The following is a 55,756-nucleotide window of genomic DNA, read 5'->3' as shown; positions in this document are numbered from 1 at the left end:
GCGCGCGCCAGGAAAGCCCCGCGATCAGCAGCGGGCGTACCTGTGGGCCCAGAACAGCCGGTTCGGCATCGGGTCGGTGACATGCCGCTCGGCCAGGTAGCGGCCCCCCAGCACGTAGGCTTCGAGCTCGCCGTAATTGATGCAGGCCCAGGTCTCGGCCTCGCCTGAATGCCATTGCGCGTGATGCACCAGTTCGTGCAGCAGCACCTCGCGGAAGACAGGGTTGTCGAGCGGATCGTCGAACTGGCTCGCCCCGTCGGTCAGCGCGGCGGCGCGCAGGTAGATCGTGCCGTGCGGCCCCTCGGCCCGGGCATAGAGCGCGTTGACACGGTCATCGACCCCGTCGACCGGTGCCAGGTGCGGCGCGCCGGTGTAATATTCCTGCGTCAGTTCCTCGGGCGACATCTCGATGATGATGGGCGGCGGCATCGCGGCCGCCTCGTAGTCGGTGTTCTGGCCGATCCATTCCATCAGCCCTTCCAGCAACGCTTCCATGATCGTGACTCCTTGGCTGGCCCCAAGACTAAAGTCGTAGAGCTTGCCGAAGTCTTGAAGGATCGCGCGGTGAAGCCCGAAAATAGGGCAACGCCCAAGTTTTGGGCAATCAGGCACCTACCGGAGCGCGAAATGCGACCCGGTCGGGCAGGGCGTTGACGCTGCAGTGCAGCGAAATATGTGGCGTCAGCCGGTCACGGACCAATGAATCCGCCGGCCCGGGTCGAAGACGGTGATCGGCCCGGCGCCCGTCTCGGTCGCTTTCGGCAGGTCCACCGGCGCGTCCGAGCGGGTCAGGGTCACGGTGCCGTCGTTCAGCGGCAGCCCGTAGAATTCCGGCCCGAAGCGGCCCGCGAAATCGTCGAGTTTGCCCAGATCCCCTTCGTCCTCGAACAGCTGCGCCAGGCAGGCCAGCGCGATCGGCGCGGTGTAGCAGCCGGCGCAGCCGCAGGCGGTTTCCTTGGTCGCGGTGACATGCGGTGCCGAGTCGGTGCCGAGGAAGTAGCGCGGATTGCCCGAGAGCGCGGCCGCGACCAGCGCCTCGCGGTGGGTGCCGCGTTTCAGGATCGGCAGGCAGTAGTAATGCGGCCGGATGCCGCCGACCAGCATGGCGTTCCGGTCCAGCATCAGGTGCTGCACGGTGATCGTCGCGCCGATCTCGCCGTCGGCCTCGCGCACGTAGGCTGCGGCGTCGGCGGTGGTGATATGCTCCATCACCACCTTGAGCCCCGGCGTGGCGCGGCGCACGGGGTCGAGCACGCGGTCGATGAACACCGCCTCGCGGTCAAAGATGTCGATGGCGGGGTCGGTGACTTCCCCGTGCACGCACAGCGGCAACCCGCGCTCGGCCATCGTCTCGAGCACCGGGCGCACGGCGTCGAAATCGGTGACGCCCGAAGCGGAGTTCGTGGTGGCCCCGGCGGGGTAGAGCTTGACTGCCTTGATGATCCCGGCCTCGTGCGCGGCGGCGACATCGGCGGGGTCTGTGTCCTGCGTCAGGTAGAGCGTCATCAGCGGGGTGAAATCCGCGCCTTCGGGCATCGCGGCGAGGATGCGGTCGCGATAGGCCGCGGCCTGCGCGCCGGTCACGACGGGTGGCACGAGGTTCGGCATGACGATGGCGCGGGCGAAATGGCGGGTGGTGTCGGGCAGCACGCCGGCCAGCACCTCGCCATCGCGCAGGTGCAGGTGCCAGTCGTCGGGGCGCCGAAGGGTCAGGGTCTGGGTCATGGCTTCGTCCTACTCCGTCGCCGGGCGCAGGGGAAGGGGCGACGCGTCAGGGCTTGCGCCCCGGGGCCCGCGGGGCCTAGAAGGCCAGTGGGTCGGATGTCAGGGCAAATACGGAGCATGATATGTTCGCCACGCTGATCATCGCCGCCCTTGCCGGCGGGCTGTCCGACCGGCTGATCCCCCATGTCACGCGATTTCTGCATGGGCTGCTGCCCGACCGGCTGATGCCGGATGCGGGCGGGCGCCGGGTCGCGGCCTTCGGCGCGGCGCTGCTGGGCGCTGCGGTGCTGCTGGACCTGCTGGGCGACGGGGCGCAGCCGGTGACGCTGCTGCTGGGCGGGCTGCTGGGCGCCTTTCACCGCGAGATCCGGCAGGCGCTGCTGGAGCGGATGGACTGAGCGCTACTCGACCTCTTCGCCGTTCAACTGCGCCTCGATCTGGCGCAGTCGGCGCTTGAACTTGGGCGCGTGGACGCGGGCCACGACGTTGGCGCAGATCATGCGGCTCAGCTCCAGCCGCTCGGCCGCGTCGGTGGCGTTCAGCAGGCGGCGCAGGTAGGGGCCGTGGTTGCGCCGCGCGCGGTAGAGCTTGGCAAAATCGAGCGTGTCCAGCTTGCCGTCTGCCGCCCGCGCGATCACCTTGTTGAGGATCTGCATCTCCATCAGCTCGGATTGCAGCGCGTCGCCCATGCCCGGCATTCGGTGCTTGCGCACGTTGGGACGGGTGAACAGCGCCGCATGCATCGCGTCGAGATCCTCGCGCGGGTCATAAAGTACATGGGCTTGCATCGCCGCGTCCAGCATGTCGGGCGCATAGCCATAGCGGTCGGTGAAATCGGTGCGCCGCATCTCGATGAACCGGTCGTCCCATTCGGTCACCCGTGGGTCCAGCGTCGCCTGCGGCTGCACCGCGATCACGGTCGCGCCCGGGGCTGCGACGGAATAGGCGGCGGCGGCGTAACCGCCCGGCCCCGCGCCGTAAAAGATCACCTGGTCGAATTCGTCAAAGAACCCTTCGTCGGTCAGCAGGTCGAAATAGGCATAGACCTGCGCGTCGCGATACCAGGTGTCGCCGTCCGACAGGATGCAGATATGCGACCAGCCGAGGCGTCGGACCAGCGTCCAGCCCAGCGGCTGCGCGTCCTCGGACAGGGCCTGGATGCCCTGGATCGTCTCGAAGGTGACCAGCATCGTCTCGCCATCCTCGATGAAGACGGCGTTGTGGCGTGGTCCGAGCGGTTGCAAGTAGCCCTGGGCATCGGCAATCTCGCCCACGGACCGCAGCCAGTCGGTCTTGGAGAGCCCGACAAGGGGCGACGCCTCGGTCTTTTGCGAATCCTGCATGTCCAACTCGTCCTCACGGCCGATCATATAGGGCTCCGGCCAACCAATTCTTCTTTGGAACCCGGGTATAGGGGACCAATGGGGCAAAATTGCGATTAATTGTAGCGGATTTCCGGACAGTCGGCAGCTTGCCGCTAGGCGCCGGGGCCGCGCCGGGCATGGGCGAAAAGCCGGCGCGCCGCCTCGGGCGGCAGGGGGCGGGTCGGAGGGGTCAGCAGCAGGCGGCCCATGAGGGCGCGGTTCGGCTCTTCGCGCATGAGGGCTTCGAACCTGTCGTGGCGCCACTGGACGGCCTGCTCGTGCAGTGGCGCCAGCTGCGGGTCGGCGGCCAGCTCGGCCCGGATCGGCGCAGCACGGGCGGTGAGGGGGGCGATGGATTGGTCCTTGACCGTGCAGAAATTCCGCTCGACCCAATAATCGAGGCCCAGCTTGTCCTCGGCATGGACGGCGCGGCCCCGGTCGGATTTCAGCACGTAGCTTTCCATCGCGCCGAGGGGGTAGTGGTTCAGCTGCGCCAAGCCGTAGAGTTTCTGGCCGAAGTTGGAAAAGAGCCGCTTGGTGCGGAACTCCGGTCCCAGTTCGCGCCCCTCGCAATCGAACCAGCGCGCCGCGTCGATGCGGGCCTTGTCCGGCTGGCGGGGGCGATGGACACCCGGCAGCTTGTAGGTGCGGTCGTTGCGGTAGAGCGTCTTGAACATCGCCGCGCGCCAGGGCCAGAACAGGATTTCCGGCGCGGCCCGGGTGAATTGCTCAGGCACCGGCGCGTCTACGAAATGCTCGATGCCCGCATTGCCGAACAGCCGCCAGGTCAGCGTGATCGCGGTCGCCTGCGGCAGGGCCGAGATCAGCGCCTGCACCGTCCGGTCGCCGGTGTGGACGTTGACGAATTCGTCCACGTCCAGCGGCAGCAGCCAGTCGGCTTGCCGCACCGATGTCAGCTTGGCCGCCCGTTTCAGCGCGGTGAACTGGATGCCGCCCTTGTCATAAGGCGGATCGTTGCGGTGATGCTCGACCCAGCCAAGCGCCGCCAGCCGATCGAGCAGCGCATCCGTCCCGTCCTGGCAATCATTTGAAAACACGACGAAATGCCCGATGCCCGCCGCCCGGTGATGGGCCAGCCAGTCGAGCAGGAAGGCGCCTTCGTTCCGGACCGTCAGGATCGCGGTGACCTGTGGGGGGGCGAAGGGCGCCATCGCTCAGCTTTCGAGGTCGAGCGCGAGGGCATAGGCCACGCGCTCCGTCTCGGTCAGCTTCATGTCGAGCGCCTGGGTATAGAGCTCTTCGAACTCGGGGTTGGCGTGCAGCTCTGCGGCCTTGGCGCGGTGCCATTCGAGGCCCTTTTCATGCCATCCCCACAGCACGTCATCCGCCATCAGCCGGTCGTACTCGGCCCGCAGCCGCGGCAGGTTGCGCTGGATGGTGATGTCGCGAAAATCGCCCCAATCCATGCGGATCCAGTAGTTCAGCCCGATCGAGCGGTCGACGTGCAGCGCGCGTCCGCGCTGGCGCTTGATCAGGAAAGACTCGGCCGAGCGTAGCGCGTAGTGGTTCAGCTGGATGAGGTCGTAGCCGATGGACTTGACCGAGTTGCGCCAGCCGTTCTTGGCCGCCTCGGACGTCATGTCCTGGCCCGATCCGTTGACCCATTTCACCTGGGTCTCGAAGGCCGGATCCAGCTTGTTCGGTCGGTGGCACGAGATCTTGGAATAGGCGCCGATGTTCTTGAACATTGTCTTGAAGCCCCAGACCGTGTGCGGCTTGGGGCAGAATTTCGGGGCGCAGCGGTCGAATTGCTCGATCACGAACCGGTCGTCCAGCCGGGTCACGCCGCTATGCCCGAACAACCGCCATGTCATCGCCACGTTGGTCGCATCGGGCACACGGTCAAAGAAATCGTCGAGCGTGCCGTTGCCACAGCGCACGTTGACGAATTCGTCCACGTCCACATGGGCGATCCAGTCGGCATTGACGATCACCGGCTCGCTCAGCGATCGGTTCAGCGCGTGTTGCTGCGGGGAATTGCCCTTCCAGTCGTTGTTCAGCCGGTGTTGCAGCACGCCAAGGTCCTGCAAACGATCAAGGGTCTCGTCCGTGCCGTCGGTGCAGTCGTTGGTGTAGATCAGGAAGTTGTCGAAGCCCATGGCGCGGTGATAGGCGACCCATTCGACGATATAGGGCGCCTCGTTCTTCATGCAGCCGACGATCACGTTGCCGCTGGAGCCCTTGGGCCGATCGCGCGGGGGGGCGGGGGCGTAGGGGGCGGCCAGTTCCTCCTCGTTCACGCGGCCGACGCGGTTGTGCGGGGCAAAGGGCGTGCCGACGAGGCCCTTGAACTTCTCCTTGGCGAGCGGCGGCATCAGCCGTTCGGCATCGGGCGTGAGGCCGGTGGGCGTGCCCGCCTCGGTCTTGGCCTGCTGGCGGGCGCGGGCGGCTTCGACCACCTCGCGCGTCGCCTGGTCGATGCGGTAGAGGTTGGCCAGCAGGTATTGCGAGGCGCGAAAGCCGCGTTCGGGCGGCGCCTCGACCCAGGGCTCCAGCGGGGCGTCTGGCGTCAGGGCGGCCGAGAGGCCGGGATGGGCCTCGATCAGCGCGGCGTTGTCCTCGGCAAAGCCCTCCGACAGGGCAGAGAGCGTGCCCGCCTGCAAAGGCGCGCCGTCGATGGCGAGCGACGTGACGATCTTGCGCCACAGCTGCCGAGGCAGGACCCGCGTCCGCTTGGCCAGGAACTTGAGGATCAGCGCGTTCATCTGCCGGCCGCGCGTCAGCGTCGCGGCCGAGGGGCGGCTGGGCAGCTCGCCCGGCTCGGCCCGGCCGATATGGGCGTCAAGCGCGAAGCCATCGGTGATCTCTTCGGTCACGCTGCGGCCCGCGAAGTGTTCGATGTCGATGCCCCGGAAGGTCAGCGAGCCGGGGCCGAAGACCTCTTCCCAGCGCGTTTGCAAGCCGTTGAGGTCCAGCCAGAAGGGCGGCGCCTGCACCTCGGAATAATAGCCCGAGGCCGGGTCGTCCGGCTGGCGGGCGTCCAGCGCCGCCTCCCACCAATCCGCCGAACCGGCGAGGCTGAGTTCGGATTTCAGCGAGGCGGCGCGCCCCTCGGTCACCTGTTCGGCGTAGTGGCGCACCAGCATCCGCGCCTGTTCGTCCACATGGGCGACAAGGCTTATGTCGTCCGAGAGCGGCAGCAGCAGGGTCCGCAGGCGCTCGATCTCGGACCGGGTGATAAGCCCCGTGCCCAGCTGGTAGGCCGAGAGGATCAGCACCTCCGGCCGCGTCGCCTCGACCTCCGCCGCCAGCGCCATCGCCACCTCGCCCCGCAGGTCCGCCTGTTTGGCCGCCGAGGCGTAGCCGCGGTTGAGGCGCAGGGTGTCGATGTGATCGGGGTCCGTCACGGCCATGAAAAGCCGCGTGTGGTTCGACCCGCCGGGGCTGCGCGCGAACAGCACGCCGCGGGTCAGAAGCTGCTGGCGCTTGGCGTCCAGCACCTTTTGCACCCGCGTTGTGGCCCATTGGTCGAGCCCGATGTGCAACACGATCCGCATCACGCCTCGTCCGCGTGGTGATTGACGTTCCGGCGGCCCCACCAGGGCACGTCGCGGCCGATATGGGCGGCGAGGCGCTGGGCCGCGTCCTCGGCTGCCACGTCCAGCTCGAGATAGCGGTCGTCGCCGGCGAAGACGCGCGCGAGGAAGGCATAATGCCCGTCGATCCAACGCGCCTTGTGCGCGTCATCGCTGCCGAAGCCGCGCGGCAGGCCGGGCACGTCGAGGTTGGGCAGGCGCTTGGACCCCAGCCCGTACCAGTTGTTCATCGAGGCGACGACCTCGGGCGTTGGCCGCCGTGTCGCGACGAACCGCGCGCTGGGGTGCCTGTCGCCGATTGCGGATATGATCGCCCAGTCCATCTGCGGCCAGATCGAGCCGTCGTTGCGCGCCACGCTGATCTCGGCGAAGCCGGCGAATTCCGGCATCCAGTGCAGCGGGTCGCCTTCGTTGAAAAGCCCCAGGTACATCAACTGCGCAACGAGGGCACCGTGGATTTCCTCGCGGCTGGTCTGGGCGGCGAATATCTTGTGCTCGGCCGTCTTCAGCCCGGCCCGGCGCAGCGCCGTGGCCAGCGTCGTGGTGCCGGTCTTGGGCAGGCCAAGGTTGATGACGCGCAGATCGCTCACTGCATCTCCCCCAGGTCGCGCAGCAGGTCATACTCATCCGGCGGCAGGGCAGGCGCCTTGCGCAACGCCTCGCGCATCGCGGCCAAGTCCGGCCGGGCGTTCAACGCGGCGATCCGCGCGCGGTGAAGCGCCACGGCCTCGTTGTGCAGCGCGGCGATCTCGGGGTCGGCCTTGAGCTCGGCCAGCGCGGCCTCGAGGCCCGGCAGCATCCGCAGGATCGACGGCTCCTCCCAGGCCGGGTCGTTCCGCTCGCGCCAATAGGTGTCGTCGAAGGCGCGGTTTTCGCGGTTCACGTCGCCTCGGTCGGTCTTGACCAGGTAGCTGTCCATCGACCGCAGGGCATAGTGGTTGAGGGTCGCGAAATCCCGCGCCCCCTCGGCCGGGAACTTGCGAATACGCCGCTTGTTGGCGGCCACCAGGAACTTGTGCGGCACCGGCCGGCCCGAGGCATCGGTCCAGCGCGGCCGCTTGCGCCCCGGCGTCTTCTTGGGAAAGAACGGCCGGTGCGCGCCGTAATATTGCAGCGGAAAATCCCGCCGTACCAAGGTCTTGACCTCGATCGCCGTCTCGCCGCACCAGATGTCGGGGTTATGGGTCTTGGTGAATTGCGCAATGACGGGCCGGTCCTCGAACGCCTCCACCCCGGCATTTGCCATGAACTGGAACATGACCGAAATCGCCTGCGGGTCGCCGCAGGCCTCGATCAGCGCGGGGATGGTGTGATCGCCGGCGTGGATGTCCAGGAACTCGTCGACGTCGGCGATCCAGACCCAGTCGGCGTCCCGCACCACGTCGCGATGGGCGCAATCCTTCAGCGCCTCCATCTGGTAATTGCGGCCCTTGGCGGGGTTCGGCAGGTGCACCACCCCGCCGCGCGCCGCCAGCGCATCCAGCAGCCGGTCGGTCGCGTCCGAGCAATCGTTGGTATAGAACAGGAAGTCGGTGACCCCGATCAGCCGGTGAAAGGCGATCCATTCCAGCAGGAAGGGCCCTTCGTTCTTGACGCAGGTCACCGCCGTCACGCGCATGTCCGCCCCTTCGGCTGCGTCCCTCGCCCCGCTTGCATGGTGTCGATCTGCCCGTCCGTTCCGGTCACGGGTTTGTCCCGTACCATCGTTTATTTAATCAAATCATTGCAGAGCGGCGGAATCCCGTCAACATGCGACCCGGCCATTGCGCTTTGGTCGCATTGACCGCGCGGGGCCAAGATGCACCCTGACGCGAGGCAAGGGAGGCACCATGACCAAGGCAACATCCATCGACGCCGTGCAGCAGATGCTGGCCGAGCAGAACTACGTCTGCGGGCGCGCGCTGGCCACGGTGGTCTTCCTGTCGCTGCGGCTGGGCCGTCCGCTGTTCCTCGAGGGCGAGGCCGGCGTCGGCAAGACCGAGATCGCCAAGGCCATCGCCGCCGCGCTGGGCCGGCGCCTGATCCGGCTGCAATGCTACGAGGGGCTCGATGCCTCTTCGGCAGTCTACGAATGGAACTTTCCGGCCCAGATGATCGCCATCCGCACGGCCGAGGCGCAGGGCAATGCCGACCGCGACATCCTGAACCGCGAGCTTTTCGGCCCCGATTTCCTGGTCGAGCGCCCGCTCTTGCAGGCCATGCGACCCGACGAGAACGGCGCGCCCGTCCTGCTGATCGACGAGTTGGACCGCACCGACGAGCCCTTCGAGGCCTTCCTGCTCGAGGCGCTGTCGGATTTCCAGGTCACCATCCCCGAGCTGGGCACGATCAAGGCGCCCGAGCCGCCCATCGTGATCCTGACCTCGAACCGCACGCGCGAAGTGCACGATGCGCTCAAGCGCCGCTGCCTCTACCACTGGGTCGACTACCCCGATTTCGCCCGCGAGATCGAGATCCTGCACGCCCGCGCCCCCGAGGCGGCGGACCGGCTCAGCCGCGAAGTCGTCGCCTTCGTCCAGCACCTGCGCACGGAAGACCTCTTCAAGAAACCCGGCGTCGCGGAAACCATCGACTGGGCGAAATGCCTGCTGGCCCTCGACGTGATCGAGCTGAGCCCGCAGGTCATCGCCGACACGCTGGGCGCGATCCTGAAATACCAGGACGACATCCAGCGCATCCAGGGCTCCGAGGCGAAACGGATCCTCGACGAGGTCCAGGCGTCTCTCGAGACGGCCTGAGCAGATGCACCGATCCGCCCTTCATCTTGCCCCTAAACTCTCGGGGGGGTGTGGGGGGGCAGACAGCCCCCCCACCGGCCAGCCACGCGCGCGAACCCATGCCTGAATACCTCCCCCTCGAGCTGCCGGAAAACCCGCGCCTCACACACAACATCACCTGGTTCGCCCGGGCGCTGCGCAAGGCCGGCCTGCCCATCGGACCGGGCCGCGTGATCGACGCCGTCCGCGCGGTCGAGGCGGCGGGCTTCACCTCGAAGACCGATTTTTACTGGACGCTCCACGCCTGTTTCGTGAACCGCCCCGAGCATCGCCGCGTCTTTGCCCAGGTCTTCCGCCTCTACTGGCGCGATCCGCGCTACATGGAGCACATGATGGCCATGATGCTGCCCGCCGTGCGCGGCGTGCAGGAGGAACGCATCGCCCAAGCGGCCGAGAAACGCGCGGCCGAGGCGCTTCTGGACGGGGTCGAAGGGGACGCCCCCGAGATGCCCGAGCAATCGGGCGACGAGACCCAGATCGAGATCGACGCCTCGCTCACCATGTCGTCGGAGGAAAAGCTGCGCACGCTGGATTTCGAACAGATGTCCACCTCCGAGATCGCCGAGGCCAAGCGCATGCTGGCCCGCATGACGCTGCCCGTCAAACCCATCCCCTCGCGCCGCACCAAGGCCAGCCTTACCGGCAAGCGCCCCGACTGGCGGCGCACCATGCGCAGCGCGATGCGGCAGGGCGGCGAGATGCAGACCATGGCGCTCAAGTCGCCGCGGCACCGCTGGCCGAACCTGGTGGTGCTTTGCGATATTTCCGGGTCGATGTCGCAATACAGCCGGATGGTGCTGCATTTTCTCCATGCCGTGGCCAACCACAAGGGGGCGGGATGGGCCAAGGTGCATGCCTTCACCTTCGGCACGCGGCTGACCAACATCACCCGGCACCTCGCCACCCGCGACGTGGACGCGGCGCTGAAATCCGCGGGCGCCGAGGCGCAGGATTGGGAGGGCGGCACGCGGATCGGCGAGTGCCTGCATAGTTTCAACCGCGACTGGTCGCGGCGGGTCATGGGGCAGGGCGCCGTGGTGCTGCTGATCACCGACGGGCTCGACCGGGATGACCCCGACCAGCTGGCGAAAGAGATCGAGCGGCTGCACCTGTCGTCCCGACACCTGATCTGGCTCAACCCCTTGCTGCGATGGGAAGGTTTCGCCCCCAAGGCGCGCGGGATCGCCGCCATGCTGCCCCACGTGGACAGCTTCCGCGCCGGCCACAACGTGCAATCGCTCGAAGACCTCGCCATCGCGATTTCCCGCCCCGAGGATACCGGCGAAAAGGCCCGGCTGATGGCCGCGATGGAGGGCCGCCGCTGAGCGCTTCTCGCGCTTGGCAGGAACCTTTCCGGCCCCAGCCCTGTTGTCTGTCCAATGACCTCGCGCCCCGCGGGGTGCGAATTCGGAGGACACCACATGATCCGCAACCTGCTCAAATCCACGTCGATCCTGGCCATCGCGCTGGGCACGAGTGTGCCGCTGCCCAGCATCGCGCAGGATGCGGCCGACCAGCCCTGTCTTGAAGTGACGAACACCGACGCGGTCGGCGAAGCCGTTGAGGGCGCGCTGGACAACCTCGAGGCCACCGCCAACGACGCCTGCAACACGCTGGACGAGGCCCTGAGCCCCGAGGCGCAGGCCGAGCTGGAAGCTGCTGCCGAGGGTGCAGAGGTCGAGGCCGAGGCGACGGCCGAAGCAGAGACCGCGCCGGTCGAAGAGACGGTGGAGGAGACCACCGCCGAGGCAGCCGAGCAAGTCGAAGAGACCACCGAGACGGCCGAGCAGGTGACCGAAGAGACGGTCGAGACCGCCGAGGAAACCACCTCCGAGGCCGTGGAGGAGACCGCCGAGGCTGTTGAGGAGACCGAGGCAGAGGTCGAAGCCGAGGTGACCACCGAAGCGGAGGCCGCTACCGAGATGGAGGCAGAGCCGACCGCCGAGGCGCCGGTCGAGGCCGAGACCGAGACGACGGCCGAAACCGAGATGGAGGCAGAGCCGACTGCAGAGGCTCCGGTCGAAGCCGAAACCGAGACGACGGCCGAATCCGAGACGGCCACCGACACCGAGGTCGAGGCTGAAGCCGAGACCACCGCAGAGGCCGAAGCCGAGCCCGAGCTGCCCGAGATGGACGCCCAGGCCCAGATCGAGGCGCTGCAGCAAGAGGTTGACCGCCTGCAATCCGCCGCCGCCGCGGCAGCCGGTGCCGAAGCCACGGGCGAGGTCGTGACCGAAACCGTGACCGAGGACAGCGCCCGCTCGTCCAGCGAGGAATTCGCGACCACCGCCGCCGGCAAAGCGCAGGCGCGCGACGGGGGCGACGACGATGGCCTGTCGAACTTCGAAAAGGTCGCTCTGGCGGGCCTTGGCGCGCTGGTCGTTGGCACGATCCTCGACAACGGCTCCGAGGTCGTGTCGAACTCCGGCGACCGTGTCGTGGTGGAACGGGACGGCCAATACTACGTGCTCAAGGACGACAACGCCCTGCTGCGCCAGCCGGGCTACGAGGTCGCAACCGAGGATTTCAGCGACGGCTCGAGCCGCGTGACGGTCAACCGTCCCGACGGCACGCGGATCGTGACCGTGCGGGCCGCCGACGGCACGGTGCTGCGCCGCACCTCGATCCAGCCAGACGGCACCGAGGTCGTGCTGTTCGACGACACGCAGATCCCGGGCGCGGTCGAGGTCGACGATCTTGAAGAGACCCGCCAGGCCAGCATGGACTACAACAGCCTGACCGAGAACGAGCTGCGCGCGTTGCTTGACCAGCAGTCCGCCGCCACCGACCGCCGCTTTTCGCTGGCGCAGATCCGCCGGGTGGATCTGGTGCGCAAGCAGGTGCCGGTGATCGCGCTCGACAACATCAACTTCGCCACCGGCTCGGCCGTGATCCGGGCGGAAGAGGCCGAAGAGTTGACCCAACTGGGCCAGGCCATGCGCGAGGCCATCGCCCGCAACCCGCGCGAGGTCTTCCTGATCGAAGGCCATACCGATGCCGTGGGCCGCGCGAGCTACAACCTCGCCCTGTCGGACCGCCGCGCGGAATCGCTCGCGCTGGCCCTGACGGAATATTTCGACGTGCCGCCCGAGAACCTTGTCGTGCAGGGCTATGGCGAATCGGACCTGCTGATCAAAACCCAGGCCAGCGAACTGGCCAACCGTCGCGCTGCCGTGCGCCGCATCACGCCGCTGCTGCAGGGCAGCTGAGCCGCAGCTCGCGCGAATGCATGGCCCCCGGACCCCAGCGGTCCGGGGGCCTTCGCGCGTCCGAACACACGATGGTCCCATGGACGCGGCCGCGCGACGTGCTATCCATTGGCCTTGAGTGGAGGGCCGCAACATGAGCCAAGTCGAACAAGCACCCGAAATCGCGCTGGACTGGCACCGCGCCGGAAAGGGCGCCGTGCTTTGCACCGTGGTCGAGACCTGGGGCAGCGCCCCGCGTCGCGTGGGCAGCCAGCTGGTCGTTTCGGGCGAGGGGATGATCGAGGGGTCCGTCTCGGGCGGCTGCGTCGAAGGTGCGGTGGTGGTCGAGGCGATCGAGGCGCTGGACGAGGGCGAACAGCGCCTCCTGACCTTCGGCGTCAGCGACGGTGACGCCTTTGCCGTGGGGCTGGCCTGCGGCGGCACGATCCGGGTGCTGGTGGAACCCGTGGGCGCCGTGTTGCCCGAAGACATGCTGGCCGCGCTGGTCGAGGTGCGCGCCGCCCGCAAGCCCGTCGCCTACCAGGTGAACATCGAAACCGGCGCGCGCGACCTGACCGCCGAGGGGCATGTCCAGCGCTTCCGCATGGACCGCTCGGGCTTCGAAGAGGACGGCCAGACCTTCGTCGCCATTCACAACCCGCCGCTGCGCATGGTCATCGTCGGCGCCGTCCATATCGCCCAGGCGCTGGTCCCGATGGCCAGGATCGCCGGCTACGATCTGACGATCGTCGATCCGCGCGAAAGCTTTGCCTCGCCCGAACGCTTTCCCGGCGAGCGGCTCATGCACGACTGGCCGGACGAGGCGGTGGCGGAGGTCGGTCTCGACAGCCGCACGGCGCTGGTGCTGCTGACCCATGACCCCAAGCTCGACGATCCCGCGCTCGAGGCGGGGATGCGGGCCGGCGTCTTCTACATCGGTGCGCTGGGCTCCACCCGGACCCATGCCAAGCGGGTCGAGCGGCTGACCCAGCGAGGCTTCACCGCCGAGGAGATCGCACTGATCCACGGGCCTGTTGGGCTCGACATCGGGGCGGCGGGCCCGGCCGAGATCGCGGTGTCGATCCTGGCCGAGGCGACGCAGGTGCTGAGGAAAGGCGCATGAAATTCGGACCCGTCCCGGTCACTTTGGCTGAGGGCGCGATCCTCGCCCATTCGGTCAAGATCGAGGGACGCAAGCTGAAAAAGGGCCTTTGGCTGGGGCCGGAAGAGATCGCCAGGCTGACCGAGGCCGGTATCGACGAGGTGATCGTCGCCCGGCTTGATGCGGACGATTGCCACGAGGACACCGCCGCCGCCCGCATCGCCAAGGCGCTGGTCCCGGATGAAGGCGCCGCCGGCCTGACCCGTCAGGCGCCATTTACCGGCCGGGTGAACCTCCTGGCGCAGGGGCCGGGGGTGGTGCGGCTGGATGCAGACCGGCTGGCGCAGCTCAATGCGATCAACCCGCTGATCACGCTGGCGACCGTGCCCGATTACCAGCAGCTGGGTCCCCGTGGCATGGCGGCGACGATCAAGATCATCTCCTACGGCGTGCCCGAGGCGGACGTCGTCCGCGCCTCCGAGATCGGCCGCGATGCGATCCGGCTGGAACGGCCGGTCTACCAGACCGCGACCCTGATCATCACCGAGATCCCGGGCGGGCCGGGTCGCAAGGGTGAAGACGCGATCGCCGCCCGGATCGAGGCGCTGGGCCTGACGCTGGCGCATGTCGAATGCGTTCCCCACCACACCGCTCCGCTGGCCGAGGCGCTGGCACGCGTCAGCACCGACATGGCGCTGATCCTCACCGGCTCGGCCACCTCGGACCCCGGCGATGTCGCGCCAGAGGCGGTGCGGCAGGCGGGCGGCCGCGTGGAACGCTTCGGCATGCCGGTCGATCCCGGGAACCTGCTCTTCCTCGGCTGCCTCGGCCAGCGCCCGGTGATCGGCCTGCCGGGCTGCGCGCGCTCGCCCGCGCTGAACGGCGCCGACTGGGTGCTGGCCCGCGTCGCCTGCGGGATCGAGGTGACAGGGGCCGACATCGCCGCCATGGGCGTGGGCGGATTGCTCAAGGAAATCCCGACACGTCCGCAACCCCGGCGGGGGAAAGCCAAAAGGTGACTTGCAGCCCGCGAGCGCAGCCCCTAGGACGCAACCCAGCCGGGACGGGGGGCGACCCGGACAGGGGACAGTTGCCGCAATGGGAAGGCACGATGTCGATTCCGACCTACGTCATGTTGCGCACTTCGCGCTTCCAGAGCCTGCAGGCCTCGCTTGCCGGGCACCTGCGGGTGGTCGACGCGCGCATGTCGCGTGCGCGCCGTCACGTGATCGCGCGCGACGGTCGGCTGGCCTATCTCAAGCTGATGCTGCGGCGCCCGCCGGAACATTGCTACGACATGGCGCGGGCGAACGTGGCGCGCAAGATGGCGCGCATGGGACGGGCCTTTGCCGAAGGCGGCTGGCTGCACAACGTCTATCTCTGGCGCAAGGCGCATCATGCGCGGCTGGCCGAAGAGCTGATACGCGACACCTGGGAGGCAACCGAGAACCCGGTCGCCATCGTCTACAACGGCACCAACGTGCCCGATTCCGTGCTGGAACACGTGGCCCCCGAGGGCCGCTGCCTCTGGATCGAGAACGGCTATTTCCGCGGTACGATGCAGATCGACAACCGCGGCATCAACGCCTTGAATTCGCTTCCCCGCGACGCCGAGTTCTACCGCCGCTTCCAGCCGGACGGAGAGATCGCCCCGCCCGAGCTGAACGTGCGTGACGCCAAGCACGACATCCATGACGCGGTGGCCCTGCCCGAGGGGACGGTCTTCGTGCCGTTCCAGGTGGACAGCGACATGCAGATCACGCGGCTTTCGCCCTGGGTGAGCTCGATGGCGCATTTCCACGACATCCTGCTCGAGATGGTCGAGCGGCTGCCGGAGCAGGTGTTCGTGGTCAAGGAACACCCGATGACGCGCAACGCGCTCTGGGACAAGGTGCGGCAGCATCCGCGCATCCTGTTCCAGAACGGCCGCCCGACCGGAGAGTTGATCCGCGAGGCGGCCGGGGTGCTGACGATCAACTCGACCGTGGGGATCGAGAGCCTGGCACTGGGCAAGCCGACGGTGCTGCTGGGGCAGGCCTGCTACGTGGTGCCGGGGCTGGTCAAGACTGCCGGCAATGCCGATGAACTGGCCGAGGTGCTGTCGGGGCTTTCCGGCTGGACGCCGGACCCCGAGCTGCGGGATCATTTTCTCTACTACCTGCGGCACGAGTTCCTGTTCGGCGACGTGGGCCAGCCCATCGACGACACGCTGCCGGAGCGGCTGGCAGCCCTGCTGACCCGCCGTCATGAGGACAAGCTGCCGTAGGGTCCAGGTGGTAAGGGGCACGCCCGACCCTGTGTGGGCGCGTCGTGACCTTTGGAAGATGCGGACCCTCGCGAAACGCGACCACGTCATTTCTACGCGGGCCGTTGCACATGCGCCCTCCCGGGGGGAGGGTCGGGCGCGGCCCGTGCCTGCGGCACGCGCCAAGCGGGACGGGGCGAAAGCGTCGGCGGTCAACCGACCGGCCGGTTCACGTCCCGAAGGGCATCGTCCAGCTCGACGTAAAGCGCCTTGCGCTCGGGCTCGGACAGGAAGGCGCCGATTTCGACTTCGCGGCCCGAGCCCTTGAGCGTCACGTAATGCGGCACCGGTCCGCCATGGGCATGCATCGTAACCTGCGTCCAATAGCTGTTGCATTCCCATTCCTTGCGGTCGCCCCTGGGCTCGGTCCGGGTCAGTTGCGCCAGCTCGGGCGTCAGGATCAGTTCCTCGAGGATCTCGGCGTCCTTGTAGGACCTCTCGAGCCCCCACCACAGCGCGCCCACGGCGGCCATGGCAAAGGGCAGCAGCCCCCACAGCAACATGGTCCCGATGACCCCGTAAAGCGGGATGGTGATCAGCACGAACAGTCCCAGGATCGTCGCGGCAAAGCCGCGGCGGGGCAGGGAGCGGTAGGGCCAGAGCAAAAGACGTCGGCCCGGCCGGTCAGAGAGGGGCGTCCATTCGTAGGGCATGGCAGAGATGTAGCGCAATGGCACCTTTGCGGCGATGCGACCAGTTGCCGGCCCCTGCCGGTCCCAGGGGGGGGCAGTCGCGTGACAGGCGCGCGCCTTGCCGACCCGGAGGGGCCGTCGCAGGACAAGGCGGGGAAACGAAAAAGGCCCCGACGGGATGCCGGGGCCTTTCATGTCCTATCCGAAGGGGATCAGTGCGAATGCGCCTTGTCCCATTCCTCCTGCTTGGGGAGGATTTCGAACGTGTGCTCGGGCGGCGGGCTGGGCAGGGTCCATTCCAGCGTGTCCGCGTATTCGTTCCAGTAGTTGTTCTGGGTCACCTTCGCACCGCGGAACACAGTGTAGATCACGATCCCGAAGAACAGCAGGAACGAGGCAAAGGACAGCAGCGCACCGGTCGACGAGATCTTGTTCCAGTAGGCAAAGGCCTCCGGGTAGTCGATGTAGCGGCGCGGCATGCCCTGGCGGCCCAGGAAGTGCTGCGGGAAGAACGTCAGGTTCACGCCGACGAAGAACAGCCAGAAGTGCACCTTGCCCCAGAATTCCGGGTACTGACGGCCCGACATCTTGCCGATGTAGTAGTAGACGCCGGCAAAGATGGTGAAGGCCGCGCCCATCGACATGGTGTAGTGGAAGTGCGCCACGACGTAGTAGGTGTCATGGTAGGCCCGGTCGATGCCCGCTTGCGAAAGGACGATCCCGGTCACGCCACCGATGGTGAAGAGGAACAGGAAGCCGAAGGCAAAGAGCATCGGCGTCTTGAACTCGATCGAGCCGCCCCACATCGTCGCGATCCAGCTGAAGATCTTCACGCCCGTCGGAACGGCGATGACCATGGTGGCCAGCATGAAGTAGCTCTGCTGCTGCAGCGACATGCCCACGGTGTACATGTGGTGCGCCCAGACGACGAAGCCGATGGCGCCGATGGCGATCAGCGCCCAGACCATCGGCAGGTAGCCGAAGACGGGCTTCTTCGAGAAGGTCGCGATGACGTGGCTGATCAGGCCGAAGCCGGGCAGCACGACGATGTAGACCTCGGGGTGGCCGAAGAACCACAGGATGTGCTGGTAGAGGATCGGGTCACCACCGCCGGACGGCTGGAAGAAGGTCGTGCCGAAGTTCCGGTCGGTAAGCAGCATGGTGATGGCACCGGCCAGCACCGGCAGGGCCAGCAGGATCAGCCAGGCGGTCACGAAGATCGACCAGGCAAACAGCGGCACCTTGAACAGGGTCATGCCGGGGGCACGCATGTTCAGGAATGTGGTGATGATGTTGATCGCACCCAGGATCGACGAGGCGCCCGAGACGTGCACCGCGAAGATCGCGAGATCCATGGAGAAGCCGCCTTCGGAGGTGGAAAGCGGCGGGTAAAGCACCCAGCCCACGCCCGATCCGAGCTGGTCGTTGCCGCCGGGGGCGAACAGCGAGGCGACACCCAGCAGCGTGCCGGCCACGTAGAGCCAGTAGCTGAGGTTGTTCATGCGCGGGAAGGACATGTCCGGCGCGCCGATCTGCAGCGGCATGAAGTAGTTGCCGAAGCCGCCGAAGAGCGCCGGAATCACCACGAAGAACATCATCAGCACGCCGTGATACGTGATCATCACGTTCCACAGGTGCCCGTTCGGGGTACATTCGGCCGCCGAGGGGAACAGCCGCGCGCCTTCGAGGCACATGAACTGCACGCCCGGGTTCATCAGTTCGAGCCGCATGTAGACGGTGAACGCGACCGAGAGAAGGCCGACGAGGGCCGAGGTGATCAGGTAAAGGACACCGATGTCCTTGTGGTTCGTGGACATGAACCAACGGGTAAAGAACCCCCGGTTGTCCTCGTGTTCGTGGCCATGGATGGCTGCGTCTGCCATGAAAGCCTCCTGCTGGTGTTGACGGACGGGTGGCGGCCGCAGACGCGGAACCTCCCCATTGATCGCCGTTCTAGAATGTTACCGGGACCCCGGCAATGTTCTGATTTGACGCAGATCAAAAAAAGACCGCGCCGAAAGGGGTCTTCGGCGCGGTCATGATGTCGCGGTTACTCGGCGACCGACGCGAGGTAGGCCGCCACGTCCTCGCCGCCCTTGTTGAGCTTGAGCGTCATCTTGGAGCGGCCGCTCTCTCCGGTCACTTCCTGCAGGTAGGCGGTCGGGTCGACCACGTAGGCCGCGAGCGAGGCGGCATCCCAGACGAGGCCCTGTTCGTTCGCCGCTTCCAGCAGGTCCGAGTAGCGGAAATCGGGGTCCGCGCCCATCGGCTTGCCGATGATGCCGTAGAGATTCGGGCCGGTCTTGCCGCCTTTCTGGATGGTTTCGCCATCGGGCGAGACCACGGCGTGGCACGAGCGGCATTTCTTGTAGACGTCTTCGCCTGCTGCGGGGTCGCCGGCGCCCATGTGGCTTTCGGCCAGCACGGGGGTGGCAAGGGCCACGATAGCGGCGGGAAGAATGGTTAGGAATTTCATGGGGTTGACCTTTCCCTTTCTGGATCTCTCCGGGTCGTACCTGTGCGGCCTGCGCTGGGCGCGGGCCTTGCGTGAGAGGTAACCTAGCACTCGGCGCCGCAAGGTACACTTATAACAATGTCGCATTGTCGAATCGCCTTTCACCGTCTGGAAAGGGTGTGGCCGGACCAGATCGCCTTGCCGCGATATCGGTGTCCACCGGGGGCGCGGCGCCGCCGCCCGACAGGCTGCTGGCCTTTGCGCCGACTGACCGGGACGCTGCCGTGCATGCCGCTGTGCGACTCGATGGTCGACCCGGGCGTCCTTCGCGGCGGGGTGGCGGTTCGGCCCCCCAACAGGCCTGTGCCGGGCGCGTCGGTCCCCGCGAAAGGCCCGGCCGGGTGCCGGGCGCCCGCGGCAAGTTCGGGCGAGCGAATCGTCGCAGGGCGCATCTCTGCAGGGTCGCGCGCCCCGTCGCGCGTAGGGAATCGCGCCACCTGCGTCTTTGTTTGTCGCCCGCGGGATTATCCGCTATAGCACGCGCGAACCCACCCCTCATGACTGGAGGCGACCATGGCAGCAAAGGTATTCATCGACGGAGAGGCCGGCACCACCGGGCTTCAGATCCGCGAACGGCTGCAGGACCGGGCGGATGTGGAGCTGATCCAGATCGACCCCGACCTGCGCAAGGATGCCGATGCGCGACGTGACGCCTTTGGCGCCGCCGACGTGGCGATCCTGTGCCTGCCCGATGCCGCCGCGATCGAGGCGGTGGCGCTGTCGAAGGACTTGGGCACCCGGATCATCGACGCCTCGACCGCGCACCGGGTGAACCCGGACTGGGTCTTCGGCTTTCCCGAGCTGTCCGCCGGCCAGGCCGAGCGGATCGCCGCCGCGCGCTACGTCGCCAACCCGGGGTGCTATTCGACCGGGGCCATCGCGATCCTCGCGCCCCTGGTGGCGGCCGGGCTGGTGCCCGCCGACCACGGCGTCACGATCAACGCGATCTCGGGCTATACCGGCGGCGGCAAGGCGCTGATCGGCGAATACGACGCGGGCGAGGCGCCGGACGCCTTCATCTACGCCACCGGCCAGACCCACAAGCACCTGCCCGAGATCATGGAATACGCGAAACTGTCGCGTCACCCGATCTTTGTGCCTTCGGTCGGGAACTTCGCGCAGGGCATGGCGGTGCAGGTGCCTCTGCACCTGGGCCTGCTGCCCGGTACGCCGACGATAGAGGACGTGCACGGCGCGCTGGCCGCGCATTACCCGGCGGGCGGAGAGGTCTCGGTCGCGGACCTGGCCGACCAGGCCTCGCGCATCGTGCCGACGGCGCTGAACGACACCAACCAGATGCAGTTGCACGTCCGCGGAGACGCGGCCACGGGGCGCGTCGTGGTGATCGCCGTGCTCGACAACCTCGGCAAGGGCGCCTCGGGCGCGGCTGTGCAGAACCTCGACCTGATGATCGGCAAGACCAGCGCCCGCGCCGCGGCCTGAGCCCGACCTGCCGGAAGGAAAAGAACGCCGGTCCCTCGCGGGGCCGGCGTTCGTCGTGAATGGGGCAGGGGCCTTGGTCAGGCGCCGACCAACTGCGTGGTCAGCTTGCGCACCTTCGGCGCGGCGATGGCCATGGTCGGAAAGGCGATGGCCCAGCTGAACAGCCAGGACGAGATCCAGATCGGCATGTAATCGGGCCCGAGGCCATTGGCGCGCAGCACCGAGATGCCGGCCACGATCAGGGTCATGAATCCGGTCAGGATCAGGGTGAACGTCAGGTGGTGCTTGCGGCTGGGCATGGTGGCCTCCCGGAACGGATGTGACGTCCGGTATCTAGGCAGGCTGGCGTGATATTCAAATGTCACTATGTGTCGCAGGGGCCGGGGCTGAGCCCGACGCGAAGACCTCGTCGAAGCACTGGCGGAGCGCCACGTCGAGGTCATCCATCGTCACCGGCAACCCGAGGTCCACCAGGCTGGTGACCCCGTGGTCGCGGATGCCGCAAGGCACGATGCCCGAGAAATGCTCGAGATCCGGGTCGACGTTGATCGAGATGCCGTGGAAGCTGACCCAGCGGCGCAGGCGGATGCCGATGGCGGCGATCTTGTCCTCGGCGGGGGAGCCGTCGGCATTGGCGGGGCGGTCGGGCCGGGTGATCCAGACGCCCACGCGGCCCTCGCGGATCTCGCCGCGCAGGTTGAAGGTGCCGAGCGTGGCGATCACCCAGTCCTCGAGCTGTTGCACGAAACGGCGCAGGTCGCGGCCGCGCTTGCCGAGGTCGAGCATCACGTAGACCACGCGCTGGCCTGGCCCGTGATAGGTATATTGCCCGCCGCGCCGTGCCTCATAGACCGGGAAGCGGTCGGGGTCGGTCAGGTCCTCGGGCCTGGCCGAGGTGCCGGCGGTGTAGAGCGGCGGATGCTCGACCAGCCAGATGCATTCTTCGGCGGTGCCGGCGGCGATCGCACCGGCCCGCGATTCCATAAACTGCAGGGCCTCGGCGTAATCGGTCAGCCCGTCGGTGATGATCCACTCTACCATGGCCCCGGGATAATCCCGGTCGAGGTCGAGGGAAAGGGATTTCGGATCGCCGGGGGCGATCCGACCGGCGGGCGGCGGCTGCGCCGCCGCCCGGTTGGCGCGCGTTGAGCGGGGTTCGCCAGTGTGGCCGCGGCGGGCGCGTGGAGGGGGCGAGAGCGAGAGGCCAGCCCCTCGCTCCCCGAGGTGCGACGGGACCAAGGCGGTCGTGGGGAGTAGGCAAGGGGACCGAGGCGCAGGCGGACGGTGCGGGACCGAGGGGCGCTGCCCCTCGGGCTCCCCGAGGTATTTGAGAAACAATGAAGGGCTGGGGGCGCGATGAGGCCGGAGGTCGTGCAAAAAGACAGGGCGCGTTGGGCCGGCCGGAACCGAGGCGCGGCCCGGTGTCGTGCTTCTTTCAGGCGTGTTCGTCGTGCAGTTCGGTCAGCAGCTCGGTATAGCCCTCGATGCCCTGGGCGCCGGTCACCAGGTATTTCTGCTGGAAGACCAGCGAAGGGGCCGAGTCGATGCCCTTCGCGAGCCAGAACTGCTGCATCGCGCGCACGTCGGCGGCGCGTTCGCCCCGGGCCAGCACCTCTTGAGCCTCGGCGCCGTCGAGGCCGCATTCCTCGGCCAGCTCGGCCAGGACCGACAGGTCCGAGACATCGCGGTTCTCGGTGAAATAGGCGCGGAAGAGCGCCATCTTGACCAGGGCCTGGTCGCCCTTGATCCGTGCCCAGTCGATCAGCTGGTGCGCGTGGAAGGTGTTCACCACCCGCATGTCCTGCGGGTAGGAGAAGGCAAATCCCACCTCGGCGCCGAGCTCGATCAGCTGGGCGCGGTTGCGTGCGCTCTGCTCGGGCGTGATGCCGTACTTGGTCGCGAGGTAGCTGCGCATGTCCTGGCCCGAGGGCGGCATTGAGGGGTTCAGCTCGAACGGGTGCCAATGGATCTGCAGCGGGATGCCGGTGCGAAGCGCGGCCTCCTGCAGCTGGCCATGGGCGACGATGCACCAGGGGCAAACGACGTCCGATACGAAATCGATGCGGATGGATTTGGTCATGCCAGACATGGTGCGCCTCGAGGCCGGACTTGGCAAGAGGGGCCCGGCGCGCGGGGCGAGGCGCCGGGTCGGAATGCCGGAGAAGTGAGCCACGGGACGCGATTCGAGGCGGCGGGAAAGAACCTGCGAGAGGGTGAAATTTGCGCTTCACATCCGCCGAATCCTTCGCTATTGAGCGGCCTCACCAAGTCAGGACAGTGCGGTCGTGGCGGAATTGGTAGACGCGCAGCGTTGAGGTCGCTGTGGGGTAACTCCCGTGGAAGTTCGAGTCTTCTCGACCGCACCATCTGACCGGGGTCTTCCGGAAAATCAGGCCGCTCCCTGTCGTTGCACCGGTGCAGGCGCAGACCGGCAAAGGGGCGATCGCGCCTCTCGGACCCCAGTGGCCAAGCTCAATCCCTTGAGAAATATTTGATGGCGCGGGGCAGGACGGGGGACCAGAGTGTCACTTGAACGACCTGTTCGGCCAGAAGGGCGGCGGCTTGCCGGTCGAGAGCGTCGGCCCGCACCACCGGCTGGTCGGCCTCGCCCGCAAGGGCGCAGGTGGCTGCCGGGGCGAGGCCGAGCAGGCAAACACGCGGCCAGGGCAGGCGTCGCCACCCGCCGGAAAGTTTCGTGGCAAGAATGGGAGTCTCGCTTGTTCCGCGGGAACCATCGTATGGCCGGCTCAGCCGGGCGCAAGCTGGACTAGCGCGTCGGGCAACACGCATGTCGCGGGCCGCGTCCGCGCGAAATCCCCTTGAAACCGGGCGCACCGATCGCTGACACTGCGTCGGCACACCGCGCATTTCGACCCAAGCCACATCACCAGAGGATTTCCCGATGACCCAGCAACTTCTGTTCTACAAGAACGCCGTGCCGCTGTCGAATACGGCGCATCGCGATGTCTCGATCCGGACCGAGGGCGCCTACGGCTTTGCCCGAAGTGTCAACTCGGTGCCGCTGGTCGCGGCCGAGTTCCGCGCGGCTGCGGTCGAGGGCACCATCGTCTTTGCCGGCGCGGGCACAACCGCCTTTCCCGTGGTGATCCTGGGCCTCGCCGAGGTGCAGAACCTGTTCGTCGCCGAGGATGGCCGCTGGACCGGGCGCTACCTTCCGGCCCTTATTCGCCGCTATCCCTTTGTCTTTGCCGCGGGCCAGGAGGAGGGGGCGCTCACGCTCTGCATCGATACCGAGCATGACGGGATCAACACCGACAACGAAGGCGAGCGCCTGTTCGACAGCCGGGGCGAACGGACCGTCTACCTGCAAGGCGTGCTGGACTTTGCCCGGGACTACCAGGCCCAGTTCCTGCGCACCGGAGCCTTCTGCAAGCGCCTGGCCGAGCTTGGGCTGCTCGAGCCGATGCAGGCCAGCTACACGACCCCGGCGGGCGAGACGCGGCGCCTGAACGGCTTTTCCGCGGTGAACCGGGACCGGCTCAAGGCGCTCGGGGCCGAGACGGTGCAACAGCTGTTGCAGGCGGATGAGCTCGAGATGATCTTCATCCACCTGCAATCGCTGAACAACCTGCAATCCCTGTCGGAACGGCTGCGCGACCGGGGGTGATCAAAAGGGGATCCGGCCCGCTGCCGCATCGCCTGAACTGCGCGGTCAGCATGGCAACAAGGCAGAAGCCGGATGGCGGTGGCCGAAGCCGAGCGCCGGTTGCGCCACACGGATCAAGCGATCCGGTCCAATCGGGCGTCGCCATGGTCCCGACGCCGAAGGTCGCGCTTGCAATCGGCCCTGTTCCTCCCGGGTCATCGTCCCGGCGACCCGCCCCGCAGGTCGCTGGCGCCCTGCCGCGGGCCATCTGCGCCATTGTGCCCGCGCCCCGCATCCGGCAAACCCCAGGGCCATGGGATATCTGGGTGTCGAATCGTCGCTGACCGGGCGGCGCTGGGTGGGGCCCTCGGTCGAGGCAGAGCGCCAGGCCGAGGCGATGGAGCAGGCGACCGGCCTGCCGCGCTCGCTCTGCGCGGTGCTGGTGCGGCGCGGCGTGGCGCCGGGGGACGCGCGGCGGTTCCTCGAGCCCAGGCTGGCCGACCTCCTGCCCGATCCGCACGAGCTGAAGGACATGGCCAAGGCCGCCGCCCGCCTGCTGTCCGCCGTTGAGCGGCGCGAGCGCATCGCGATCTTTGCCGATTACGACGTGGACGGCGGGTCTTCGGCCGCGCTGCTGATCTGGTGGCTGCGGGCGCTGGGCCGGCAGGCGACGCTGTACGTGCCCGACCGCATCGACGAAGGCTACGGGCCCAACGAACCCGCCATGGCCGCCCTCGCCAAGGACCATGACCTGATCGTCTGCGTCGATTGCGGCACGCTCAGCCATGGCCCGGTCGCGGCGGCGCAGGGGGCGGATGTGGTCATCCTCGACCACCACCTCGGGGGCGAGACGCTGCCCGAGGCGCTGGCCGTGGTGAACCCGAACAGGCAGGACGAAAGCGGCGATCTCGGCCATCTCTGCGCGGCGGGCGTCGTCTTTCTTGCGCTGGTGGAATGCGGCCGGCAGATGCGCGCGGCGGGGCAACGGGGGCCGGACCTGATGGGCCTTCTAGACCTCGTGGCGCTGGCGACCGTGGCCGACGTGGCGCCGCTGATCGGCGTCAACCGGGCCCTGGTCCGGCAGGGCCTGCGCGTCATGGCCGGGCGCGACCGGCCCGGCCTCGTGGCTCTCGCCGACGTGGCGCGGATGGATTCGACGCCCAGCACCTACCACCTTGGCTTTCTCATGGGCCCGCGCGTCAACGCGGGCGGGCGCATCGGCAAGGCCGACCTCGGCGCGCGGCTGCTGGCCACCGCCGACCCGGTCGAGGCCCGCGCCATGGCTGACCGGCTGGACGAGTTGAACACCGAGCGGCGCGAGATCGAGGCGCAGGTCCGCACCGCCGCCCTGGCCCAGGCCGAGGAGCGGGGCCTGGACGGCCCGCTGGTCTGGGCCGCGGGCGAGGGCTGGCACCCGGGCGTCGTCGGCATCGTCGCCAGCCGCATCAAGGAGGCGACGGGCCGCCCGGCCGTGGTGATCGGCCTCGACGGGGACGAGGGCAAGGGCTCGGGCCGGTCGGTGTCGGGCATCGACCTTGGCGCCAGCGTGCACAAGGTCGCGGCCGAGGGGTTGCTGATCAAGGGCGGCGGCCACCGCATGGCGGCCGGCCTGACCGTGGCGCGCGGCAAGTTGGACGAAGCCATGGCGCGCCTGTCCGAGCTACTGGCGAAACAGGGCGCCGACCGGCTGGGGCCGCAGGACCTGAAGGTCGACGCGACGCTGATGCCGCGGGCCGCCACGCCGGAACTCATCAACCAGGTCGAACAGGCCGGTCCCTTCGGCGCCGGCGCCTCGGCCCCGCGCTTTGCCTTCCCGGATCTGGCTGTCGGCTATTGCCGCGAAGTCGGCACGGGGCATCTCAAGGTCACCTTCAAGGACGGTCTCGGCGCGTCGGTCGATTCGATCTGCTTCGGTGCGATGGACGGGCCAATTGGGCCGCGCCTTGCGGCGCACAACGGCCAGCGATTCCACGTTGCCGGGCGGCTCGAGATCAACCACTGGGGCGGGCGGCAATCGGTGCAGTTGCGCCTCGAGGATGCGGCGCCCGCGCAGGGCTGAACCCGGTGGTGCGGCCGGTGAAAAAACACGGGGGCGGGGCCAAGTTTCCGCTTGCACCGGCGCGGGTGATTTCCTAAAAGCCGCCTCACGCCAAGCGGCCCGTTCGTCTATCGGTTAGGACGCCAGGTTTTCAACCTGGAAAGAGGGGTTCGATTCCCCTACGGGCTGCCAGGCGCTTCCCCCGACTTCCCGTTCCCACTGCGCTCCGAGGTCATGTTTCGCGCATGAAAAAAGGAGCGCCGAAGCGCTCCTTTCCCTGTCGTCCGGATCCAGGCATCACTCGGCCGGAACGGCCACGCCCTTGCGGTCGACCGAGGCCGGCCCGGCGCCAAGCGCTACGATCATCAGCATGCCGCCGGCGATCGACACGTTCTTCATGAAGCTTGTGATCTCGGCCTGGCTGGCCATGCCGTCCATGCCGAGGCCCGGCAGCAGGTGGAACAGGGCGCCCGACGCCAGGCTGAACCCGGCCAGCAGGCAGGCGGTGATGCGGGCCTGCCAGCCGATCAGCAGCGCGATGCCGCCGACCAGTTCCAGGACGATCACCAGCGGCAGCAGCGCGCCGGGGACGCCCATGGCATCCATGTATTGCTGGGTGCCAGCATAGCCGGGGATTTTCTGCAGGCCGGCGATGATGAAGATGAGCGACAGCAGGATGCGGCCCAGCGGGGCGGCATAGGCGAGGGCGGGTGAATTGGTCATGTGAGTCTCCTATCTGGTGCGGCCGGTCACGAGAACCGGCTTGATTTTTCGCTGACCCCTCAGATAACGCAGTCGCAAAATTGAACCATTGGCTATTATCACATAGCCATCGTTCGCATGCGCGCATATTCGCGGTGATCCGTCCCCCGCGCGCGTCGCCTGAGATTGCCCTTTCCCGCGCCTGTCGCTAAATGCCGCGACATGAGCGACACGCCTTCCGACAAGCACCCCTCCGGCGCGCCCTGGCGCAATTTCTATGGCCGGTTCAAGGGCAAGACCCTGCGCCCCAGCCAGGAAACCTACCTGCGCGAGGATCTCGACGCGCTGTCGCCCGGCGCGGTCAGCTGGGAAGAGAACCCGGACCGCAAACCGCTCGACCTCGCGGCCGTCTTCGGCGACCGCCCGGTCTGGCTGGAAATCGGCTTTGGCGGCGGCGAGCACCTGGTGCACCAGGCGCAGCAGAACCCGGGCGTCGGGATCATCGGAGCCGAGCCCTTCATCAACGGAGTCGCCATGCTGCTGGGCAAGATCCGCGAGGCGGGGGTCGACAACCTGCGCGTCCATCCCGGCGATGCGCGCCATCTCTTCGACGTGCTGCCCGATGCCAGCCTCGACCGCGCCTTCCTGCTCTACCCGGATCCCTGGCCCAAGAAACGCCACCACCGCCGCCGCTTCGTCACGCCCGACCACCTCGCGCCGCTGGCCGCCAAGCTCAAGCCCGGCGCGATCTTCCGCGTGGCGACGGACATTCCCGACTACGTCCGCCAGACGCTGGAGCAGGTGCCCCGGCAGGGCTTCGACTGGCTGGCCGAGCGCCCCGCCGACTGGCGCGAACCCTGGGACGACTGGATCCCGACCCGGTACGAGCAGAAGGCCTTGCGCGAGGGCCGCACCCCGCATTACCTTACCTTCCGGCGGCAGGGCTGACCGATAGGGCGGACGCCTCCGGCGGGAGTATTTGGGGAAAAGTGAAAGCAGGGGCTCCGATCCGCTTTTCATTGTGCCTGTAAACTCCGGGGGGTCTGGGGGGCTGCCCCCTAGCGGTGCTGCGGTCGGATGGGGCTCCCAGGGATGCGCCGTCGGGGAGCTGGCCCCCGGTCGCGCATCGATCCAGACGCCCCGTTGCCGGCCCCCGCCTTTACCGCTATCACCGCGCCCGAGGCATTCCGAGGAGACCGCCCATGTCCGGCCATGGCACACCCACCCCCATGTTGTCCCGCAAGTCCGGCCCGCTGAAAGGCGAGGCGCAGGTGCCCGGGGACAAGTCGATTTCGCACCGCTCGCTGATCCTCGGCGCGATGAGCGTGGGCGAGACGCGGATCTCCGGCCTGCTCGAGGGCGAGGACGTGCTGGACACCGCCAAAGCGATGCGGGCCTTCGGCGCCGACGTGGCGGACCTCGGCAACGGGGAATGGGTGGTCTACGGCGTGGGTGTCGGCGGCTTTGCCGAACCGGCGCAGGTGGTCGATTGCGGCAATTCGGGCACCGGCGTGCGCCTGATCATGGGGTCGATGGCGACCACGCCGATCACGGTGACCTTCACCGGGGACGCCAGCCTCAACAAGCGGCCCATGGCGCGGGTGACGGACCCTCTGGCGCTCTTCGGCGCGCAAGCCTACGGCCGCGCCGGGGGCCGCCTGCCCATGACCATCGTCGGCGCGCGCGAGCCGGTGCCGGTGCGCTACCGGGTGCCCGTGCCCTCGGCCCAGGTGAAATCCGCCGTGCTGCTGGCGGGCCTCAATGCCCCCGGCCAGACCGTGGTGATCGAGAAGGAGGCCACGCGCGATCATACCGAGCGGATGCTGGCCGGCTTCGGCGCCGAGATCATGACCGAGGACACGCCCGAGGGCCGCGTCATCACCCTGACCGGCCAGCCCGAGCTGAGCCCGCAGGTCATCGCGGTGCCACGCGATCCGTCGTCGGCCGCCTTCCCGGTCTGCGCCGCGCTGCTGACGGAAGGGTCGGACGTGCTGGTGCCGAACATCGGGCTCAACCCCACGCGCGCCGGGCTCTTCTCGACCCTGCGCGAGATGGGCGCGGACCTGACTTACGAGAACCTGCGCCACGAGGGCGGCGAGCCCGTCGCCGACCTGCGCGCGCGCTTTTCGCCCGACATGCAGGGCATCGAGGTGCCGGCAGAGCGCGCCGCCTCGATGATCGACGAATACCCGGTGTTGTCGGTCGTCGCCTGCTTCGCCAAGGGTAAGACCCATATGCCGGGCGTCAAGGAGCTGCGGGTCAAGGAATCCGACCGGATCGACGCCATGGCCAAGGGGCTGCGCGCCGCGGGCATCACGGTGGACGAGGGCGAGGATTGGTGGACGGTCCATGGCCGCGGCTTCGGCGACGTGCCGGGCGGGGCGGTGGTCGAGACACATCTCGACCACCGCATCGCCATGTCCTTCCTCGTGATGGGCTTCGCGACCGAAAAGCCGATGACCGTGGATGACGCGGGGCCGATCGCCACCTCCTTCCCGATCTTCGAGCCGCTGATGACGCGCCTTGGCGCGGTGATCGAGGGGGTCTGATGCGCCGGCCTGCGGCATATTGGTGGGCCTTCTGGGCGGTCTTCGCTGCCTCGATGGTGATTTATGTCACCATGACGACCTGGACCCTGCCGACGATCGAGGCCGAGGCGGGCGGGCTGCCGGCGTTCGACATGCGGCCCACGGGCTATCATATCGACGCGGCGCGGGAGTTCCTTGGCGCGCTGAACGACACGGGTCGGGCGCTCTACACCGGTCCGCAGCGCATCATGGACCTGTTCTACCCCGGCCTGCTGGCGCTGTCGCTCTGGCTGGGCCTCTGGGGGCTTTACCGGCCGCGCGTCGCCCTGCCGCTGTGTCTTGCCGTGCTGGTCGGGGCCGTCGGGGATTACACCGAAAACCACCTGGTCGCCGGGATGCTCGCCACGCCGCTCGACGCGCTGACCGCAGACCAGGTGGCGCGGGCCAGCACCTGGACCGTCGTCAAGTCCATCGGGGATACCATCGGCCTTACCGCGCTGCTGATCGGCGGGCTCGCCGCGTTTTGGCGGCGCCGGCGGGCTTGAGGCCCCGGGCGCCTTGCCTTACGCAAGGGGCAAAACCCGGAGGCCTCATGGCGTTCACCATCGCAATCGACGGCCCCGCGGCGGCGGGCAAGGGCACGATCAGCCGCGCGGTTGCGGCGCATTTCGGCTTTGCCCATCTCGACACCGGGCTGCTCTACCGCGCCGTCGGCGCCAGGCTGCTGGAGGGCGTGGATGCGGTAGAGGCCGCCCGCGCGCTGCGGGCCGAAGACCTCGAGGCGGAGGGCCTGCGCACCCCCGCCGTGGCCGAGGCCGCCAGCAAGGTCGCCGTGATCGGCGAGGTGCGTCAGGCGCTTCTCGACTTCCAGCGGGCCTTTGCCCGGCGGCAGGGCGGGGCGGTGCTGGACGGGCGCGACATCGGCACCGTGATCTGCCCCGAGGCCGAGGCCAAGCTGTTCGTCACCGCCAGCGCCGAGGTCCGCGCCCATCGCCGCTGGCTGGAGCTGACCGGCACCGGCCACGACATCGCCGAATCCGAGGTGCTGGCCGACGTGCGCGCCCGGGACGAGCGGGACAGCACCCGGGCCGAGGCGCCGCTGAAGCCGGCCGAGGACGCAACGATCATCGACACATCCGAATTGGACATCGACGCCGCCATCGCCGCAGCGATCCGCGCCGTCGATCAGCGAAAGGACTGACCCATATGAAGATGCGCAAACTGGGGGCCCATGGCCCGGAAATCTCGGCCGTGGGCTACGGCGCCATGTCGTTCACCAATTTCTACGGTCCCGCCACGGACGCGCAGAGCGTCGAGATCCTGGATGCCGCGCGCGCACTGGGCGTGACGCATATCGACACGTCGAACGCCTATGGCCTTGGCGGGTCCGAGACGCGGATCGGCAATTACCTTGCCGCCAACCCCGGCGCGCGGGACGCGTTCCACATCGCGACCAAGGCCGGGATTTCCAAGGATGCCGACGGCAACCGCTGTTTCGACAACAGGCCCGAGCATTTCGAGGCCGAGCTGGACAAGTCCCTGAAGCGCCTCGGGGTCGAACAGGTGGACCTCTACTATTGTCACCGCCGCGACCCGAACATCCCGATCGAGGAGGTCTGCGGCACGCTCGATGCGCTGCGGCAGAAGGGCAAGACGGCCGCCATCGGCTTTTCCGAGATCGCGCCCAGCTCGCTGCGCCGGGCCGCTGCCGTCGCCCACGTGGACGCGGTGCAATCGGAATATTCGCTGCAAAGCCGCGCGGTGGAACTGGGGCTGATCCAGACCTGCGCCGAGCTGGGCACGATGCTGGTTGCCTTCAGCCCCGTCGGCCGGGGCCTGTTGACCGACACGCCGCCCGATGCGGCCAAGGTGGCCGAGCTGCCCTTCCTCGCCTCGACCCCGCGGTTCCAGGCGCCGAACCTGGCCGCGAACCTCGCCGCGACCGAGAAGTTCCGCGCACTGGCCGCCGAGATGGGCGAGCCCACGGCCGCGCTCGCCATCGCCTGGATCCTTGCTCAGGGCGACCATGTGATCGCGATCCCCGGCACGCGCTTTACCGCCCACTTCCGCGACGTGGCGCGGGGCGGGGAGATCGACCTCACGCCCGACGACCTGACGCGGATCGAAGACATCCTGCCCGTGGGCTGGTGTCACGGCGACCGTTACAGCGACGTGCAATGGGTCGGGCCGGAACGGTATTGCTGAGCCCTCATCGTGGCGCCCCCTGACGGCAGGGCGCCGCCGCCCGGGCCGGTCCGGGTCATTCCCCCTTGCGATAGCGGCCCATGCTGGCTATACCGCGCGCGTCGACAAGGCGGGAAACATCGCGGGACATCAAGCGGGCAGGGTCGGGAACACCGGCCCTCTTTGTTTTGAATGTCGCGCCTGTCCCCGTCTGACCAATGAAACCCCCAAGACCGGCGGACCCAACCGCACGGCCGGAAAAAACGCTCTGAAAAGGACTTGATACGCCATATGGCAAACACGATGGAAGAGTTTGAAGCACTCCTTAACGAAAGCTTCGAGATGGACACGCCCGATGAAGGCAGTGTCGTCAAGGGCAAGGTCATCGCCATCCAGGCAGGCCAGGCCATCATCGACGTCGGCTACAAGATGGAAGGCCGCGTCGATCTGAAAGAATTCGCAAATCCCGGCGAAGAAGCCGACATCAGCGTCGGCGACGAAGTCGAGGTCTTCCTCCGCGCGGCTGAAAACGCCCGTGGCGAAGCCGTCATCTCGCGCGAGATGGCCCGCCGCGAAGAAGCCTGGGACCGCCTGGAAAAAGCCTATGCCGACGACGCCCGCGTCGAAGGCGCGATCTTTGGCCGCGTCAAGGGTGGCTTCACCGTCGATCTCGGCGGCGCCGTGGCCTTCCTGCCCGGCTCCCAGGTCGATGTGCGCCCCGTGCGTGACGCCGGCCCGCTGATGGGTCTCAAGCAGCCCTTCCAGATCCTGAAAATGGACCGTCGCCGTGGCAACATCGTCGTGTCGCGCCGCGCCATCCTGGAAGAATCGCGTGCCGAGCAGCGCGCTGAGGTTATCGCCAACCTGACCGAAGGTCAGACGGTCGACGGCGTGGTCAAGAACATCACCGAGTACGGCGCCTTCGTCGACCTGGGCGGTGTGGACGGCCTGCTGCACGTCACCGACATGGCCTGGCGCCGCGTCAACCACCCGTCCGAGATCCTGTCGATCGGCGAGACCATCAAGGTCCAGGTCATCAAGATCAACAAGGACACCCACCGTATCAGCCTCGGCATGAAGCAGCTGCAGGAAGATCCGTGGGATCTGGTCGGCGTCAAGTACCCGCTGGGTTCGGTCCACAAAGGCCGCGTCACCAACATCACCGATTACGGCGCCTTCGTCGAGCTGGAGCCGGGTGTCGAGGGTCTCGTTCACGTCTCGGAAATGTCCTGGACCAAGAAGAACGTGCACCCCGGCAAGATCGTGTCGACCTCGCAGGAAGTCGACGTCATGGTGCTGGAGATCGATCCCGCGAAGCGCCGGGTGTCGCTGGGTCTCAAGCAGACCATGCGCAACCCGTGGGAGCTGTTCGCCGAATCGCACCCCGAGGGCACCGAGGTCGAGGGCGAGGTCAAGAACATCACCGAATTCGGTCTGTTCGTCGGCCTGCCGGGCGACATCGACGGCATGGTTCACCTGTCGGACCTCAGCTGGGACCAGCGCGGCGAAGAAGCCATCCAGGACTACCGCAAGGGCGACATGGTCAAGGCCGTTGTCCTCGAAACCGACATCGACAAGGAGCGGATCTCGCTCTCGATCAAGGGTGTCGGCGGCGACAAGTTCGCGGATGCGGTTGGCGGCGTGAAGCGTGGCTCGATCATCACCGTGACCGTCACGGCGATCGAAGATGGCGGCATCGAGGTGGAATACGAGGGCATGAAGTCCTTCATCCGCCGCTCCGACCTGTCGCGTGACCGCTCCGAACAGCGCCCCGAGCGTTTCTCGGTCGGTGACCACGTCGACGTCCGCGTCACCAACGTCGACAGCAAGACCCGTCGTCTGGGCCTGTCGATCAAGGCGCGCGAGATCGCCGAAGAGAAGGAAGCCGTGGAACAGTTCGGCTCGTCCGACTCCGGTGCGTCGCTGGGCGACATCCTGGGCGCCGCGCTCAAGGGCAACGACTGATCCCATCGGCCGCAAGGCTGCACGATATGCGCGGGCCCCGGAGGAGACTCCGGGGCCCGTTCGCGTTTGAGGGCGGGGCGGTAAGCTGCTGATCCCCAAGGGCTTCTGCCAGCCGCCGAATCATTCTTTCGCGATGCGGGCCAATCCCGCGTGATTTCCCAATTGGTTAACTCCATTTTGCCCTTCCAGCCTGCCGAAGGGGGGTGAATTCGGCCTTTCTCGGCCGGAATCCGGCCCGATTGCGATTTCCCCCTGTTTCCGCGCGGAAAGTTTGTTCTTATAGTTCTGTCAGGGAACAAGACCGGGCCAATGAAGCCCTCGGGGAGGTCGTAGACTATGATCCGTTCGGAGCTGATCCAGAAAATCGCCGATGAGAATCCGCATCTTTATCAACGGGATGTGGAGCGTATCGTCGGGACGATCTTCGACGAGATCACCGATGCCATGGCGCGCGGCGACCGCGTCGAACTGCGCGGCTTTGGCGCCTTTTCTGTCAAGAAGCGGGATGCCAGAGTGGGACGGAACCCGCGCACGGGTGAATCGGTTGAGGTGGAAGAGAAGCATGTTCCCTTCTTCAAGACCGGGAAGCTGCTGCGTGACCGTCTCAACGGAAAGTGACCTGAACCGACCATGCGTTATATCCGCTATGCCTTCTGGGCCATCGTTGCCATTTGCCTGATCACCGTCGGCCTTGCGAACCTTGGCCCCGTGACCCTGCGCCTTCTGCCCGAAGAGTTGGGGCGCTTCCTCGGGATCGATTTCCAGGTGACGGTGCCGATTTTTGCCGTGATCTTCTCGGGCGTGGCCTTTGGCCTGTTGGTCGGGTTCATCTGGGAATGGCTGCGCGAACACAAGCACCGCGCCGAGGCCCGGGAGAAAAGGCGCGAGGTCGGCAAGCTCGAGCGCGAGGTCACCAAGCTGAAGGGCGAAAAGCACCAGGGCAAGGACGAGGTTCTCGCCCTGCTCGATTAAGCCATGTCGGTCAGAGCCAAGATCTGCGGGTTGACCACGCCCGAACACGTCGCCGCGGCCGTCGAGGCTGGGGCGGCCTATGTCGGCTTTGTGTTCTTTCCGAAATCCCCGCGCAATATCAGTATCGAAGCCGCGCGGGACCTTGCCATCGACGTGCCGCCGGGCGTCGCCAAGGTGGCGCTGACCGTGAACGCGGATGACGCGCTGCTGGACGCGATCACGGCTGCCGTGCCGCTCGACATGCTGCAGCTTCATGGCGCGGAAAGCCCCGAGCGGGTGGCCGAGGTCCGCGCCCGCTACGGCCTGCCGGTGATGAAGGCGGTTGGCGTGGCCGATGCGGAAGACCTGCCCAAGATCGCCACCTACGAGGCCGTGGCCGACCAGATCCTGCTGGACGCCAAGCCCCCCAAGGGGGCTGATCTGCCGGGCGGCAATGGCCTTGCCTTCGACTGGCGGCTGATCGCCGGGCGTGAGTGGGTCAAGCCCTGGATGCTGGCCGGCGGGCTGACCCCCGAGAACGTGGCCGAGGCGGTGCGCCTGACCGGCGCGCGGCAGGTCGACGTGTCGTCCGGCGTGGAACGCGCGCCCGGAGAAAAGGACGCCGCGCTGATCGCCGCCTTCACCGCCGCGCTCAATTAGCCGGGAAAGCCGGTGCGCGCGGGCCCCGGCACCTTGTCCGGCCCCGGTAAAACCTCTAGACCCATGCGGACGACCAGAGAGGGTGACCATGGCCAACGATCTCTTCAACAGCTTCATGACCGGACCCGACGAAAAGGGCCGGTTCGGCGATTACGGCGGGCGCTTCGTGTCGGAAACGCTGATGCCCCTGATCCTCGAGCTCGAGGCCGAGTACGAGAAGGCCAAGACCGACGCCAGCTTCTGGGAAGAGATGGAATATCTCTGGAAGCATTACGTCGGCCGGCCTTCGCCCATGTACCACGCCGAGCGGCTGAGCGAACGGCTGGGCGGCGCCAAGATCTACTTCAAGCGCGACGAGCTGAACCACACCGGCGCGCACAAGATCAACAACGTGCTGGGCCAGATCATCCTGGCCCGCCGCATGGGCAAGACCCGGATCATCGCGGAAACCGGCGCCGGCCAGCATGGTGTGGCGACCGCGACCGTCTGCGCCAAGTTCGGCCTGAAATGCGTGGTCTACATGGGCGCGCATGACGTCAGGCGCCAGGCGCCCAACGTCTTCCGCATGCGCCTGCTGGGCGCCGAGGTGATCCCGGTGACAAGCGGTCGGGGCACGCTGAAGGACGCGATGAACGACGCGCTGCGCGACTGGGTGACCAATGTGCGCGACACGTTCTACTGCATCGGCACCGTCGCCGGCCCGCACCCGTACCCGGCCATGGTCCGCGATTTCCAGTCGATCATCGGCAAGGAAGCCAAGGAGCAGCTGGCCGAGATGGAGGGCCGTCTGCCCGACACGATCATCGCGGCCATTGGCGGCGGGTCGAACGCCATGGGGCTGTTCTTTCCCTTCCTCGACGACAAGTCCGTGCGGATCATCGGCGTCGAGGCCGGCGGCAAGGGCGTGAACGAGAAGATGGAGCATTGCGCCTCGCTCACCGGCGGGCGTCCGGGCGTGCTGCATGGCAACCGCACCTACCTGCTGCAGGACGAGGACGGGCAGATCCTCGAAGGGTTCTCGATCTCGGCCGGTCTCGACTATCCCGGCATCGGGCCCGAACATTCCTGGCTGCATGACACCGGTCGCGCCGAATACGTGTCGATCACCGACAGCGAGGCGCTCGAGGCGTTCCAGCTCTGCTGCGAGACCGAAGGCATCATCCCCGCGCTCGAACCCTGCCACGCGCTGGCCCATGTGATGAAGATCGCGCCCGAGCTGCCTGCGGATCACATCATCTGCATGAACATGTGCGGGCGGGGTGACAAGGACATATTCACCGTGGCGCGCTACCTCGGGTTCGACATGTCCGACACGGAAATCGGCCGCGACGCCGATTGAACGCTGTGCATGGACTGACGGCGGCGCCTGCGGGGGCCGCCGTTCGCATGTCCGGGGTCAGGCGGCTTCGTTCACGGCCGGCAGTTCGATCCCCGGCAGGGCATCGGCGATCAGGTCGTCGATGAACAGGCTCAGCAGTTGCGCCCGCCCGCTGACCCCGGCCTTGCGGTAGATCGCGTTGTTCTGCGCCTTGACCGTGCCGGGCGAGGTCGCGCGCAGCGCGGCGATCTCGGCAATGCTCAGCCCCTTGATCATGAACAGCGCCACGTCGCGTTCCGCCGCCGTCAGGCCCCAGTCGGTGAAATGGTCCTCGAGCAGGTCCATGAAGGCGCCCGAGGCGACGCGCAACCGGCTGTCGATCCCTTCCTCGCGGCGCAGCGTGGCGAGGAAGGCATAGACGGCCAGGCCTGCGCCCAGCACCAGCCCGACGACAGCGCCCAGTTCCAGCATCTCGCGCATGTGCCATGACAGGGGCGCGGCGCGCAGGCCGGCCACCGACATCACGATGTCGGCCACGAAGACCCCGGCGCAGGTCACCTGCACCAGGATCACCGCGTAGATCCAGGCCTTGCGTTTCACACGCCCGCCGGGCCGGGGTCAGTCGTCTTCGGCATCGTCGTGATCTCCTCCGTGATCGTCGCCATGGTCCGGCTCGTCGGGTTCGTCCGGTTCATCGCCGTCGTCGTCGCCTCCGCGATCCGACCCGCCCCGGTCCGAGCCGCCGTCGTCGCCCCGGTCGTCCGAGCCGCCGTCAGCCGACTCTCTGTCGCTGCTGCTCGCGCTGGACTGGCTGCCACCGGATGTGCCGCCGTCGTCTTCTCCTTCATCGTCGCTGCTGCTGCCGCCGCTCTCGGACCTTGCGCCATTCGCGCGATCCGGTCCCGACCCGCCCGAATGCACCAACCGCGGCGCGGCGCGGGTGCCGTCCTCGCGCTGGGTGAGGTCGCGCAGGATCTCTCCGCTGCGCGGGTCGAGGATGATCTCGCGCCGTTCGCTGCCGCTGGTGGCGACAATGCGCATCCGGCCAAGAAAGGTCTTGCCGATGACGATCCGCCGATAGCCCTGGTCCGAAAGTTGCGCGACCACGCCATTGGTGACCGGATCGGCCGCCTGGACCGGGCTGGCAAGGGCGAGGCCCGTCGCGATGGCGAACAGGAGGTTGCGCATGGCGGACCTACCCGCCCACAGGTATGCGGCCTGCCCGGTGAAGCAGGCCTGCGGGCCGGGGCAGGGCCCGGCCGTTGCGGTTCCGGCCCGCGTTGTGCGAGCCGGGCCTGGGATCAGTCGTCGTCACCGTGATCGTCCCCGTCATCGTGATCATCGCCATGGTCACTGTCGCCCCGGCCCCCATGGTCGCTATCGCCGCGCCCACCGTGGTCGCTGTCGTCATGGTCCTCGTCGTGATCGTCGTCGCTGCCGTCGTGATCGCCCCGGCCGGAATGGTCGTCATCCGACCGGTCGTGGCCCGTGCCGTGATCGTCTTCGTGGTCATCGTCGCCGCTGGTGCTGACCGTGCCCGCGTCCGACAGGTGCACGCCGCTTTCGCGGTTGCGCTCGGCCAGGGTCGCGCGGCTCGCTTCCTGGCGCAGGACCTGGCCGGTTTCGCGGTCGATCACCGCCTCGTATTTCTGAGTGCCGCCGACGGCCTCGACCCGGATCTGCGCGCCGGACCGTTCGACCTCGATCCGGTCGTAGCCGCGCGCCTGCAACTGGCTGACCACGCTGTCGGTGATCGCGTCGGCGGCGAAGGCGGTGCTGCCAAGCGCGGCAAAGGCGAGGGCCAAAATGGTGCTGCGTGTCATGTCTGTCTTCCTTCTCGTGAACCCGTTGGGATGAACCGGCACCCGCCCTTGCGGGATGGCGCCGATGACCGGAACAAGGCGGGTCCGGGCACCCCGGACCATGGGCCGGGGGATTAAACGACCGTCGCTGAACCGGGGGTGAATGGCTATAAACCGAGGTTTATGGCGCGAATTTTCGGGCCCTTTCGCGGGGCGCAGGCCCGGAAATCCTGTCGCGACAGGAAGTTGCGCGCCGGGGTGGTCTGCGTTTTGCCGGCCCCGGTCGGTGACGGGGGTCTGAAGAAATAAAATTACCCAAACCGGTAACATTGTTGCGCGTCGGTCACGGAGCCGCCAGATGACGGCATTTGTCAGTTGAGCGACTCGGCCACTTGCCAGTATCTCCCCCGTCACCGACCCGAGGCGGGACGGACCCTAGCGGGCGGAGGTGATCACTCCCCCGGTGCGGGCGGCGCTGCCGACCCCGTATGCCAGGGCCGCGACGCGACGGACGGGCAACGCATCTAGCTCAGTGGAAGAGCAACAGATTTTGGTTCTGTGGGCCGAAGGTTCGACTCCTTCGATGTGTTTCAAATGTAGCTCACTGGTAGAGCATTCGACTGTTAATCGAAGTGTCGCGGGTTCGACTCCCGTCATTTGACCCAAGGGCAAGGTGCGCAAGCGCCTGGGGTTCGACTCCCCTCTTTCGCGGGATACGCGATCCATACGGGACCGGGGCATGCCCTTGCAGGGGCGCGCCTGGACCTGTCGCCTGCGGGTGACAGGAACGGTCCGCCGCTGCCCTGGCCTGGTGCCGGAGCGGGGGATGACGGCTGCGCCGGCCTTGGGCCCGCGTGACGGCTGCGGCCCGATCGTGCGCCCTAGGTCTGCGGGCCCGCTCGCCCCTCTCCCGCGCCGGGGCATGGCAGGGGGCGGCTCCGGTTTCCTTTCCCTCGCCCGGTCCGGGCGATCAACACCTGTGGGGCGTGATGCCTCCAACCCTCTCAGACAAAAGGATCTTCGCTTTGCGACGACGATAGGCACGACCAAAAGGAGAAAGATGATGGGACATGTGCTGGAAACCCTGTGGGATCGCGTGACCGGGATGACCCGGGTCACGCTGACCGAAACCGAACGGATGCTCGTCCTCGAGGACGGCCGCGTGACGGCCATTCTGGGTGCCGGGCGACACCGTGTGAAGCGGGACGCGCGCACCGAGGTGCACAACATCGATCTGCTCCGGATGGCGTCGCCGCATGAGCGCGCGCTGTGGCGGACCCGGCCCGAGCTGGCCGCCGCGCACCTGGTCGAGGTCGCGCCCCTCGAGGGCGAGGTCGCGCTGGTCAGCCGCGACGGCGTGCCCGTCTCGGCCGTGCGGCCCTATGAGCGGGCCGTCTACTGGCGCGACGCCGGGGCGCTGACGGTCGAGCGCGTGGCCTATGACGACACGCTGATGGTCGCGGCGCCCGTGCTGCGCCGGCTGCTGCGGGTGGGGCTGAGCACTGCTTACACGCTGCACGAGGTGCACGAGGGGCATGTCGGGATGCTGCATGTCGATGGCGTGCTGGTGGGGCGCCTGTCCGCCGGGACCCATGCCAGCTGGAAGCTGGGGCGCAGCGTTGCCGTGAAAGCCATGGACCTGCGGGTCCGGGTGCACGAGGCGACCGGGCAAGAGGTGCTGACCCGCGACCGGGTGACGGTGCGGGTGAACCTCTCGGCCGTCTACCGCGTGACCGACGCCGAGCGGGCGGTGACGGCGGTGAAAGACGTGACCGAGGCGCTGCACCGCGCGCTGCAACTCGCCTACCGGCGCAAGCTGGGGGCGCTGACGCTGGACCGGCTGCTCGAGGAAAAGGGCAGCCTGGACAGTGCCGTAGCGGCCGAGGTTCGTGCCGAGATGGTCGGGCTGGGCCTCGAGGTCACCGAGGTGGCGCTGAAGGACGTGGTCCTGCCCGGGGAGATGCGCGAGCTTCTGAACCGGGTGGTCGCGGCCGAGAAGGAGGCCGAGGCCAACGTGATCCGGCGCCGCGAAGAGACCAACGCGACCCGCGCGCTGCTCAACACGGCCAAGGTCATGGCGGAGAACCCCGTCATGCTGCGGCTGAAGGAGCTGGAGGCGCTGGAAAGCGTCGCCGGCAAGGTCGAACGCCTGACGGTCCTCAACGGGACCGAGGGGCTGCTGTCGGACGTGGTCCGGCTGCGCGACTGACCCCTGTGAAAGATGGCCCGGCCCGGGGGAGAGCCCCGGGCCGGGTTTCAACCGTCTGCCGCGTTGGCCTCGAGCACGTCGAGCGGCACGATCTCGAGCGCGCGGACATGGGTGGCCGCCAGGTGGACGCGCGGCGCGCAGCCTTCGTCATGGGCCTGCAGGAAGCGGCTGGCGCAGAGGCACCAGCTGTCGCCGGGCCTGAGACCGGCAAAGCCGAACTCGGGCCGCGGAGTGCTGAGGTCGTTTCCGACGTATTTCGAGTAGGCGAGGAATTCGGCGGTCATCACGGCGCAGACCGTGTGGCTGCCAGTATCCTGGGAACAGGTGTTGCAATGGGCGTCGCGGAAATAGCCCGTCAGCGGATCGGTCGAACAGGGGGCGAGCGCGCCGCCGTGGATGTTCACCGCGGGGTCCTTTTGGGGCATGTGTCTGTGACCTCCTCCGGTCGGGATGCGGTGAGGGCGGAGGCGGGGGTTTCACACCCCCGCACCCCCGTGGAGTTTATAGGCAAGATGAAGGGGATCTTTGGGGATCACCGATTGCATGTAAAGGGCCTCGGGGCGCGGGGGCCTGCCAGTCGATCCAGCGGCCGTGGAAATCGGCGCGGCCCAGCGGGATCGCGTGGTCTCCGGGCCACAGGCGCAGGGTGAGCGCGGCGCCGGGGGTGACGTCGTCGGGTTCCATCGCGACCCAGGCGAGGGGGGCGGTGTCGCTGGCCTGCGCGCCGGCCGCCTGCATCGCGGCGGTGATCCGCGCCTTGGTGGCATCGGGGAAGTACTGGAAGGCGATGGTCGAAAAGACCATGTGGCAGGCGCCGTCCCAGGGCTGGGCCAGGCGCTGGTCCAGCCACGCGGCGGCGTCGCCGCGGTCGAGCGGGGCGTCGTGGGCGGCGATGGCGGCGCGGGTGCGGGCCAGGCGTTCGGGCTGGTCGGGCCAGAGGTAGGCTTGCAGGCGCAGGGCGTTTTCCGGGTCATGCGGGTCGAGCGGGTTGAGGTCGACCCCGCGCCGCTCTGAGACCGTAATCGGGGCAGCGGGCGGCTCGGCCCCGCGCCAGTCGGGCGTCAGCGTTAGCACGGGGTCGGCGGCGCCGAGCGTCGTTTGCCCGGTGGTCATGGCGTAGCGGTCGAACATCAGGTTCAGCCCGCCGCTTGCCCCCATCTCGCTCAGCCGCAGCGGCAGGCCGAAGCGGGCCGAGAGCCAGCTGGCAGCGGGCAGCAGGGCGGCGCAACGGCGGATCTCGTTGGTCTGGGGCGGGGAGCCCACCCAATCGTCGAGGAACGCTGCGTGGCGGTGCAGGGCCAAAAGCGCGGCGGTCGTCAGGCGCTCGTCATCCGCAGTGTTCGGCGGGTAGACGGCGGCCAGTTCCGGATCGGCGCCGGTCAGCACCAGCGCATGCAGCCCGCCCGCCAGCCGCAGCGGCAGGGAGTGGCCGGAGGCGCCGATCTCGCCCGGCCAGGCCTCGAACCGGGCGGCCAGCGGCAGGTCGTCGGACCAATGGTCCGCGAGGCCGGTCAGCAGGCGCCCCATGAAGGGCGAGCCGAGACTGGCGCAGGCCTCTGCCTGCGCCTGCAGCGCCTGGGCCATCCGGCTCACTTGAAGCGGTCCGCGAGTTTCTGCAGCACCGAACGGGTGTCGGGCGCCTCGGGTTCCGGGTCGGGTGCGGGCGCGGGTTTGGGCGCGGGCTTGTCCGAACTGCGCGGCGGGTTCACCCGCAGCGCCACCGCGTTCATGAACTTGCCCGTGTCGCCCGCCGCCAACGCAGGCGCGCCGTCCGAGATGCCGCGCATCAGGTCATCGAGCCAGTCTTCCTCGGCCTTGGCGAAATCGTGCAGCACGTAGCCCGCCACCGCGTCCTTGCGGCCCGGATGGCCGATGCCCAGCCGCACGCGGGCATAATCCGCGCCGATGTGCTGGTGGATCGAGCGCAGCCCGTTGTGCCCCGCATGCCCGCCGCCCTGCTTGATGCGGCACTTGCCGGGGGCAAGGTCGAGCTCGTCATGGAAGACGGTGATGTCCGCCGGGGTCAGCTTGTAGAAGCGCATCGCCTCGCCCACCGACTGGCCCGAGAGGTTCATGAAGGTCTCGGGCTTGAGCAGCACGACCTTCTCGGTGCCCAGCCGCCCTTCGCTGACGGACCCCTGGAACTTGCCGCGAAAGGGGGCAAAGCCGTGATCCTCGGCGATGCGGTCCAGCGCCATGAAGCCGATGTTGTGCCGGTTGCGGGCGTATTTGGCGCCCGGGTTGCCGAGGCCGACGAAGATCTGCATGGGCGCGGGTCCCCCTTGTTGCCTTGCGCGCCTTATACCGGCGCCGGCGGGGCAGGGCCAGAGGCCGGCCCGGTCAGGACGGCACAAAGAAAAACCCCCCGCCCGGGGGGCGAGGGGTTTCAAAGCCGTTGAAGCGGCGCGAGAGGATTACTCCTCTGCGGCCTCTTCGTCTTCGGCCGCGTCGGCATCGCCCGAAGAGCGCAGGCCCGACGGGGCCGAGATGTTGGCGATCACGAAGTCACGCTCGACGGTCGGCTTGGCGCCTTCCGGCAGTACGACGTCCGAGATGTGGATGACGTCGCCGATGTCCTTGCCGGTCAGGTCCACGGTGATGTGGTCCGGAATGTCGCCGGCGAGCACGTTCAGCTCGACCTCGGCGCGCACGACGGTCAGCACGCCGCCCTTCTTCAGGCCGGGGGCCGCGTCCTCGTTGATGAAATCGACGTGGATGAAGAGGTTGATCCGGCTGGTGCGGCGCAGGCGCATCAGGTCGAAATGCGTCGGCAGGTCCTTGACCACGTCGCGCTGCACGTCGCGGCAGATGACGCGGACGTCCTCGTGGCCATCGACCTTCAGGTTGAACAGGGTCGACTTGAAGCGACCGGCCTTCAGGCGCTTGAGCAGCACGTTGAAGGGGATCTGGATCGACAGCGGGTCGTTGTCGCCACCGAAGACGATACCGGGTACGTTGCCATCGCGGCGTGCCTGACGAGCGGCGCCCTTGCCCGTCCCCGTCCGTACCTCGGCGTGAAGATCAGGAATTTCTCCAGCCATTTTGTTCTCCATTGGTTGGGGCGGGGTTCCTCCAAGGCTGTAACCCCGCATGAAGCCGCGCCTATAGGCCAATTCCCCCCGCTTGGAAAGCCGATTCGTCCCCCCGGTTCCGGGGTCGCGGTTTTGCGGCTTGGCGCGGCGGCGGGTTAGCGCTAGCAAGGCGCGCGGGCAAGAGGGGGCGGACATGTCGCTGAGACGGGAAATCGCGGTGAGCCGCACGCCGATGGCAGGGCTGGCCACCGTCGGGCTGTTCTGGGGCACCTTTGGTGCCTGCGTGCCGGACCTCAAGGCGATCTCGGGGCTCGACGACCGCGACCTCGGCCTGGCGCTGCTGGGCTCGGCGCTGGGCGGGATGGTCTCGATGTACCTCGCGCCCCGGCTCGACGCGGCGCTCGGGCGCTGGATGCTGCCGGTGACGGCGCTGGCGCTGCTGGTGCCGCTGGCGTTGCTGTCGGGGGCCGGCGGCTTTGCCGGCTTTGCCGTTGCGATGCTGACGGCGGGGCTGAGCGTCGCCATGCTGGACATTGCCGCCAACCTGCGCGTCTCCGCGCTCGAGACGCGGCACGGGATGAGCCTGATGAACGTCAACCACGCCATGTTCTCCTTTGCCTTCGGCGGTGCGGCCTTCTGCACGGGGCTCGCACGCAAGGCAGGGTTGGGGCCTGTACCGATCCTGGCGGTGGCGGGGCTGGTTGTGCTGGCGATGGCGCTGCTGATGACCGAACGGCGGCGGGTGGCGGTGCCGGAGGGTGCGTCGGATGGCCCCGTAACGGCGATGCCCTGGCTCGTCGTGATCCTCGCGGGCTGGATCCTGCTGGCGTCCTTCATGGGCGAGAACGCGGCCGAGGCCTGGTCGGCCCTGCATATCGAGCGCACCCTGGGCGGGCTGGACGGGATCGGCGCCTTCGGCCCGACCATGCTGGGCCTCAGCATGGGGATCGTGCGGCTGATGGGGCAGGGGGCGGCGCGCCGCTTCGGGCCGGCCGCGCTGATCCTCGCCTCGGCCGCACTGGGCGCGACCGGGGCGCTGGGCCTGGCGCTGGCGGGCAGCGTGAGCATGGCCGTGATCTCGGTCGCGGTGATGGGCACCGGCATGGCGGTGATCGTGCCCTCGGCCAACTCGCTGCTGGGCCTGCTGGTGTCGCCGAACCAACGCGCCGTCGCACTGTCGCGCGCCTGGATGATCGGCTTTCTCGGCTTCTTCGCCGGCCCGTCCTTCATGGGCTACGTGGCCGAGGGCTTCGGGCTGCGCTGGGCTTTCGGCCTGATCGCACTGCTCATCGCCCTCATCCTCCCCGCGGCCCTGGTGCTCAAGCGCCGCGGCGCCACCTGAGCGCCCAGGTCCCTTTCACCTTTCCCGGAAACATCCCGGGGCGCGTGCCTTTGTGCCGCGCCTCCACCAATGGCACGCGCCCCCGGACGCGCCTGCGGCGCGTGGCCTTCGGCGAGAGTATTTCTGGAATAATGAAAGCAAAGGGCAGCTCTGCCCGTTGTCGACATGGGCGCGGCCCCGGCGGGTTTGCCCGCGGTACGGATCCTTGGAGGCAGATGAAAGCCCGGGCCCGATCCGCCCTTCATTGTGCCGATAAACTCCGGGGGAGTCCGCGGCACGCGGACGGGGGCTGGCCCCCCGGCGCGGCGGCGCAGCCGCCGCGCCCCCGGTCGGATCGCATTTGCGATCCGAAACAGGACGTCAGGCCTGCCAGCGCCCCTCGAACCCCTCGGGGATCAGCAGGTCCGCGCGGGTCAGGTCGGTGACGCGCCGCTTGCCCGAGAAGGCCATCGACAGGTCAAGCTCCCGCTGGATCAGCTCCAGCGCCTTGGTCACACCGTCCTCGCCCATGGCGCCCAGCCCGTAGATGAAGCTGCGGCCGATCATCGTGCCGCGCGCGCCCATGGCCAGGGCCTTCAGCACGTCCTGGCCCGAGCGGATGCCGCTGTCGAGATGCACCTCGACCTTGTCGCCCACCGCATCGATGATCGCCGGCAGTGCCCGGATCGAGCTGAGCGCCCCGTCCTGCTGGCGTCCGCCGTGGTTCGACACCACGATGGCATCGGCCCCCAGCTCGACCGCCTTCTTCGCATCCTCCACGTCGAGGATGCCCTTGAGGATGACCTTGCCGCCCCATTGCTCCATCAGCCTGGCAACCTTGGTCCAGTCGAGCGTCGGGTCGAATTGCTCGGCCGTCCAGGCGCCGAGATCGGCCAGGTCCGAGACCGAGTCCACATGGCCCACGATATTGCCGAAATGCCGCCGCTTGGCCCCGGCCATGCCCATGGACCAGCGCCATTTCGTCGCCAGATCGTAGATCAGCCGCGCAGAGATCTTCGGCGGGGCGGAGAGCCCGTTCTTGAGGTCCTTGTGCCGCTGCCCGAGGATCTGCAGGTCCAGCGTGATCACCAGAGCCGAGCACTGCGCCGCCCGCGCCCGTTCGATCAGCCGCGAGGTGAAATCGGTGTCGCGCATGGTGTAGAGCTGGAACCAGAAGGGCGCGTTCGTCGCTTCGGCGATGTCCTCGATCGAGTTGATGGACATGGTCGACAGCGTGAAGGGCACGCCGAAATCCCGGGCCGCGCGTGCCGCCTTGATCTCTCCGTCCGCGCATTGCATGCCCGTAGATCCGACCGGCGCCAGCGCCACGGGCATCGTCACCTTCTGCCCGATCATCGTGCTTTCGGTCGAGCGGCCGGACATGTCCACCGCCACCCGCTGGCGCAGGCGCAGCTGCGCGAAATCGCTTGTGTTCTCGCGGAAGGTCTGTTCCGTCCAACTGCCCGACTGGCAATAATCGTAGAACATCTTGGGGACGCGCCGCCTGTAGAGCCGGTGCAGGTCCTCGATATTGGTGATGACGGCCATTGTCGCTCTCCCCCGCTGGCTTTGGCATCTTATTGCCAAAGCCGCGCGGCAGTTGCAATCGGCGCCGTCGGGGATCAGGCGCTGTGCGCGCCCGCGGCAAGGCCCGAGACGAACTCTAGGATCTCGGCCACCGGCTTGCCCTCGGCCACCTGCCCGACGATGGCCGTGCCGACCACGGCGCCATCGGCCACGGCGGCGATGTCGCGGGCGGCCTCGGGCGTGCGGATGCCAAAGCCGACGATGACCGGCAGGTCGGTCTTGGCCTTGATCCGCGCCACTTCCGGCCCCACGTCGGTGGCCTGCGCGGCGGCGGCGCCGGTGATCCCGGTGATCGACACGTAGTAGACGAAACCGCTGGTGTTGGTCAGCACTTTCGGCAGGCGCTTGTCATCGGTCGTGGGCGTCGCGAGGCGGATGAAGTTCAGACCGGCCGCCTGGGCGGGCAGGCACAGCTCCTCGTCCTCTTCGGGGGGCAGGTCGACGACGATCAGCCCGTCGATCCCGGCCTCTTTCGCGTCCACCAGGAACTTGTCCACGCCCCGGCTGTAGATCGGGTTGTAATAGCCCATCAGCACGATCGGCGTGGTGTCGTCGGTCTCGCGGAACGCCTTCGCCATGTCCAGCGTCTTTTGCAGGGTCATCCCCGCTTCCAACGCGCGCTGCCCGGCCAGCTGGATCGTCGGGCCGTCGGCCATCGGGTCGGTGAAGGGCACGCCCAGCTCGATGATGTCCACGCCCGCGCCCGGCAGACCCTTGATCAGCTCGAGCGAGGTCGCCTCGTCCGGATCGCCCGCCATGACATAGGCGACAAAGGCCTTCTTGCCGGCGGCCTTCAGCTCTTCGAACTTGGCGTCGATGCGGGTCATGGGCGGTCTCCCTCGGTCGGATTGCGCGACCGGGTTTGGCGGAAAGCCGGGGCGAAGGCAATGGGGATTGCGGCGGGCGCCCCTTGAAAGCCGCCCGCCGCGGCGCTCAGGTCGCGCCGCCCGCCATGACCATCCAGTGCGTGCCGAACCGGTCGCGGATCATGCCGAAGCCGGGCGAAAAGAACGTCGCCGCGAAGGGCTGGATCGGGTCTCCGCCATCGGCGAAGGCATCGTAGAGGCGGCGCGCCTCGTCGGCCGTTTCGGTGGTGATCGTGATCGACACTGCCTTTTGCGGATCGCCCTCGAACCCCTCGGGGAAGTCCGAGGCCATGAGCGTGCCATGCCCATCGGTCGCCAACTGGCCGTGCAGGATGCGGGTCGAATTGGCAAAGGCCTCGGGCGCGTCCGGCATCTGGGCATAGGACATCATCTCGGGCGTGCCACCCAGGACTTCGGCGTAGAAGGTCAGCGCCGCGCGGCATTGGCCCTGGAAATGGATATAGGGCAGGATCATGCCGCGCCCTCCTGCATGATCATCCAGCGCACGCCGAAGCGGTCGGTTAGCGCGCCGTAGAGCGGGGCAAAGAACTCGGGGCCAAGCGGCATCCGCACCTCGGCACCCTCGGCCAGCGCGTCCCAGACGCGGCGCGTCTCGGCCGCGTCCGGCAGGGCGACGGCGACGTTGCAGCCGGCCATCGCCGGGCTGTTCCCGGCGAAATCGTCCGAGCCGTAGATCCAGCCGTCGCCCACCTTGACCGCCGCATGCATCACCGCATCGGCCGGAACGCCCGGCATGGCGGCCTGCGCGTCGGGCGGCATGGCGGAAAACGGCATGATCTCGGGCGCCGTACCGAAGAGCGCGCCATAGGCCGCGAAGGCCGCGCCGCATTGGCCGTTGAAGAACAGGTAGGGAATCGGTTGCATCGCGCTCCTCCGTGCCGGTTGCTCGCGAAGCCTAGCACGGGACGGCTTGCGGCAAAGCGCCCTTGCGCATAGACACGGCCCGATTTCGGACAATGGAGAGTGCAGATGGGCTTTCGCATGGGGATCGTGGGCCTGCCCAACGTGGGCAAGTCGACCCTTTTCAACGCGCTGACGCGCACCGCAGCGGCCCAGGCCGCGAACTTTCCGTTCTGCACCATCGAGCCGAACGTCGGCGACGTGGCCGTACCCGATGCACGGCTGGACAAGCTGGCGGCGATCGCGGGCTCGAAACAGATCATCCCGGCGCGCATGACCTTCGTGGACATCGCGGGGCTGGTGAAAGGCGCGAGCAAGGGCGAGGGGCTTGGCAACCAGTTCCTGGCCAACATCCGCGAGGTGGACGCCATCGCCCACGTGCTGCGCTGCTTCGAAGACGGCGACGTGACCCATGTCGAGGGCCGCGTGGACCCGGTCGCCGATGCCGAGACCATCGAGACCGAGCTGATGCTGGCCGACATGGAGAGCATCGAGAAGCGCCTGCAGAACATCGTGCGCAAGGTGCGCGGCGGCGACAAGGAGGCGGTCGAGCAGGAGGCGCTGCTGAAGCGCGCCATGACCGCGCTCGAGGCCGGCCAGCCCGCGCGGACCGTCGAGGTGTCCGAGGATGAGCGGCGCACCTGGAAGAACCTGCAACTGCTGACCTCCAAGCCCGTGCTCTTTGTCTGCAACGTCGAAGAGGCCAACGCGGCCGAGGGCAATGCCCATTCCGATGCCGTGGCCAAGATGGCGGCCGAGCAGGGGGCCGGCACGGTCATCATCTCGGCCCAGATCGAGGAAGAGATCAGCCAGCTCGACGCCGAGGAGGCCGAGATGTTCCTGTCGGAGATGGGGCTGGAAGAGGCCGGCCTCGACCGGCTGATCCGCGCGGGCTACGACCTGCTGCACCTCGAGACCTATTTCACCGTCGGCCCCAAGGAGGCGCGCGCCTGGACGATCCGCGTCGGCACCTCGGCGCCCAAGGCCGCGGGCGTGATCCACGGCGATTTCGAAAAGGGCTTCATCCGGGCCGAGACCATCGCCTATGCCGATTACATCGCGCTGAACGGCGAACAGGGCGCCAAGGAAGCCGGCAAGATGCGGTCGGAAGGCAAGAGCTACATCGTGCAGGACGGCGACGTCATGCACTTCCTCTTCAACACCTGATCCTGCGCGTGCCCGGACACGGGCCGTGCCGGAACAGGTGGAGGGGGAGGGGGGCGCTGCCCCCGTCCGCCCGCTGGGCGGACTCCCCCGGAGTATTTTCGGAAAAGTGAAAGGCAGGGGCTGGCGTGCCATGCGCGCGCGGCCCGAATTGCGTTCGGCGGTGTGGCGACCCCGGCGGTGCAGGGTGATTCTTGGGCAAGTGGTCCATTTGGTCCTGTCTCTGGTTCGGGGCGCCCAAAACTTCGGCCATATTGCCCGCTTGCACAAGAAAACACCGCGGGCGGGCGGAAAAGAATTTTCCCAACAAGAAAAACCATTGACTGAAAGTGATCCTGCGCGCTGAGATATAGGCATCTGTGATCCAGTTGGTTGAATTGGTCCGAACCAATGGGCCGCCGGCCGGGTCGCATGTTTCGACATCTCAGGACAGGGAGACCAACTTGGAACAAGATCTGACAGCCTTGGCTGCCGCCGTGGCAGAGCTGCAGGCCGGGGTCGCCGCCACGAACGGCACCTTCGCCGAAACCTTCTATTACCTGACGATCCCGATCATGGTGCTGATCCATGTCGGGTTCCTCGCCTATGAAATGGGCGCCTCGCGCTCAAAGAACGCGCTCGCCTCGGGCATCAAGAACATCCTCGCCTTCGCGATGATCGTGCCCTTCTTCTACTTCATCGGCTGGTGGATCTACTGGGCCTTCCCGACGGGACTGACCCTCAGCGAAGGTGCCATGGGCATCTCGGGCCTGGCCTATGCCAACGAGATCGCGCTGCCCTGGAGTCCCTACATGGGCCCGAACCTCGACGATCGCTCGTCAGGCGTGTTCTGGGGGGCCTTCGTGCTCTTTGCCGCCACCACCGCCTCGATCATGTCGGGCGGGGTGATCGAGCGCATCAAGCTGACGGGCTTCGTCGTGCTGGCCATCGTGCTGGGCGCCTTCGTCTGGATCATGGCGGCCGCCTGGGGCTGGCACGCCGACGGCTGGCTGGTGACGAAGTTCGGCTACCATGACTTCGGCGCCGCCGGTGTCGTGCACATGGTCGCAGGCTTCTTCACCCTTGGCGTGCTGATCAACCTCGGTGCGCGGGTCGGCAAGTTCAACGCCGACGGCACCGCCAACCACATCGCCGGCCACTCGATGCCCATGACGCTGATCGGCCTCATGCTGATCATCGCCGGCTTCTGGGGCTTCCTCATGGGCTGCGTCATCGTTCCGGGCGAGGCCTGGTCCTGGGGCAGCTCGATCGAGGCGACCATCTACGGCACGCCCATGACCATCTCGGGCATGACCTTCAACGTGCTGATGGGCTTTGCCGGCGGCATCATCGGCGCCTGGATGATCACCCGTGACCCGTTCTGGATGATGTCCGGCGCGCTGGGCGGCATCATCTCCTGCGCCGCCGGTCTCGACCTGTGGTACCCGCCCATGGCCTTTGCCATCGGCTTCATCGGCGCCAGCGCCATGCCCTTCGTCGCCTCGTATATCGAGCGGCGCGGGATCGACGATGCCGTGGGCGCCTTCGCGGTGCACGGCTTCCTCGGCCTTTGGGGCGTGATGGCGGTGGGCATCGCCGCGCAGGGCTACCCGGCGCTCTTCGGCGAGGACGTGATCGTCACGTCGTTCACCGGTCAGCTAGTCGGTGCGGTGGTGATGGGCCTGATGGGCTTCGTGCCCGGCTACGTCGTGTCCTACATCCTCAAGGTCACCGGCCAGCTGCGTGTTCCGGCCGAGGCCGAGATCCTCGGGCTCGACGCGGTCAAGGTGCCCGCATCGGCCTATCCCGAAGCCCTGCATCCCTCGGTCAGCCCGGCCGAATAACCCCTCAAGCGGAAAAGGAAATCGACATGGAAGCTCCTTTCGACAGCACCACCTGGGACGGGATCTCGGGCCCCATCTACGCCGGCTACGGCTCGGTCGAAGGCCTGTGGCTGCTGCTTGTCCTCGCCATGGTGATCGTCGCCATCGTGTTCGGCTGGCGCCACGAGGACCACGCCTACAAGGCGACCAAGCGCAAGTCCTGATCTTTGGCGGTTGGGGCTGCGGCCTCGCCCCCCCCCCCCTTCGCAAGCACGGAAACGCGCGGATGGCCTCATCCGCGCGTTTTTCCTTGGGATGTCGGCTTTCGCGCGGCAGATGTGCTGCCGGTTCTCCCGGCCATGTGGCGCAGCTTTTGCGGGGCTTGGTCCGACTGCCTCGCCCCCTTTGTCTTGGCCCGCACTAGGCTGTCCCGGGCAAGGATGACGCAAGGCGGGCCTGCAAGGGCCCGATCAGCAGGCGGCAAAGCCCCGCCATCCGGACGCAAGAAAAATCCCGCGGCACTTGCGTGCCGCGGGAGCATCCATGTCAAGGCCGCGCCCCGCAGGGCGGGAGCCTCAGTTCTGAAGGTATGCGTTCATGCTGTCGTCCAGCGCATCCTTCCAGGGCGTGTGGTGGACCGGCGCCATGGTGCCCGTGATCACCGACTTGTAGCGGTTGTTGCGGAACCCCATGATATCCTTGGCCTTGTGCTTCTTCCATTCAAAGAAGGCCTCGCAGGCGCCGTCGATGTCGAAGCTGGGATAGTCGGTCTCGGCCACCAGTTCCTTCACGTAATCGGCCTGGTACTTGATCGCGTACTTGGTGTCGTCATCCGCCTCTTCGCGGGTCTCGCGTTCCTTGACGTCGGCCAGCATCTCTTCGGTCGTGACGCCCGAGATGTCGATCTTGCCGAGGATCGCGTCGCGGACCCACCAGGCCTGCGCGTCGAACATGTTGAAGGTGAACCACTGGTCCTGCATGCCAAGGTAAAACAGCGCCGGGTTGTAGGCGTAGACGACGCCTTTATACAGGTCCGCCGTCGCCAGCCGGTTGGCCGTCTTCAGCCGCAGATCGTCCGGCAGGAAGTTGAAGAAATGCTTGTAACCGGTGCAGAGGATGATCGCGTCGACCTCCTTGGTGGTGCCGTCCGAGAAATGGACGGTGTTGCCCGACACCTTCTCCATCGCGGGCTTCTCTTCCCAGTTGTCGGGCCAGTTGAAGCCCATGGGGGCCGAGCGGTAGCAGGAGGTGACGGTCTTGGCGCCGTACTTCCAGCATTGCGAGCCGATGTCTTCGGCCGAGTAGGACGAGCCCACGACCAGGATGTCCTTGCCCGCGAATTCCCGCGCGTCGCGGAAGTCATGGGCATGGACGAGCCGGCCGTTGAACGATTCGAAGCCCTCGTAATAGGGCACGTTCGGGGTCGAGAAGTGGCCCGAGGCGACGATCACGTTGTCGAAGTCCTCGGCATAGACGCTGTCCTTGACGTGATCATGCACGGTCACGGTGAACTTGGCGGTCGCGGCATCGTAGTCGATCCAGCGCACGGCGGTGCTGAAGCGGATCCAGTCGCGCACGTTCGCCTTCAGCACCCGACCCTCGATGTAGTCGAAGAGCACGGCGCGCGGCGGATAAGAGGCGATTTGTTTGCCGAAATGCTCCTCGAAGGAATAATCGGCGAACTCCAGCCCTTCCTTGGGTCCGTTCGACCACAGGTAGCGGTACATCGAGCAATGAACCGGCTCGCCGTTCTCGTCGAGGCCGGTGCGCCAGGTGTAGTTCCAAAGGCCCCCCCAGTTGTCCTGCTTTTCAAAGCAGACGATCTCGGGGATCTCTTCACCCTTGGCCTGCGCCGACTGGAAGGCCCGCAGTTGTGCAAGGCCCGATGGGCCCGCGCCGATGATCGCCACGCGTTTCTTGGTCATGTCCGACTCCCTTGTTCGAGGATGGTTCAATTGGTTCTTTTGGTCTGAACCAAAATTCGCGGCACTGGTCCTGTCTGTCAACGATTTTTCACCACAGAAATATCTTTTGCCCTAAGATGAAGTCGTGTCTGCTTTTCCTTTCAGCGGACCAGTGGTAGGAATTGGTATGCACTCTTCCAGTTTCGCGCATCGTCTCGCGCTCACGTCGCTATTTCCCAAGACCCGTGTCGGGATGACCGACCCGATCAAGATCGGCTTTCTTGCGCCTCTGACGGGGCCTGTCAGTTCCTGGGGGCTGCCCGGTCTCAACGGGGCGCGGCTGTGGGAAGATTGGCTGAACCGCGCCGGCGGGCTGATGATCGGCGGGCGGCGCTACCCGGTGCGGATCATCCCCTTCGACTGCGGCTATGACCCGGACCGCGCGCTCGAGGGCGCCCGTCACCTCGTGCTGACCGAACAGGTCAAGCTGTTGATGATGCTGGGCGGAGACACCTTCACACCGCTGCGCGCCTTCCTGAACGAGCACAAGGTGCTGACCTCGACCCTGCTGCCCAGCGACCTGTCGCCCGACACCCGCTACCTGATCGCGCCCTCCGAGGTGCACCCGATCTACAACGTGACCGGGGTCGACTGGCTGGCCCGCACCCAGCCACAGGCGCGGCGCGTGGCGCTGTGCAGCCAGAAGGATGCGTTGGGCCTGCCGTCGATCGCCACCTACCGCGCGGCGTTCCAGGCGGCCGGCCTGCCGGTGGTCAAGGATGTGCAATATGCGCCCGACCACACGGATGTCGCGGCCATCGTGCAGCCGATGCTGGACGCGGACCCGGACGTGCTGTGCTGGTGTACCAGTTACACGCCAATGGTCCACGCGATGACCGAATATGCCCATGACAAGGGCTTCGAGGGCCAGATCCTGTCCTGCACGCTCGACAATTACCAGCGGCTGGTCGACCGCACGTCACAGGGATTCATGGAGGGCACGATCTTCCAGTTTCCCGACTTCGACGACCCCAAGCTGGCGCGCAAGGCGTTCTTCTTCAACCGGCCCAGCACCTTCTTCAAGGAATACAACGCCCGCTACCCCGGCAGCTGGAGCGCGGTGAGCTGGGAATATGTCGCCATCCTCGACATCTGGCACGCGGCGGTCGAAAAGGTCGCCTCGGTCAACCCGGTGTCGGTGCTGGCGACGATGAAGCAGCTGGACTCGGTCACCCACGCCTTCGGCCCGGCCCGCTGGTGGGGCGAATCGATCTTCGGCATCGACAATGCGCTGGTCGGCGACTGGCCGGTGGTGACCCTGCAGGAAGGCCGGGCGCGGATCGTCGAATTCGGCTCGGTCCCCGATTGGCTGGACCGGCACGAGGCGCTCTTGCGCGATCACATGGAGGCCGTTGGCCAGCTGTGGCAGCAGCGGCTGGCCAAGGGGGCGGGGCCGATGGGTCTGACCGCGCGCGACCTGGTGGACGAGGCGCCCTGAACGCCCGTCAGTCCGGTTGCAGGAACAGCTTCTGTTCCTCGACCAGGTGCAGCTTGGTGATCTCGACCGCCGCCTCGACATCCCGCGTGGCGATGGCGTTGAACAGCGAGTTGAACCGCGTCTGGTAATCCTGGATCCGCACCGGCGTCAGATGCTTGCGCATCAGCGCGGTGCGAAAGCTCTGCCGGCAGACCTCGATCGTCAGCTCGTAGCAGGCAGCCAGCAGCGGGTTGCGCGTGGCATGGGCGATGGCGCGGTAGAAATCCTCTTCGGACCGCGTGAATTCGGTCACGTCGGTGCGCACCGCCTCGATCCGTGCGACGATGCGGGCCAGGTCCTCGAGCTCGCGCGGGGTCATGTTCATGACCGCAAGGCGGATCATCTCGGGCTCGACGATCGAGCGCACGATCAGGTGGTCAAGCGGGCTGGTCCGCTCGCCGATGGACCCCGGCACCGGCGCCTCGGGCGCGTCGGACTGGTAGGTGACGAAACTGCCGCTGCCCTGGCGACGGCGAATCATCTCGCGTTGCTCCAGCACGTCCAGCGCTTCGCGCACGGTGTTGCGCGACACGCCCAGCTCGGCCGCCAGCGCCCGTTCGCTGGGCAGGCGCGATTCGGTGGGGTAGTCGCCGGACTGGACCCGGGCGATCAGCGTGTCCACGACGATGCGCACGGTCTCCCCGATGGCCTGTCCAAGCGGGAATTCGGCCTTGGCACTCCTGTTCATCGGGGGGATATCCTGCAGCTTGAGTTCGTTCCGCACGGTTATCCTACACCCGCCCCTGCGCTTCAAGCGTGACGGGGCAGGCGTTTGGGGAGTTGACTAATGAGAAAACAAGTTTAACAACAGGAAATGTCGGAATGGGGGTCCCTCGCGGCCGTCGTCCGGTGCCGCGGCCCATGTCGCGGACCGCCGGGAGAGGTCGGATACCCGCCCCCGCGCCAGGGCGGCGCCGTGCCACAACCGGGCCAGCGCCCGCGGCAGTCGCGGGACCTGAGGGACAGGAAGTAAAGACCATGAGCATTAAGTCTGACATCGAGATTGCGCGTGAGGCGGTGAAGCGTCCGATCCAGGAGATCGGGGCGAAG

The 55,756-nt window shown here is 67.4% G+C and carries 53 protein-coding genes and 4 tRNA genes; 30 read left to right on the top strand and 27 right to left on the bottom strand.

Features of this window, described 5'->3' with window-relative positions; translation table 11 throughout:
• Nucleotides 1–24: 24 nt before the first annotated feature.
• The gene (locus tag MF270_RS18880; protein WP_238367335.1) at nt 25–495 is read right to left on the bottom strand and encodes a hypothetical protein; all 471 of its coding nucleotides are present in this window, start codon (nt 493–495) and stop codon (nt 25–27) included.
• Between the two features lie 186 nt (nt 496–681).
• Nucleotides 682–1,725, bottom strand: a complete 1,044-nt coding sequence (pyrC, locus tag MF270_RS18875; protein ID WP_238367334.1) for a dihydroorotase — start codon at nt 1,723–1,725, stop codon at nt 682–684.
• A gap of 122 nt (nt 1,726–1,847) precedes the next feature.
• Here pyrC and MF270_RS18870 point away from each other — a divergent pair, with 122 nt between their 5' ends.
• Nucleotides 1,848–2,123 (top strand): hypothetical protein, encoded by a 276-nt coding sequence (locus MF270_RS18870; RefSeq protein ID WP_238367333.1) that lies wholly within the window; start codon nt 1,848–1,850, stop codon nt 2,121–2,123.
• A gap of 3 nt (nt 2,124–2,126) precedes the next feature.
• Here the strand turns inward: MF270_RS18870 and MF270_RS18865 are convergent, their stop codons facing one another.
• From MF270_RS18865 to MF270_RS18845, 5 genes are all read right to left on the bottom strand, one after another.
• Complete coding sequence (locus MF270_RS18865) at nt 2,127–3,095, bottom strand: phosphoadenosine phosphosulfate reductase (RefSeq protein ID WP_238367332.1); 969 nt, start codon at nt 3,093–3,095, stop codon at nt 2,127–2,129.
• A gap of 107 nt (nt 3,096–3,202) precedes the next feature.
• On the bottom strand, nt 3,203–4,261 hold the full coding sequence (locus MF270_RS18860; RefSeq protein ID WP_238367331.1) for a glycosyltransferase family 2 protein: 1,059 nt from the start codon (nt 4,259–4,261) through the stop codon (nt 3,203–3,205).
• Nucleotides 4,262–4,264: 3 nt separating this feature from the next.
• Nucleotides 4,265–6,607 (bottom strand): glycosyltransferase family 2 protein, encoded by a 2,343-nt coding sequence (locus MF270_RS18855; RefSeq protein WP_238367330.1) that lies wholly within the window; start codon nt 6,605–6,607, stop codon nt 4,265–4,267.
• Nucleotides 6,607–7,236 (bottom strand): sulfotransferase, encoded by a 630-nt coding sequence (locus MF270_RS18850; RefSeq protein WP_238367329.1) that lies wholly within the window; start codon nt 7,234–7,236, stop codon nt 6,607–6,609. The genes MF270_RS18855 and MF270_RS18850 overlap by 1 nt, the downstream gene beginning before the upstream one ends.
• Nucleotides 7,233–8,264 (bottom strand): glycosyltransferase family 2 protein, encoded by a 1,032-nt coding sequence (locus tag MF270_RS18845; RefSeq protein ID WP_238367328.1) that lies wholly within the window; start codon nt 8,262–8,264, stop codon nt 7,233–7,235. Before MF270_RS18845 ends, MF270_RS18850 begins: the two co-directional genes overlap by 4 nt.
• A 211-nt stretch (nt 8,265–8,475) precedes the next feature.
• Here MF270_RS18845 and MF270_RS18840 point away from each other — a divergent pair, with 211 nt between their 5' ends.
• The 6 genes from MF270_RS18840 (at nt 8,476) to MF270_RS18815 (ending at nt 15,979) form a co-directional block, all read left to right on the top strand.
• Nucleotides 8,476–9,384, top strand: coding sequence for an AAA family ATPase (locus MF270_RS18840; protein WP_238367327.1), 909 nt, complete (start codon nt 8,476–8,478; stop codon nt 9,382–9,384).
• Nucleotides 9,385–9,482: 98 nt separating this feature from the next.
• Nucleotides 9,483–10,748 (top strand): vWA domain-containing protein, encoded by a 1,266-nt coding sequence (locus MF270_RS18835; protein ID WP_238367326.1) that lies wholly within the window; start codon nt 9,483–9,485, stop codon nt 10,746–10,748.
• A gap of 96 nt (nt 10,749–10,844) precedes the next feature.
• On the top strand, nt 10,845–12,632 hold the full coding sequence (locus tag MF270_RS18830; protein WP_238367325.1) for an OmpA family protein: 1,788 nt from the start codon (nt 10,845–10,847) through the stop codon (nt 12,630–12,632).
• Nucleotides 12,633–12,765: 133 nt separating this feature from the next.
• Complete coding sequence (locus MF270_RS18825) at nt 12,766–13,734, top strand: XdhC family protein (RefSeq protein WP_238367324.1); 969 nt, start codon at nt 12,766–12,768, stop codon at nt 13,732–13,734.
• Nucleotides 13,731–14,732 carry a molybdopterin-binding protein gene (locus MF270_RS18820; protein WP_238367323.1) on the top strand — a complete coding sequence of 334 codons (1,002 nt, stop codon included), beginning with the start codon at nt 13,731–13,733 and terminating at the stop codon, nt 14,730–14,732. Before MF270_RS18825 ends, MF270_RS18820 begins: the two co-directional genes overlap by 4 nt.
• Before the next feature lie 92 nt (nt 14,733–14,824).
• Nucleotides 14,825–15,979, top strand: a complete 1,155-nt coding sequence (locus tag MF270_RS18815) for a capsular polysaccharide export protein, LipB/KpsS family (protein WP_238367322.1) — start codon at nt 14,825–14,827, stop codon at nt 15,977–15,979.
• A 191-nt stretch (nt 15,980–16,170) separates the two neighbouring features.
• Here MF270_RS18815 and MF270_RS18810 read toward each other — a convergent pair whose 3' ends face one another.
• The 3 genes from MF270_RS18810 to MF270_RS18800 form a co-directional block, all read right to left on the bottom strand.
• Nucleotides 16,171–16,671, bottom strand: coding sequence for a DUF2244 domain-containing protein (locus MF270_RS18810; RefSeq protein ID WP_238367321.1), 501 nt, complete (start codon nt 16,669–16,671; stop codon nt 16,171–16,173).
• Between the two features lie 191 nt (nt 16,672–16,862).
• A complete protein-coding gene (locus tag MF270_RS18805) occupies nt 16,863–18,533 on the bottom strand; it encodes a cytochrome c oxidase subunit I (protein WP_238367320.1) in 1,671 nt (556 codons plus the stop codon).
• 167 nt (nt 18,534–18,700) lie between these two features.
• Nucleotides 18,701–19,126, bottom strand: coding sequence for a c-type cytochrome (locus MF270_RS18800; protein WP_238367319.1), 426 nt, complete (start codon nt 19,124–19,126; stop codon nt 18,701–18,703).
• Nucleotides 19,127–19,678: 552 nt separating this feature from the next.
• On the opposite strand from MF270_RS18800, the gene argC reads away from it, so the two are divergent.
• A complete protein-coding gene (gene argC / locus MF270_RS18795; protein WP_238367318.1) occupies nt 19,679–20,608 on the top strand; it encodes an N-acetyl-gamma-glutamyl-phosphate reductase in 930 nt (309 codons plus the stop codon).
• Nucleotides 20,609–20,685: 77 nt separating this feature from the next.
• Here argC and MF270_RS18790 read toward each other — a convergent pair whose 3' ends face one another.
• The 3 genes from MF270_RS18790 to MF270_RS18780 form a co-directional block, all read right to left on the bottom strand.
• The gene (locus tag MF270_RS18790; RefSeq protein ID WP_238367317.1) at nt 20,686–20,907 is read right to left on the bottom strand and encodes a DUF2798 domain-containing protein; all 222 of its coding nucleotides are present in this window, start codon (nt 20,905–20,907) and stop codon (nt 20,686–20,688) included.
• Between the two features lie 55 nt (nt 20,908–20,962).
• Nucleotides 20,963–21,649 carry a lipoyl(octanoyl) transferase LipB gene (gene lipB, locus MF270_RS18785; RefSeq protein ID WP_238367316.1) on the bottom strand — a complete coding sequence of 229 codons (687 nt, stop codon included), beginning with the start codon at nt 21,647–21,649 and terminating at the stop codon, nt 20,963–20,965.
• Nucleotides 21,650–22,043: 394 nt separating this feature from the next.
• Nucleotides 22,044–22,688, bottom strand: coding sequence for a DsbA family oxidoreductase (locus MF270_RS18780; protein WP_238367315.1), 645 nt, complete (start codon nt 22,686–22,688; stop codon nt 22,044–22,046).
• 199 nt (nt 22,689–22,887) lie between these two features.
• Between MF270_RS18780 and MF270_RS18775 the strand changes: the two genes are divergently transcribed.
• The 4 genes from MF270_RS18775 (at nt 22,888) to MF270_RS18760 (ending at nt 26,445) form a co-directional block, all read left to right on the top strand.
• Nucleotides 22,888–22,974: transfer RNA gene (locus MF270_RS18775), tRNA-Leu, on the top strand.
• 536 nt (nt 22,975–23,510) lie between these two features.
• On the top strand, nt 23,511–24,236 hold the full coding sequence (locus MF270_RS18770) for a SapC family protein (protein ID WP_238367314.1): 726 nt from the start codon (nt 23,511–23,513) through the stop codon (nt 24,234–24,236).
• A 292-nt stretch (nt 24,237–24,528) separates the two neighbouring features.
• Entirely contained in the window at nt 24,529–26,274 is a 1,746-nt protein-coding gene (recJ, locus tag MF270_RS18765) for a single-stranded-DNA-specific exonuclease RecJ (RefSeq protein ID WP_238367313.1), read from the top strand.
• Nucleotides 26,275–26,370: 96 nt separating this feature from the next.
• Nucleotides 26,371–26,445 (top strand) — tRNA-Glu (locus MF270_RS18760).
• A gap of 105 nt (nt 26,446–26,550) precedes the next feature.
• Here MF270_RS18760 and MF270_RS18755 read toward each other — a convergent pair.
• Nucleotides 26,551–26,976, bottom strand: coding sequence for a DoxX family protein (locus MF270_RS18755; RefSeq protein WP_238367312.1), 426 nt, complete (start codon nt 26,974–26,976; stop codon nt 26,551–26,553).
• 201 nt (nt 26,977–27,177) lie between these two features.
• On the opposite strand from MF270_RS18755, the gene trmB reads away from it, so the two are divergent.
• The 10 genes from trmB to trpB all read left to right on the top strand — a co-directional run bounded on the left by trmB (nt 27,178) and on the right by trpB (nt 36,582).
• Entirely contained in the window at nt 27,178–27,903 is a 726-nt protein-coding gene (gene trmB / locus MF270_RS18750) for a tRNA (guanosine(46)-N7)-methyltransferase TrmB (RefSeq protein WP_238367311.1), read from the top strand.
• Between the two features lie 254 nt (nt 27,904–28,157).
• Nucleotides 28,158–29,504 (top strand): 3-phosphoshikimate 1-carboxyvinyltransferase, encoded by a 1,347-nt coding sequence (aroA, locus tag MF270_RS18745; protein WP_238367310.1) that lies wholly within the window; start codon nt 28,158–28,160, stop codon nt 29,502–29,504.
• Nucleotides 29,504–30,028, top strand: coding sequence for a hypothetical protein (locus tag MF270_RS18740; protein ID WP_238367309.1), 525 nt, complete (start codon nt 29,504–29,506; stop codon nt 30,026–30,028). The genes aroA and MF270_RS18740 overlap by 1 nt, the downstream gene beginning before the upstream one ends.
• 47 nt (nt 30,029–30,075) lie before the next feature.
• The gene (locus MF270_RS18735; RefSeq protein WP_238367308.1) at nt 30,076–30,684 is read left to right on the top strand and encodes a (d)CMP kinase; all 609 of its coding nucleotides are present in this window, start codon (nt 30,076–30,078) and stop codon (nt 30,682–30,684) included.
• A gap of 5 nt (nt 30,685–30,689) precedes the next feature.
• Nucleotides 30,690–31,688 (top strand): aldo/keto reductase, encoded by a 999-nt coding sequence (locus MF270_RS18730; protein WP_238367307.1) that lies wholly within the window; start codon nt 30,690–30,692, stop codon nt 31,686–31,688.
• Nucleotides 31,689–31,958: 270 nt separating this feature from the next.
• The gene (rpsA, locus tag MF270_RS18725) at nt 31,959–33,632 is read left to right on the top strand and encodes a 30S ribosomal protein S1 (protein WP_238367306.1); all 1,674 of its coding nucleotides are present in this window, start codon (nt 31,959–31,961) and stop codon (nt 33,630–33,632) included.
• A gap of 336 nt (nt 33,633–33,968) precedes the next feature.
• Nucleotides 33,969–34,250, top strand: a complete 282-nt coding sequence (gene ihfB / locus MF270_RS18720) for an integration host factor subunit beta (RefSeq protein ID WP_238367305.1) — start codon at nt 33,969–33,971, stop codon at nt 34,248–34,250.
• A gap of 12 nt (nt 34,251–34,262) precedes the next feature.
• Nucleotides 34,263–34,604, top strand: a complete 342-nt coding sequence (locus MF270_RS18715) for a lipopolysaccharide assembly protein LapA domain-containing protein (RefSeq protein WP_238367304.1) — start codon at nt 34,263–34,265, stop codon at nt 34,602–34,604.
• A gap of 3 nt (nt 34,605–34,607) precedes the next feature.
• Nucleotides 34,608–35,243, top strand: coding sequence for a phosphoribosylanthranilate isomerase (locus MF270_RS18710; protein WP_238367303.1), 636 nt, complete (start codon nt 34,608–34,610; stop codon nt 35,241–35,243).
• Nucleotides 35,244–35,331: 88 nt separating this feature from the next.
• Nucleotides 35,332–36,582 carry a tryptophan synthase subunit beta gene (trpB, locus tag MF270_RS18705; protein ID WP_238367302.1) on the top strand — a complete coding sequence of 417 codons (1,251 nt, stop codon included), beginning with the start codon at nt 35,332–35,334 and terminating at the stop codon, nt 36,580–36,582.
• Nucleotides 36,583–36,639: 57 nt separating this feature from the next.
• Here trpB and MF270_RS18700 read toward each other — a convergent pair whose 3' ends face one another.
• From MF270_RS18700 to MF270_RS18690, 3 genes are all read right to left on the bottom strand, one after another.
• A complete protein-coding gene (locus MF270_RS18700; protein ID WP_238367301.1) occupies nt 36,640–37,161 on the bottom strand; it encodes a helix-turn-helix transcriptional regulator in 522 nt (173 codons plus the stop codon).
• A gap of 18 nt (nt 37,162–37,179) precedes the next feature.
• Entirely contained in the window at nt 37,180–37,749 is a 570-nt protein-coding gene (locus MF270_RS18695; protein WP_238367300.1) for a hypothetical protein, read from the bottom strand.
• 113 nt (nt 37,750–37,862) lie between these two features.
• Entirely contained in the window at nt 37,863–38,384 is a 522-nt protein-coding gene (locus MF270_RS18690; RefSeq protein WP_238367299.1) for a PepSY domain-containing protein, read from the bottom strand.
• A gap of 497 nt (nt 38,385–38,881) precedes the next feature.
• Between MF270_RS18690 and MF270_RS18685 the strand changes: the two genes are divergently transcribed.
• The 3 genes from MF270_RS18685 to MF270_RS18675 all read left to right on the top strand — a co-directional run bounded on the left by MF270_RS18685 (nt 38,882) and on the right by MF270_RS18675 (nt 40,572).
• Nucleotides 38,882–38,953: transfer RNA gene (locus MF270_RS18685), tRNA-Gln, on the top strand.
• Nucleotides 38,954–39,028, top strand: a tRNA-Asn gene (locus tag MF270_RS18680).
• 398 nt (nt 39,029–39,426) lie between these two features.
• Nucleotides 39,427–40,572, top strand: coding sequence for a slipin family protein (locus MF270_RS18675; RefSeq protein ID WP_238367298.1), 1,146 nt, complete (start codon nt 39,427–39,429; stop codon nt 40,570–40,572).
• A gap of 47 nt (nt 40,573–40,619) precedes the next feature.
• Here the strand turns inward: MF270_RS18675 and MF270_RS18670 are convergent, their stop codons facing one another.
• From MF270_RS18670 to MF270_RS18655, 4 genes are all read right to left on the bottom strand, one after another.
• Complete coding sequence (locus MF270_RS18670; RefSeq protein WP_238367297.1) at nt 40,620–40,997, bottom strand: DUF2237 family protein; 378 nt, start codon at nt 40,995–40,997, stop codon at nt 40,620–40,622.
• 76 nt (nt 40,998–41,073) lie between these two features.
• Nucleotides 41,074–42,156, bottom strand: coding sequence for a DUF2332 domain-containing protein (locus MF270_RS18665; RefSeq protein ID WP_238367431.1), 1,083 nt, complete (start codon nt 42,154–42,156; stop codon nt 41,074–41,076).
• 5 nt (nt 42,157–42,161) lie between these two features.
• A complete protein-coding gene (gene pth, locus MF270_RS18660; protein WP_238367296.1) occupies nt 42,162–42,839 on the bottom strand; it encodes an aminoacyl-tRNA hydrolase in 678 nt (225 codons plus the stop codon).
• A gap of 147 nt (nt 42,840–42,986) precedes the next feature.
• The gene (locus MF270_RS18655; protein WP_238367295.1) at nt 42,987–43,613 is read right to left on the bottom strand and encodes a 50S ribosomal protein L25/general stress protein Ctc; all 627 of its coding nucleotides are present in this window, start codon (nt 43,611–43,613) and stop codon (nt 42,987–42,989) included.
• Nucleotides 43,614–43,797: 184 nt separating this feature from the next.
• Here MF270_RS18655 and MF270_RS18650 point away from each other — a divergent pair, with 184 nt between their 5' ends.
• The gene (locus tag MF270_RS18650; RefSeq protein WP_238367294.1) at nt 43,798–44,946 is read left to right on the top strand and encodes an MFS transporter; all 1,149 of its coding nucleotides are present in this window, start codon (nt 43,798–43,800) and stop codon (nt 44,944–44,946) included.
• Nucleotides 44,947–45,306: 360 nt separating this feature from the next.
• Here the strand turns inward: MF270_RS18650 and MF270_RS18645 are convergent, their stop codons facing one another.
• The 4 genes from MF270_RS18645 to MF270_RS18630 form a co-directional block, all read right to left on the bottom strand.
• Nucleotides 45,307–46,473, bottom strand: coding sequence for an alpha-hydroxy acid oxidase (locus tag MF270_RS18645; RefSeq protein ID WP_238367293.1), 1,167 nt, complete (start codon nt 46,471–46,473; stop codon nt 45,307–45,309).
• A 74-nt stretch (nt 46,474–46,547) separates the two neighbouring features.
• The gene (gene trpA, locus MF270_RS18640) at nt 46,548–47,339 is read right to left on the bottom strand and encodes a tryptophan synthase subunit alpha (protein WP_238367292.1); all 792 of its coding nucleotides are present in this window, start codon (nt 47,337–47,339) and stop codon (nt 46,548–46,550) included.
• A gap of 106 nt (nt 47,340–47,445) precedes the next feature.
• The gene (locus MF270_RS18635; RefSeq protein ID WP_238367291.1) at nt 47,446–47,853 is read right to left on the bottom strand and encodes a VOC family protein; all 408 of its coding nucleotides are present in this window, start codon (nt 47,851–47,853) and stop codon (nt 47,446–47,448) included.
• Entirely contained in the window at nt 47,850–48,263 is a 414-nt protein-coding gene (locus tag MF270_RS18630) for a VOC family protein (RefSeq protein WP_238367290.1), read from the bottom strand. Before MF270_RS18630 ends, MF270_RS18635 begins: the two co-directional genes overlap by 4 nt.
• Before the next feature lie 105 nt (nt 48,264–48,368).
• Here MF270_RS18630 and ychF point away from each other — a divergent pair, with 105 nt between their 5' ends.
• The 3 genes from ychF (at nt 48,369) to MF270_RS18615 (ending at nt 51,489) form a co-directional block, all read left to right on the top strand.
• On the top strand, nt 48,369–49,466 hold the full coding sequence (gene ychF / locus MF270_RS18625; RefSeq protein WP_238367289.1) for a redox-regulated ATPase YchF: 1,098 nt from the start codon (nt 48,369–48,371) through the stop codon (nt 49,464–49,466).
• A 440-nt stretch (nt 49,467–49,906) separates the two neighbouring features.
• Nucleotides 49,907–51,286, top strand: coding sequence for an ammonium transporter (locus tag MF270_RS18620; protein WP_238367288.1), 1,380 nt, complete (start codon nt 49,907–49,909; stop codon nt 51,284–51,286).
• A gap of 26 nt (nt 51,287–51,312) precedes the next feature.
• Nucleotides 51,313–51,489 (top strand): hypothetical protein, encoded by a 177-nt coding sequence (locus MF270_RS18615; protein WP_238367287.1) that lies wholly within the window; start codon nt 51,313–51,315, stop codon nt 51,487–51,489.
• A 351-nt stretch (nt 51,490–51,840) separates the two neighbouring features.
• Here the strand turns inward: MF270_RS18615 and MF270_RS18610 are convergent, their stop codons facing one another.
• Nucleotides 51,841–53,190: an NAD(P)-binding domain-containing protein gene (locus tag MF270_RS18610; protein WP_238367286.1), complete on the bottom strand. Its 1,350-nt coding sequence runs from the start codon at nt 53,188–53,190 to the stop codon at nt 51,841–51,843.
• A gap of 166 nt (nt 53,191–53,356) precedes the next feature.
• Between MF270_RS18610 and MF270_RS18605 the strand changes: the two genes are divergently transcribed.
• Nucleotides 53,357–54,667, top strand: coding sequence for an ABC transporter substrate-binding protein (locus MF270_RS18605; protein WP_238367285.1), 1,311 nt, complete (start codon nt 53,357–53,359; stop codon nt 54,665–54,667).
• Nucleotides 54,668–54,674: 7 nt separating this feature from the next.
• Here the strand turns inward: MF270_RS18605 and MF270_RS18600 are convergent, their stop codons facing one another.
• Entirely contained in the window at nt 54,675–55,394 is a 720-nt protein-coding gene (locus tag MF270_RS18600; RefSeq protein WP_238367284.1) for a FadR/GntR family transcriptional regulator, read from the bottom strand.
• Nucleotides 55,395–55,756 lie beyond the last annotated feature (362 nt).

This window comes from Mesobacterium pallidum (genome assembly GCF_019966535.1).
In the GTDB taxonomy this organism is placed as follows: domain Bacteria; phylum Pseudomonadota; class Alphaproteobacteria; order Rhodobacterales; family Rhodobacteraceae; genus Mesobacterium; species Mesobacterium pallidum.
The sequence above is the reverse complement of the archived record's forward strand: the minus strand, read 5'-3'. Positions and strand labels throughout refer to the sequence as shown.

Coding starts and splice junctions, on each gene's coding strand:
- MF270_RS18755 (WP_238367312.1), bottom strand. CDS start 26,976: ATGACCAATTCACCCGCCCTCGCCTATGCCGCCCCGCTGGGCCGCATC.
- MF270_RS18730 (WP_238367307.1), top strand. CDS start 30,690: ATGAAGATGCGCAAACTGGGGGCCCATGGCCCGGAAATCTCGGCCGTG.
- MF270_RS18605 (WP_238367285.1), top strand. CDS start 53,357: ATGCACTCTTCCAGTTTCGCGCATCGTCTCGCGCTCACGTCGCTATTT.
- aroA (WP_238367310.1), top strand. CDS start 28,158: ATGTCCGGCCATGGCACACCCACCCCCATGTTGTCCCGCAAGTCCGGC.
- MF270_RS18870 (WP_238367333.1), top strand. CDS start 1,848: ATGTTCGCCACGCTGATCATCGCCGCCCTTGCCGGCGGGCTGTCCGAC.
- MF270_RS18805 (WP_238367320.1), bottom strand. CDS start 18,533: ATGGCAGACGCAGCCATCCATGGCCACGAACACGAGGACAACCGGGGG.
- MF270_RS18655 (WP_238367295.1), bottom strand. CDS start 43,613: ATGGCTGGAGAAATTCCTGATCTTCACGCCGAGGTACGGACGGGGACG.
- MF270_RS18675 (WP_238367298.1), top strand. CDS start 39,427: ATGGGACATGTGCTGGAAACCCTGTGGGATCGCGTGACCGGGATGACC.
- MF270_RS18735 (WP_238367308.1), top strand. CDS start 30,076: ATGGCGTTCACCATCGCAATCGACGGCCCCGCGGCGGCGGGCAAGGGC.
- MF270_RS18860 (WP_238367331.1), bottom strand. CDS start 4,261: ATGGCGCCCTTCGCCCCCCCACAGGTCACCGCGATCCTGACGGTCCGG.
- MF270_RS18790 (WP_238367317.1), bottom strand. CDS start 20,907: ATGCCCAGCCGCAAGCACCACCTGACGTTCACCCTGATCCTGACCGGA.
- MF270_RS18880 (WP_238367335.1), bottom strand. CDS start 495: ATGGAAGCGTTGCTGGAAGGGCTGATGGAATGGATCGGCCAGAACACC.
- ihfB (WP_238367305.1), top strand. CDS start 33,969: ATGATCCGTTCGGAGCTGATCCAGAAAATCGCCGATGAGAATCCGCAT.
- MF270_RS18830 (WP_238367325.1), top strand. CDS start 10,845: ATGATCCGCAACCTGCTCAAATCCACGTCGATCCTGGCCATCGCGCTG.
- MF270_RS18635 (WP_238367291.1), bottom strand. CDS start 47,853: ATGATCCTGCCCTATATCCATTTCCAGGGCCAATGCCGCGCGGCGCTG.
- trpB (WP_238367302.1), top strand. CDS start 35,332: ATGGCCAACGATCTCTTCAACAGCTTCATGACCGGACCCGACGAAAAG.
- MF270_RS18825 (WP_238367324.1), top strand. CDS start 12,766: ATGAGCCAAGTCGAACAAGCACCCGAAATCGCGCTGGACTGGCACCGC.
- MF270_RS18710 (WP_238367303.1), top strand. CDS start 34,608: ATGTCGGTCAGAGCCAAGATCTGCGGGTTGACCACGCCCGAACACGTC.
- recJ (WP_238367313.1), top strand. CDS start 24,529: ATGGGATATCTGGGTGTCGAATCGTCGCTGACCGGGCGGCGCTGGGTG.
- pyrC (WP_238367334.1), bottom strand. CDS start 1,725: ATGACCCAGACCCTGACCCTTCGGCGCCCCGACGACTGGCACCTGCAC.
- ychF (WP_238367289.1), top strand. CDS start 48,369: ATGGGCTTTCGCATGGGGATCGTGGGCCTGCCCAACGTGGGCAAGTCG.
- MF270_RS18670 (WP_238367297.1), bottom strand. CDS start 40,997: ATGCCCCAAAAGGACCCCGCGGTGAACATCCACGGCGGCGCGCTCGCC.
- MF270_RS18690 (WP_238367299.1), bottom strand. CDS start 38,384: ATGACACGCAGCACCATTTTGGCCCTCGCCTTTGCCGCGCTTGGCAGC.
- MF270_RS18815 (WP_238367322.1), top strand. CDS start 14,825: ATGTCGATTCCGACCTACGTCATGTTGCGCACTTCGCGCTTCCAGAGC.
- MF270_RS18820 (WP_238367323.1), top strand. CDS start 13,731: ATGAAATTCGGACCCGTCCCGGTCACTTTGGCTGAGGGCGCGATCCTC.
- MF270_RS18770 (WP_238367314.1), top strand. CDS start 23,511: ATGACCCAGCAACTTCTGTTCTACAAGAACGCCGTGCCGCTGTCGAAT.
- MF270_RS18645 (WP_238367293.1), bottom strand. CDS start 46,473: ATGGCCGTCATCACCAATATCGAGGACCTGCACCGGCTCTACAGGCGG.
- pth (WP_238367296.1), bottom strand. CDS start 42,839: ATGCAGATCTTCGTCGGCCTCGGCAACCCGGGCGCCAAATACGCCCGC.
- MF270_RS18800 (WP_238367319.1), bottom strand. CDS start 19,126: ATGAAATTCCTAACCATTCTTCCCGCCGCTATCGTGGCCCTTGCCACC.
- MF270_RS18840 (WP_238367327.1), top strand. CDS start 8,476: ATGACCAAGGCAACATCCATCGACGCCGTGCAGCAGATGCTGGCCGAG.
- argC (WP_238367318.1), top strand. CDS start 19,679: ATGGCAGCAAAGGTATTCATCGACGGAGAGGCCGGCACCACCGGGCTT.
- trpA (WP_238367292.1), bottom strand. CDS start 47,339: ATGACCCGCATCGACGCCAAGTTCGAAGAGCTGAAGGCCGCCGGCAAG.
- MF270_RS18615 (WP_238367287.1), top strand. CDS start 51,313: ATGGAAGCTCCTTTCGACAGCACCACCTGGGACGGGATCTCGGGCCCC.
- MF270_RS18695 (WP_238367300.1), bottom strand. CDS start 37,749: ATGCGCAACCTCCTGTTCGCCATCGCGACGGGCCTCGCCCTTGCCAGC.
- MF270_RS18740 (WP_238367309.1), top strand. CDS start 29,504: ATGCGCCGGCCTGCGGCATATTGGTGGGCCTTCTGGGCGGTCTTCGCT.
- rpsA (WP_238367306.1), top strand. CDS start 31,959: ATGGCAAACACGATGGAAGAGTTTGAAGCACTCCTTAACGAAAGCTTC.
- trmB (WP_238367311.1), top strand. CDS start 27,178: ATGAGCGACACGCCTTCCGACAAGCACCCCTCCGGCGCGCCCTGGCGC.
- MF270_RS18650 (WP_238367294.1), top strand. CDS start 43,798: ATGTCGCTGAGACGGGAAATCGCGGTGAGCCGCACGCCGATGGCAGGG.
- MF270_RS18630 (WP_238367290.1), bottom strand. CDS start 48,263: ATGCAACCGATTCCCTACCTGTTCTTCAACGGCCAATGCGGCGCGGCC.
- MF270_RS18715 (WP_238367304.1), top strand. CDS start 34,263: ATGCGTTATATCCGCTATGCCTTCTGGGCCATCGTTGCCATTTGCCTG.
- MF270_RS18855 (WP_238367330.1), bottom strand. CDS start 6,607: ATGCGGATCGTGTTGCACATCGGGCTCGACCAATGGGCCACAACGCGG.
- MF270_RS18600 (WP_238367284.1), bottom strand. CDS start 55,394: ATGAACAGGAGTGCCAAGGCCGAATTCCCGCTTGGACAGGCCATCGGG.
- MF270_RS18610 (WP_238367286.1), bottom strand. CDS start 53,190: ATGACCAAGAAACGCGTGGCGATCATCGGCGCGGGCCCATCGGGCCTT.
- MF270_RS18845 (WP_238367328.1), bottom strand. CDS start 8,264: ATGCGCGTGACGGCGGTGACCTGCGTCAAGAACGAAGGGCCCTTCCTG.
- MF270_RS18810 (WP_238367321.1), bottom strand. CDS start 16,671: ATGCCCTACGAATGGACGCCCCTCTCTGACCGGCCGGGCCGACGTCTT.
- MF270_RS18835 (WP_238367326.1), top strand. CDS start 9,483: ATGCCTGAATACCTCCCCCTCGAGCTGCCGGAAAACCCGCGCCTCACA.
- MF270_RS18865 (WP_238367332.1), bottom strand. CDS start 3,095: ATGATCGGCCGTGAGGACGAGTTGGACATGCAGGATTCGCAAAAGACC.
- lipB (WP_238367316.1), bottom strand. CDS start 21,649: ATGGTAGAGTGGATCATCACCGACGGGCTGACCGATTACGCCGAGGCC.
- MF270_RS18780 (WP_238367315.1), bottom strand. CDS start 22,688: ATGACCAAATCCATCCGCATCGATTTCGTATCGGACGTCGTTTGCCCC.
- MF270_RS18665 (WP_238367431.1), bottom strand. CDS start 42,156: ATGGCCCAGGCGCTGCAGGCGCAGGCAGAGGCCTGCGCCAGTCTCGGC.